This window comes from Rhizobium sp. BR 362 (assembly GCF_036528765.1).
Classification (GTDB): Bacteria; Pseudomonadota; Alphaproteobacteria; order Rhizobiales; family Rhizobiaceae; genus Rhizobium.
Genome location: NZ_JARWGH010000024.1, coordinates 1 through 55,900, shown reverse-complemented (window position 1 = coordinate 55,900; position 55,900 = coordinate 1). Strand labels below are relative to the sequence as shown.

General features: G+C 59.2%; 50 protein-coding genes and 7 pseudogenes (1 of these 57 cut by a window edge). 27 read left to right on the top strand and 30 right to left on the bottom strand.

Features of this window, described 5'->3' with window-relative positions; genetic code table 11:
- Positions 1 to 415 carry the 5' portion of a LysR family transcriptional regulator gene (locus tag QDY28_RS22895; protein WP_331383912.1) on the bottom strand. 536 nt of this gene lie to the left of the window's left edge, so only the first 415 of its 951 coding nucleotides appear in the window; its start codon is at positions 413 to 415; the stop codon falls past the left edge of the window.
- 97 nt (positions 416 to 512) lie between these two features.
- Here QDY28_RS22895 and QDY28_RS22890 point away from each other — a divergent pair, with 97 nt between their 5' ends.
- Genes QDY28_RS22890 through QDY28_RS22850 form a run of 9 tightly spaced genes read left to right on the top strand, consistent with a single transcriptional unit; the run spans position 513 to position 9,893 of the window.
- Positions 513 to 1,388, top strand: a complete 876-nt coding sequence (locus tag QDY28_RS22890; protein WP_331383911.1) for a dioxygenase family protein — start codon at positions 513 to 515, stop codon at positions 1,386 to 1,388.
- Positions 1,385 to 2,446: a maleylacetate reductase gene (locus QDY28_RS22885; protein ID WP_331383909.1), complete on the top strand. Its 1,062-nt coding sequence runs from the start codon at positions 1,385 to 1,387 to the stop codon at positions 2,444 to 2,446. The genes QDY28_RS22890 and QDY28_RS22885 overlap by 4 nt, the downstream gene beginning before the upstream one ends.
- Before the next feature lie 56 nt (positions 2,447 to 2,502).
- Positions 2,503 to 3,783, top strand: a complete 1,281-nt coding sequence (locus tag QDY28_RS22880) for an ABC transporter substrate-binding protein (protein ID WP_331383908.1) — start codon at positions 2,503 to 2,505, stop codon at positions 3,781 to 3,783.
- Positions 3,784 to 3,833: 50 nt separating this feature from the next.
- A complete protein-coding gene (locus QDY28_RS22875) occupies positions 3,834 to 4,553 on the top strand; it encodes an ABC transporter ATP-binding protein (RefSeq protein ID WP_331383907.1) in 720 nt (239 codons plus the stop codon).
- A 2-nt stretch (positions 4,554 to 4,555) separates the two neighbouring features.
- On the top strand, positions 4,556 to 5,275 hold the full coding sequence (locus QDY28_RS22870) for an ABC transporter ATP-binding protein (RefSeq protein WP_331383906.1): 720 nt from the start codon (positions 4,556 to 4,558) through the stop codon (positions 5,273 to 5,275).
- Entirely contained in the window at positions 5,262 to 6,125 is an 864-nt protein-coding gene (locus QDY28_RS22865) for a branched-chain amino acid ABC transporter permease (protein WP_331383905.1), read from the top strand. The genes QDY28_RS22870 and QDY28_RS22865 overlap by 14 nt, the downstream gene beginning before the upstream one ends.
- Positions 6,126 to 6,132: 7 nt before the next feature.
- The gene (locus QDY28_RS22860) at positions 6,133 to 7,248 is read left to right on the top strand and encodes a branched-chain amino acid ABC transporter permease (RefSeq protein ID WP_331383904.1); all 1,116 of its coding nucleotides are present in this window, start codon (positions 6,133 to 6,135) and stop codon (positions 7,246 to 7,248) included.
- The gene (locus tag QDY28_RS22855; RefSeq protein ID WP_331383903.1) at positions 7,241 to 8,995 is read left to right on the top strand and encodes an FAD-dependent oxidoreductase; all 1,755 of its coding nucleotides are present in this window, start codon (positions 7,241 to 7,243) and stop codon (positions 8,993 to 8,995) included. The genes QDY28_RS22860 and QDY28_RS22855 overlap by 8 nt, the downstream gene beginning before the upstream one ends.
- Before the next feature lie 7 nt (positions 8,996 to 9,002).
- A complete protein-coding gene (locus tag QDY28_RS22850; RefSeq protein ID WP_331383902.1) occupies positions 9,003 to 9,893 on the top strand; it encodes an intradiol ring-cleavage dioxygenase in 891 nt (296 codons plus the stop codon).
- 304 nt (positions 9,894 to 10,197) lie between these two features.
- On the opposite strand, the gene QDY28_RS22845 is transcribed toward QDY28_RS22850, so the two are convergent.
- From QDY28_RS22845 to QDY28_RS22820, 6 genes are all read right to left on the bottom strand, one after another.
- Positions 10,198 to 10,746 carry a nuclear transport factor 2 family protein gene (locus QDY28_RS22845; RefSeq protein WP_331383901.1) on the bottom strand — a complete coding sequence of 183 codons (549 nt, stop codon included), beginning with the start codon at positions 10,744 to 10,746 and terminating at the stop codon, positions 10,198 to 10,200.
- Between the two features lie 74 nt (positions 10,747 to 10,820).
- On the bottom strand, positions 10,821 to 11,630 hold the full coding sequence (locus tag QDY28_RS22840; protein ID WP_331383900.1) for an SDR family oxidoreductase: 810 nt from the start codon (positions 11,628 to 11,630) through the stop codon (positions 10,821 to 10,823).
- A gap of 41 nt (positions 11,631 to 11,671) precedes the next feature.
- Positions 11,672 to 12,073, bottom strand: coding sequence for a GlcG/HbpS family heme-binding protein (locus tag QDY28_RS22835; RefSeq protein WP_331383899.1), 402 nt, complete (start codon positions 12,071 to 12,073; stop codon positions 11,672 to 11,674).
- Positions 12,074 to 12,241: 168 nt separating this feature from the next.
- Positions 12,242 to 13,129: a helix-turn-helix domain-containing protein gene (locus tag QDY28_RS22830; protein ID WP_331383898.1), complete on the bottom strand. Its 888-nt coding sequence runs from the start codon at positions 13,127 to 13,129 to the stop codon at positions 12,242 to 12,244.
- Positions 13,130 to 13,470: 341 nt separating this feature from the next.
- Entirely contained in the window at positions 13,471 to 14,142 is a 672-nt protein-coding gene (locus QDY28_RS22825) for an ATP-dependent Clp protease proteolytic subunit (protein WP_331383897.1), read from the bottom strand.
- Between the two features lie 166 nt (positions 14,143 to 14,308).
- Positions 14,309 to 15,424, bottom strand: a complete 1,116-nt coding sequence (locus tag QDY28_RS22820) for a LysR family transcriptional regulator (RefSeq protein WP_331383896.1) — start codon at positions 15,422 to 15,424, stop codon at positions 14,309 to 14,311.
- On the opposite strand from QDY28_RS22820, the gene QDY28_RS22815 reads away from it, so the two are divergent.
- The 9 genes from QDY28_RS22815 (at position 15,418) to QDY28_RS22775 (ending at position 25,028) form a co-directional block, all read left to right on the top strand.
- On the top strand, positions 15,418 to 16,137 hold the full coding sequence (locus QDY28_RS22815) for an RraA family protein (protein WP_331383895.1): 720 nt from the start codon (positions 15,418 to 15,420) through the stop codon (positions 16,135 to 16,137). The two genes, QDY28_RS22820 and QDY28_RS22815, sit on opposite strands and share 7 nt — an antisense overlap.
- Before the next feature lie 5 nt (positions 16,138 to 16,142).
- Entirely contained in the window at positions 16,143 to 17,153 is a 1,011-nt protein-coding gene (locus QDY28_RS22810; protein ID WP_331383894.1) for a D-2-hydroxyacid dehydrogenase family protein, read from the top strand.
- Complete coding sequence (locus QDY28_RS22805; RefSeq protein ID WP_331383893.1) at positions 17,143 to 17,931, top strand: SDR family oxidoreductase; 789 nt, start codon at positions 17,143 to 17,145, stop codon at positions 17,929 to 17,931. The genes QDY28_RS22810 and QDY28_RS22805 overlap by 11 nt, the downstream gene beginning before the upstream one ends.
- 40 nt (positions 17,932 to 17,971) lie before the next feature.
- On the top strand, positions 17,972 to 19,276 hold the full coding sequence (locus QDY28_RS22800; RefSeq protein ID WP_331383892.1) for an MFS transporter: 1,305 nt from the start codon (positions 17,972 to 17,974) through the stop codon (positions 19,274 to 19,276).
- A 176-nt stretch (positions 19,277 to 19,452) separates the two neighbouring features.
- Positions 19,453 to 19,959, top strand: a complete 507-nt coding sequence (locus tag QDY28_RS22795) for a cupin domain-containing protein (protein WP_331383891.1) — start codon at positions 19,453 to 19,455, stop codon at positions 19,957 to 19,959.
- 113 nt (positions 19,960 to 20,072) lie between these two features.
- Positions 20,073 to 20,513, top strand: a complete 441-nt coding sequence (locus QDY28_RS22790) for a RidA family protein (protein WP_331383890.1) — start codon at positions 20,073 to 20,075, stop codon at positions 20,511 to 20,513.
- Positions 20,514 to 20,818: 305 nt separating this feature from the next.
- Positions 20,819 to 22,393 (top strand): Re/Si-specific NAD(P)(+) transhydrogenase subunit alpha, encoded by a 1,575-nt coding sequence (locus tag QDY28_RS22785; RefSeq protein WP_331383889.1) that lies wholly within the window; start codon positions 20,819 to 20,821, stop codon positions 22,391 to 22,393.
- Between the two features lie 19 nt (positions 22,394 to 22,412).
- Positions 22,413 to 23,846, top strand: coding sequence for an NAD(P)(+) transhydrogenase (Re/Si-specific) subunit beta (locus QDY28_RS22780; RefSeq protein WP_331383888.1), 1,434 nt, complete (start codon positions 22,413 to 22,415; stop codon positions 23,844 to 23,846).
- A gap of 216 nt (positions 23,847 to 24,062) precedes the next feature.
- Positions 24,063 to 25,028 (top strand): MBL fold metallo-hydrolase, encoded by a 966-nt coding sequence (locus tag QDY28_RS22775; RefSeq protein ID WP_331383887.1) that lies wholly within the window; start codon positions 24,063 to 24,065, stop codon positions 25,026 to 25,028.
- An 82-nt stretch (positions 25,029 to 25,110) separates the two neighbouring features.
- On the opposite strand, the gene QDY28_RS22770 is transcribed toward QDY28_RS22775, so the two are convergent.
- Positions 25,111 to 25,608 (bottom strand): PadR family transcriptional regulator, encoded by a 498-nt coding sequence (locus QDY28_RS22770; RefSeq protein WP_331383886.1) that lies wholly within the window; start codon positions 25,606 to 25,608, stop codon positions 25,111 to 25,113.
- A gap of 55 nt (positions 25,609 to 25,663) precedes the next feature.
- Here QDY28_RS22770 and QDY28_RS22765 point away from each other — a divergent pair, with 55 nt between their 5' ends.
- Both QDY28_RS22765 and QDY28_RS22760 read left to right on the top strand, forming a co-directional pair.
- On the top strand, positions 25,664 to 26,272 hold the full coding sequence (locus QDY28_RS22765; RefSeq protein WP_331383885.1) for an NADPH-dependent FMN reductase: 609 nt from the start codon (positions 25,664 to 25,666) through the stop codon (positions 26,270 to 26,272).
- Between the two features lie 53 nt (positions 26,273 to 26,325).
- Positions 26,326 to 27,237, top strand: coding sequence for a LysR family transcriptional regulator (locus tag QDY28_RS22760; RefSeq protein WP_331383884.1), 912 nt, complete (start codon positions 26,326 to 26,328; stop codon positions 27,235 to 27,237).
- A 16-nt stretch (positions 27,238 to 27,253) separates the two neighbouring features.
- On the opposite strand, the gene QDY28_RS22755 is transcribed toward QDY28_RS22760, so the two are convergent.
- The 8 genes and pseudogenes from QDY28_RS22755 to QDY28_RS22720 all read right to left on the bottom strand — a co-directional run bounded on the left by QDY28_RS22755 (position 27,254) and on the right by QDY28_RS22720 (position 33,636).
- Positions 27,254 to 28,438 (bottom strand): MFS transporter, encoded by a 1,185-nt coding sequence (locus QDY28_RS22755; RefSeq protein ID WP_331383883.1) that lies wholly within the window; start codon positions 28,436 to 28,438, stop codon positions 27,254 to 27,256.
- A 110-nt stretch (positions 28,439 to 28,548) separates the two neighbouring features.
- Positions 28,549 to 28,737, bottom strand: coding sequence for a hypothetical protein (locus tag QDY28_RS22750; RefSeq protein ID WP_331383882.1), 189 nt, complete (start codon positions 28,735 to 28,737; stop codon positions 28,549 to 28,551).
- 203 nt (positions 28,738 to 28,940) lie between these two features.
- Positions 28,941 to 29,219 (bottom strand): annotated as a pseudogene (locus QDY28_RS22745) (HlyD family secretion protein); the annotation flags it as partial.
- Between the two features lie 81 nt (positions 29,220 to 29,300).
- Positions 29,301 to 29,443: pseudogene (locus QDY28_RS22740) on the bottom strand (NAD(P)-binding domain-containing protein); the annotation flags it as partial.
- Positions 29,444 to 29,509: 66 nt separating this feature from the next.
- Positions 29,510 to 29,711: pseudogene (locus QDY28_RS22735) on the bottom strand (SDR family oxidoreductase); the annotation flags it as partial.
- Positions 29,712 to 30,203: 492 nt separating this feature from the next.
- Positions 30,204 to 31,361 (bottom strand): HlyD family secretion protein, encoded by a 1,158-nt coding sequence (locus QDY28_RS22730; protein ID WP_331383881.1) that lies wholly within the window; start codon positions 31,359 to 31,361, stop codon positions 30,204 to 30,206.
- Positions 31,361 to 31,702 carry a DUF3302 domain-containing protein gene (locus QDY28_RS22725; protein WP_331383880.1) on the bottom strand — a complete coding sequence of 114 codons (342 nt, stop codon included), beginning with the start codon at positions 31,700 to 31,702 and terminating at the stop codon, positions 31,361 to 31,363. Before QDY28_RS22725 ends, QDY28_RS22730 begins: the two co-directional genes overlap by 1 nt.
- A 140-nt stretch (positions 31,703 to 31,842) precedes the next feature.
- Positions 31,843 to 33,636 carry a hypothetical protein gene (locus QDY28_RS22720; RefSeq protein WP_331383879.1) on the bottom strand — a complete coding sequence of 598 codons (1,794 nt, stop codon included), beginning with the start codon at positions 33,634 to 33,636 and terminating at the stop codon, positions 31,843 to 31,845.
- 111 nt (positions 33,637 to 33,747) lie between these two features.
- Here QDY28_RS22720 and QDY28_RS22715 point away from each other — a divergent pair, with 111 nt between their 5' ends.
- Positions 33,748 to 34,071: a hypothetical protein gene (locus QDY28_RS22715; RefSeq protein WP_331383878.1), complete on the top strand. Its 324-nt coding sequence runs from the start codon at positions 33,748 to 33,750 to the stop codon at positions 34,069 to 34,071.
- 96 nt (positions 34,072 to 34,167) lie between these two features.
- On the opposite strand, the gene QDY28_RS22710 is transcribed toward QDY28_RS22715, so the two are convergent.
- From QDY28_RS22710 to QDY28_RS22695, 4 genes are all read right to left on the bottom strand, one after another.
- Positions 34,168 to 35,382, bottom strand: coding sequence for an alpha/beta hydrolase (locus QDY28_RS22710; RefSeq protein ID WP_331383877.1), 1,215 nt, complete (start codon positions 35,380 to 35,382; stop codon positions 34,168 to 34,170).
- 234 nt (positions 35,383 to 35,616) lie between these two features.
- Positions 35,617 to 36,759: an AI-2E family transporter gene (locus tag QDY28_RS22705; protein WP_331383876.1), complete on the bottom strand. Its 1,143-nt coding sequence runs from the start codon at positions 36,757 to 36,759 to the stop codon at positions 35,617 to 35,619.
- 28 nt (positions 36,760 to 36,787) lie between these two features.
- Entirely contained in the window at positions 36,788 to 37,621 is an 834-nt protein-coding gene (gene ppk2, locus QDY28_RS22700; protein ID WP_331383875.1) for a polyphosphate kinase 2, read from the bottom strand.
- Entirely contained in the window at positions 37,605 to 39,365 is a 1,761-nt protein-coding gene (locus QDY28_RS22695; RefSeq protein ID WP_331383874.1) for a SulP family inorganic anion transporter, read from the bottom strand. Before QDY28_RS22695 ends, ppk2 begins: the two co-directional genes overlap by 17 nt.
- A gap of 1,023 nt (positions 39,366 to 40,388) precedes the next feature.
- On the opposite strand from QDY28_RS22695, the gene QDY28_RS22690 reads away from it, so the two are divergent.
- Together QDY28_RS22690 and QDY28_RS22685 are read left to right on the top strand one after the other, a co-directional pair.
- Complete coding sequence (locus QDY28_RS22690) at positions 40,389 to 41,771, top strand: DUF3300 domain-containing protein (protein WP_331383873.1); 1,383 nt, start codon at positions 40,389 to 40,391, stop codon at positions 41,769 to 41,771.
- Positions 41,772 to 41,797: 26 nt separating this feature from the next.
- On the top strand, positions 41,798 to 42,745 hold the full coding sequence (locus QDY28_RS22685; protein ID WP_331383872.1) for a DUF2950 domain-containing protein: 948 nt from the start codon (positions 41,798 to 41,800) through the stop codon (positions 42,743 to 42,745).
- Between the two features lie 79 nt (positions 42,746 to 42,824).
- Here the strand turns inward: QDY28_RS22685 and QDY28_RS22680 are convergent.
- The 4 genes and pseudogenes from QDY28_RS22680 to QDY28_RS22665 form a co-directional block, all read right to left on the bottom strand.
- Positions 42,825 to 43,271 (bottom strand): annotated as a pseudogene (locus tag QDY28_RS22680) (CYTH domain-containing protein); the annotation flags it as partial.
- A gap of 137 nt (positions 43,272 to 43,408) precedes the next feature.
- Positions 43,409 to 43,879: a hypothetical protein gene (locus QDY28_RS22675; RefSeq protein WP_331383871.1), complete on the bottom strand. Its 471-nt coding sequence runs from the start codon at positions 43,877 to 43,879 to the stop codon at positions 43,409 to 43,411.
- Between the two features lie 287 nt (positions 43,880 to 44,166).
- Positions 44,167 to 44,976, bottom strand: coding sequence for a DUF2182 domain-containing protein (locus QDY28_RS22670; RefSeq protein ID WP_331383870.1), 810 nt, complete (start codon positions 44,974 to 44,976; stop codon positions 44,167 to 44,169).
- Positions 44,977 to 45,042: 66 nt separating this feature from the next.
- Entirely contained in the window at positions 45,043 to 45,681 is a 639-nt protein-coding gene (locus QDY28_RS22665) for a DUF1326 domain-containing protein (RefSeq protein ID WP_331383869.1), read from the bottom strand.
- Positions 45,682 to 46,013: 332 nt separating this feature from the next.
- Here QDY28_RS22665 and QDY28_RS22660 point away from each other — a divergent pair, with 332 nt between their 5' ends.
- Positions 46,014 to 48,176 (top strand): adenylate/guanylate cyclase domain-containing protein, encoded by a 2,163-nt coding sequence (locus tag QDY28_RS22660; protein WP_331383868.1) that lies wholly within the window; start codon positions 46,014 to 46,016, stop codon positions 48,174 to 48,176.
- A 14-nt stretch (positions 48,177 to 48,190) separates the two neighbouring features.
- Here QDY28_RS22660 and QDY28_RS22655 read toward each other — a convergent pair whose 3' ends face one another.
- The 3 genes and pseudogenes from QDY28_RS22655 to QDY28_RS22645 all read right to left on the bottom strand — a co-directional run.
- Positions 48,191 to 48,715 (bottom strand): YHS domain-containing (seleno)protein, encoded by a 525-nt coding sequence (locus tag QDY28_RS22655; protein WP_331383867.1) that lies wholly within the window; start codon positions 48,713 to 48,715, stop codon positions 48,191 to 48,193.
- Positions 48,708 to 49,301, bottom strand: coding sequence for an ankyrin repeat domain-containing protein (locus QDY28_RS22650; protein WP_331383866.1), 594 nt, complete (start codon positions 49,299 to 49,301; stop codon positions 48,708 to 48,710). The genes QDY28_RS22655 and QDY28_RS22650 overlap by 8 nt, the downstream gene beginning before the upstream one ends.
- 287 nt (positions 49,302 to 49,588) lie before the next feature.
- A pseudogene (locus QDY28_RS22645) lies at positions 49,589 to 50,802 on the bottom strand (methyl-accepting chemotaxis protein); the annotation flags it as partial.
- A 327-nt stretch (positions 50,803 to 51,129) separates the two neighbouring features.
- Between QDY28_RS22645 and QDY28_RS22640 the strand changes: the two are divergent.
- Positions 51,130 to 52,839 (top strand): HAD-IIB family hydrolase, encoded by a 1,710-nt coding sequence (locus QDY28_RS22640; protein WP_331383865.1) that lies wholly within the window; start codon positions 51,130 to 51,132, stop codon positions 52,837 to 52,839.
- 303 nt (positions 52,840 to 53,142) lie between these two features.
- On the opposite strand, the gene QDY28_RS22635 is transcribed toward QDY28_RS22640, so the two are convergent.
- A complete protein-coding gene (locus QDY28_RS22635) occupies positions 53,143 to 53,460 on the bottom strand; it encodes a hypothetical protein (protein WP_331383864.1) in 318 nt (105 codons plus the stop codon).
- A gap of 56 nt (positions 53,461 to 53,516) precedes the next feature.
- On the bottom strand, positions 53,517 to 53,876 hold the full coding sequence (locus tag QDY28_RS22630) for a hypothetical protein (RefSeq protein ID WP_331383863.1): 360 nt from the start codon (positions 53,874 to 53,876) through the stop codon (positions 53,517 to 53,519).
- A 478-nt stretch (positions 53,877 to 54,354) separates the two neighbouring features.
- On the opposite strand from QDY28_RS22630, the gene QDY28_RS22625 reads away from it, so the two are divergent.
- Positions 54,355 to 55,035: a redoxin domain-containing protein gene (locus QDY28_RS22625; protein ID WP_331383862.1), complete on the top strand. Its 681-nt coding sequence runs from the start codon at positions 54,355 to 54,357 to the stop codon at positions 55,033 to 55,035.
- 231 nt (positions 55,036 to 55,266) lie between these two features.
- Here QDY28_RS22625 and QDY28_RS22620 read toward each other — a convergent pair.
- Positions 55,267 to 55,674: pseudogene (locus tag QDY28_RS22620) on the bottom strand (DinB/UmuC family translesion DNA polymerase); the annotation flags it as partial.
- Between the two features lie 107 nt (positions 55,675 to 55,781).
- Here QDY28_RS22620 and QDY28_RS22615 point away from each other — a divergent pair.
- Positions 55,782 to 55,900 (top strand): annotated as a pseudogene (locus tag QDY28_RS22615) (IS110 family transposase); the annotation flags it as partial.

Below are 55,900 nucleotides of genomic sequence, written 5' to 3'. Positions count from 1 at the left end.
TGAGTGCCGCGCGCAGATCCGGGAAGTAGCCGTAGCTCTGGTCGATGCGCACATCCGGATGGCTCATCTGGAATTCCGCGCATAGGCGGGCAATCAGTGCATCCATGAAGAAGGGCGTGCCGCCGATGCGCACGACGCCGCTCTTGCCGACTCTGAAACTTTCCACGAGATCAGATGCCTTGCGCGAGGCAGCCAGCATCACCAGGCCGTGCTCGGCCAGCGATAGGCCGAGCGGTGTCGGCTGCAATGGCCGGCGGCCCTTGATGAAAAGCGGCTCACCAACGCGCTTTTCCAGCATGGATAAGGTTCGCGAAACGGCTGGTTGTGCCAAGCCCAGCAGAGCGGCGCCCTCCGTTACCCCGCCTGTCTTGACGACGGCGGCAAGTTGGATGAGGTGGCGTTCGTCTATTTTCATAACGATCTGTTATACTGACTAGCAACAAAATCATCAATCCATGCGCGTTCGGCTGCTAGTGTTCCTTCACATGCACGGCAGATCTTGGAGGATGAGCATGGCGGAGCGTGCTAAGGCGCTCACATTCAGCGAAGCGACGTCGGCGGAAGTTTTCTCCGAGCGCTTCTCCGTAAATGGCAAGGGCAATCTGCCGCGGCTCATCGCTGCTGCCGTCACCCATATTCACGACCTTATCAAGCAGTTTCGCCCGAGCCAGGAAGAGTGGCGCAAGGTCATCGCGTTCCTGACTGAGGTCGGTCATGCCTCGGACGAGCGTCGGCAGGAATGGGTGCTGCTATCCGATCTCATCGGAGCCTCCGCACTGGTGGAAGAAATCAACTCCCGACGGCCGCAAGCGGCAACGCCGAACACCATTCGCGGGCCGTTCTACCGCAATGATGCGCCGGAACGGGCATCAGGTGCTTCGATTTCTCTCGATGGTATTGGCGAGCCGCTGATGGTTTCCGTCCGGGTGCAGGATCTTGATGGTCTGCCGATTGTCGGCGCCGAGGTCGTGACTTGGCAGGCCAATGCCGAAGGCTTCTATGAAAACCAGCAGCCGGACCTGCAGCCGGAGCACAATCTGCGTGGCCTCTTCCGCACCGATATCGACGGACGGGTTCAATATCGCTCAGTGATGCCGTCAGGATATGGCGTGCCGGATGATGGGCCGGTGGGGCGGCTTCTTTCCGAGGCAGGTTATCCGCTGCGCCGGCCGGCGAACCTGCATTTTGTCATCCGCGCGCAGGGGTTCGAGACGATCACGACCCACATCTACGATGCAAGCGATCGGCACCTTGGCGAAGATGCGCTCTTCGGCGTGCGGCCGGAGCTCGTTGCCTGCTTCGAGCCTATCGAGATCGACGCAAAGCGCGCCAAGGCGGTGAACCTCACCTTCGTCATGGTCAGGACAAAGCCGGGGAAGGCAGGATGACGCAAGATTTCTCCTATGCGGGCAGCTCCGCCCAGATCGTCTTCGGCGCCGGCAGCCGCAATAAGGTAGCGGAGTGGGTGGCGAAGGCCGGCTGCAAGCGGGCTCTAATCCTGTCGACGCCGCATCAGAAGGCGGATGCCGAGGCGCTGGCCTCTGAGATCGGCTCGCTTGCCTGCGGCATCTTCTCTGGCGCCACAATGCATACGCCCGTCGAGGTGACCGAGGCGGCGATGAAGGTGGTGGCAGAAGCAGGGGCGGATTGCGTGATCTCCCTTGGCGGCGGATCGACCACCGGGCTCGGCAAGGCGATCGCCTATCGGACCGACCTTCTCCAGATCGTTGTTCCGACGACCTATGCCGGGTCGGAGGTGACGCCGATCCTCGGGCAGACCGAAGGCGGCCGTAAGACGACGGTGCGCGATGCCAGAATCCTGCCGGAGATCGTAATCTACGATCCCGCGCTGACGCTGGGGCTGCCGGTCGCCATGAGCGTCACGAGCGGCCTGAATGCCATGGCGCATGCCGTCGAGGGGCTTTATGCGCGCGACCGCAATCCGATTTCGAGCCTGATGGCGCTGGAGGGCCTGCGAGCCTTTGCGCGAAGCCTGTCTGTTATCGTGGAGGATCCGAAAAACGCCGATGCGCGCAGCGATGCGCTGTATGGCGCCTGGCTCTGTGGCTCGGTGCTCGGCACGGTCGGCATGGCGCTGCATCACAAGATCTGCCACACGCTCGGCGGCTCCTTCGATACGCCGCATGCCGAAACCCATGCGGTGATGCTGCCGCACACGGCCGCCTTCAACGCGGCTGCTGCAGCTCCCGAGCTTGCGGAAGCAGCCGGCATTTTCGGGGGTTCGATCGGCGGCGGCCTCTGGGATTTTGCCAGGGCGATCGGTGCGCCGCTGTCGCTCAAGGAATTCGGGCTGACGGCGACCGATCTCGACCGCGCCGCTTCGATCGCCGTTGAGAACCCGTATTGGAACCCGCGACCGATCGACCAGGGGTCGATCCGCCTGCTGCTGCAGGATGCATGGGAGGGCCGTCGGCCGAGGGACTGACATATAGGCGCCTGACGGCGCGCTCTTTGGGAGGAGAGAGGATGAGGGGAGGAAACATGTTCACGAGACGCGATTTTCTGAAGACGACGGCCGCCGGCGGTGCGCTGATTGCCACCTCCGGCCTGGCCATGCCGGCCATTGCCAGGAATGCGGCGATCAAGCTCGGCTATGTCAGCCCGCAGACCGGGCCGCTTGCCGGCTTCGGCGAAGCCGACAAGTTTGTCATCGATGCCTTTCTGACAACGACGAAAGCGAAAGGCCTCAACTACGAGGTCGTAGTCAAGGACAGCCAGTCGAACCCGAACCGCGCCGCGGAAGTTGCAAAGGAGCTGATCGTCGACGATCAGATCAACCTGATGCTGGTATCCTCGACGCCGGAGACGACCAATCCGGTCTCCACGACTTGCGAGGGCGAGGAGATGCCCTGCATTTCCACGGTAGCGCCCTGGCAGCCCTGGTTCATCGGCCAGCAAGGCAATCCGGGCGATCCCGCCTCGTGGAAGCCGTTCAATTATGCCTATCACTTCTTCTGGGGCCTGGAAGACATTATTGCCGTCTTCACCGGCATGTGGAGCCAGATCGATACGAACAAGAAGGTGGGCGGCCTGTTTCCGAACGATGGCGACGGCAATGCCTGGGGCGACAAGGCCGTCGGCTTCCCGCCGGTCCTGGAAAAGCTCGGCTATGGCCTGACCGATACCGGTCGCTACCAGAACCTCACGGATGATTTTTCCGCCCAAATCAACGCCTTCAAGCAGGCGGGCACCGATATTCTGACCGGGGTGATGATCCCGCCCGATCTCACCACGTTCTGGAACCAGGCCAAGCAACAGGGTCTGAAGCCAAAGGTCGCCTCGATCGGCAAGGCGCTTCTCTTCCCGCAGACGGTCGAGGCGCTAGGCAATGCCGGCCATAATCTCTCGACCGAGGTCTGGTGGACCCCAACACATCCGTTCAAGTCGTCGCTGACAGGCGAGACCGCTTCCGCCGTTGCGGATGCCTTCACCAAGGCAACGGGGCGGCCGTGGACGCAGCCGATCGGCTTTGCCCATGCGCTTTTCGAGCTTGCCGTCGATGTCATGACGCGGACCGAGGATACAGGCGATGCCGAGGCGGTCGCCAAGGCGATCGGCGAAACGAAGCTCGACACGCTCGTCGGGCCGATTGCCTGGGGCAACGAGAAACTCCCGCCCTTCGCTCAAAAGAATGTCGCCAAGACACCGCTGGTCGGCGGCCAATGGCGGCTGAAGTCGGGCGGCGGCTACGATCTCGTCGTCGTCGAAAACGGGCTAGCGCCGAACGTGCCGCTTGGCGGCAAGCTCGAAGCCTTGGCGTGAGAGGAGGGCTGCCCGGTATTCGGTCGGGCAGCCTCCCATGGAGAACGGCAATGCCCATATTGGAACTGAAAGGAGTCTCGAAATCCTTCGGCGCGCTAGTCGTCGCCGAGGATATCGGATTCTCCGTCGAACCCGGCGAGGTGCTCGGCGTCATCGGCCCGAACGGCGCCGGCAAGTCGACGCTGTTCAACCTGATCAACGGCAATCTGTCCGTCGCCGGCGGATCAATCCAGTTCGACGGTCGGGACGTGACCCATACGCCGCCGATGCAGCGGTGTCTTGCCGGCATGGGCCGAACCTTTCAGATCCCGCAGCCATTCGAGCGCTTGACGACCTACGAAAACCTGCTGGTTGCCGGTGCCTTCGGTGCCAAGGCGAGGGAAAGCGGTGTCTCAGCCTTGTGCGCGGATATCCTTGTCGACACCGGCCTGATCGCCAAAGCCAATGTGCCTGCCGGATCGTTGACCCTGCTCGAACGCAAGCGGCTGGAATTGGCGCGTGCGCTCGCCACCCAGCCGAAACTGCTGCTTCTCGATGAGATCGCCGGCGGACTGACGGAAGGCGAATGCCGCCAGCTCGTCGCGACGATCAAGCGGGTTCATCAGCGCGGCATCGCAATCATCTGGATCGAGCATGTGCTGCATGCTCTTACAGCCGTGGCCGAGCGCATCCTCGTGCTCAATTTTGGCCGGATGATCGGCATCGGCAAGCCCGACGCGATCATGGCTTCGAGCGAGGTGCGCGAAATCTATCTCGGAATGGAGGTCTGACGATGAGCCTCATCGAAACCCGCGGCCTCACGGCCTCCTACGGCGATTTCCAGGCCGTGCTCGGCGTCGATATTCGGCTCGAGGCCGGCGAGACCATCGCCGTTATCGGCGCGAATGGTGCGGGGAAATCGACATTGATGCGGTCGATCGCCGGTGTCATCGCCAACAAGCCCAATATGGTCCTGCATCGCGGCGAGCCGATCGGGGCGATCGCCGCATCCGATGTCGTGCGGCGCGGCATCGCTCTCGTGCCGGAGGGACGGAAGTTGTTCCCGTCGCTGACGGTCGAGGAAAATCTGCAGATCGGCCGCTATGGCCGCCGCGTCGCCGGACCTTGGACGCTCGACAGCATCTATTCGCTATTTCCCGTCCTGAAGGAAAGACGTCGCAATCCGGCGACGGCGCTGTCAGGTGGACAGCAGCAGATGGTCGCGATCGGCAGGGCGCTGATGTCCAATCCGGACGTTCTTCTCTGCGACGAGCTGAGCCTCGGCCTCGCTCCGGTGGTCATCAAGGACATTTACGCTGCCTTTTCCCATATCCGTGCTGCAGGTGCGGCCATCGTCATCGTCGAGCAGGACATCGCCCAGGCGCTGAAGGTCGCCGATCGTGTCTACTGCATGATGGAGGGCCGGATCACCCTGACCGGGCGCCCCGCAGAACTCGATCGTGCCGACATCCATGCGGCCTATTTTGGAGCGGACACCCATGAACTGGCTTGATACGCTTCTGCAAGGTGTTCTGCTCGGCGGGCTCTATGCGCTGTTCGCGGCAGGCCTCAGCCTCGTCTTCGGCATCATGCGCCTCGTTAATCTCGCCCATGGCGACCTCATCGTGCTGGCGGCTTTCCTGATCCTGGTGCTTGTCTCGCTGCTCGGGCCCGATCCCTTCCTAGCCGCGCTGATCGCCGCGCCTCTGATGTTCGCTGTCGGCTGGCTCCTGCAATATCATCTGCTGAACCGAACGCTCGGCAAGGATATCCTTCCGCCTCTGCTCGTTACCTTCGGCCTGTCGATCGTCATCCAGAATGGTCTGCTGGAGGGCTTCACGGCCGATAGCCGGCGGATCTCCGCAGGCGCGCTGGAAACGGCCTCGCTGCAGTTCGGCGGCGTCAATGCCGGTCTGATGCCGCTGCTTACCTTTGCCTCGGCCGTCCTCGTCATCGTTGCTCTCAACCAGCTCATCTACCGCACTGAGCTCGGCCGCGCCTTCCGCGCGACTTCGGACGATGTGGTGACCGCGAGCCTGATGGGTATCCGGCCGAATACTATCTTCGCCATCGCGACCGGCCTTGCGATGATGATCGTGACGGTCGCAGCGCTTTATCTCGGGATGCGGGCGAACTTTGATCCGACGGCCGGGCCGGCGCGGCTGATCTACGCTTTCGAAGCGGTCATCATCGGCGGCCTCGGCTCGCTTTGGGGCACGCTTGCAGGCGGCATCATCCTGGGAGTTGCCCAAACGGTCGGCGCCGCGGTCAATCCCGAATGGCAGATCCTTGCCGGGCATATCGCCTTCCTGCTCGTGCTGCTCTTCCGGCCGCGCGGCCTTTTCCCCCGGGCAGTGGATTGAGGGCGCCATGACCACAGGTTTCGAAACAATGCCGACCGAAATTGCAGCGCCGCCGAGCTGGCGGGTGGAAACGCGGACGCGGCTTTCCAGCATCTTCGCTATCCTTTCGCTCATCGCGGTGGTTGTGCTGGCGGTAGTTCCGTTCGTCATGTCGCGCGGCGTCGTCCAGGATCTCTTCTTCATCCTGACCATGCTGGCATTGGCGCAGAGCTGGAACCTGCTCGCCGGCTATGCCGGACTGATCTCGGTCGGCCAGCAGCTCTTTGTCGGCTGCGGCGCCTATGCGCTGTTCGGCTTCGTCATTCTTGCCGGTGTCGATCCTATCCTTGCCATTCCGCTGGCCGGGCTCGTCGCGACGCTCATCGCTGCGCCGGCCGCCTTCTTCTCCTTCAGGCTTTATGGGCCCTATTTCGCGATCGGCACCTGGGTCATTGCCGAAGTCGGGCGGCTGCTGTTTGCCCAATGGAAGATGCTGGGCGGTGGAACGGGCACCTCGCTGCCGCGCGAAGCCACAAAGGACATGTTCGGTATTTCCTTGCTGCAAAACTGGTTCGGCATGCGCTCTGCGGCCGCGGCCGATGCGCTCGCCTATTGGCTGGCGCTGACGCTGACGGCGCTGACGATCGGCTTCATCTACCGGCTGCTGCGCAGCAAGCAGGGGCTCGGCCTTGCCGCCGTGCGCGACAACGAGACGGCGGCGCGTGCGCTCGGCGTCGATGCGCGCCGCTTGAAGGTTGTCGTCTATATGGCGACCGCCTTTGTGACCGGCATGGTCGGTGCGCTCATCTACCTGCAGAAGGCGCGCATATCGCCTGATGCCGCCTTCTCGCTCACCGACTGGACCGCCTATGTCGTGTTCATTGTTGTCATTGGTGGCATTGGTACCATCGAAGGGCCGCTTGTCGGCGTGCTCATCTTCTTCCTGCTGCAGAATGCCTTTTCGAGCTACGGCTCCTGGTATCTGCTGGCGCTCGGCGCACTGGCCATCGTCACCATGCTGTTCGCGCCAGGGGGCCTTTGGGGGCTCATATCCGACCGAACCGGTTGGGAACTCTTTCCGGTCCGCCGCCTGCTGAAGGGCGGACCTATACTGCATGATGAAAAGGGAGGGCCGAATGGCTGACATCACCACCGACGTTCTGATTATCGGCACGGGGCCAGCCGGCTCGGCGACCGCGGCGCTGCTTGCGACCTACGGTATCGAGCCGATGGTGATCAATCGCTATCGCTGGCTGGCAAACACGCCGCGGGCGCACATCACCAACCAGCGCACGATGGAAGTCCTGCGCGATCTAGGCCGCGATGTGGAGGAGGAGGCCTATCTCTTCGCGACCGAACAGGATCTGATGGGGCAGAACGTCTTCTGCACGTCGGTTGCCGGCGAGGAGATCGGCCGCATGCAGAGCTGGGGCAATCATCCGCTCTCTCGCGCCGAACATCTGCTTTCGTCGCCCGGCCGGATGAATGACCTGCCGCAGACCTATATGGAGCCGCTGTTGTTCAAGACGGCCTGCTCGCGCGGCGCTCAGGCTCGCATGTCGACGGAATATCTAAGCCATGTCCAGGATGCGGAAGGTGTAACGACGACCTGTCTCGACCGCATGACTGGCAGGGAGCTGGTTATCCGCTCGAAATACCTGATCGGCGCTGATGGCGGCAACTCCAAGGTGGCGGAGCATGCCGGCCTGACCTTCGCAGGCAAGATGGGCGTTGCCGGCTCGATGAACATTCTGTTCGAGGCCGATCTCTCGCGCTATGTCGCTCACCGGCCGTCGGTGCTCTATTGGGTGCTGCAGCCAGGCGCGGATGTCGGCGGTATTGGCATGGGCCTAGTGCGCATGGTGCGGCCATGGAACGAATGGCTGATCGTCTGGGGCTATGACATCAACCAGCCGCCGCCGCAGGTCGACGACGTTTTCGCCACCAAGGTCGTGCGCGAATTGGTGGGCGTTGCCGACCTCAAGCCGAAGATCAAATCCGTCTCCACCTGGACTGTTAACAACATGTATGCGACCACCATGTCGAGCGGGCGTGTGTTCTGCATGGGCGATGCCGCCCATCGCCATCCGCCCTCGAACGGCCTTGGCTCCAACACCTCGATCCAGGACGGCTTCAATCTCGCCTGGAAGCTGGCAATGGTCCTCAAGGGGCAGGCCGGTATGGGTCTGCTCGAAAGCTACCAGGCTGAACGCGCGCCGATCGCCAAGCAGATCGTCACCCGCGCCAACAAATCGATCGAGGAATTCGGCCCGATCTTCAAGTCGCTCGGCCTGCTCGATTCCGTCGATCCGGTGAAGATGCAGCAGAACATGGATGCGCGCTGCGACGACACGGCCGATGCGGAGCGCCAGCGTTCCGCGATCCGCGAGGCGATCGCCTATAAGGTCTACGAGTTCGATGCGCATGGCGTCGAGATGAACCAGCGATATGCCTCGAAGGCCGTGGTCAAGGACGATCAGCCGGAGCCGGCCTTTACGGAGGATGCGGAGCTGCACCATCAGCCGACGAGCTGGCCGGGTGCGCGCCTGCCGCATGTCTGGCTATTCGGTGCCAGCGGCGAGAAGGTGTCGAGCCTCGATCTCACCGGCCACGGCGTCTTCACCGTATTGACCGGCATCGGCGGCGACGGCTGGATTGCGGCGACGAAGGCGCTGTCGAAGGAGTTCGGCCTGCCGATCACGGCTCATAAGATCGGCCCGCGGCAGGAATGGCAGGACCTGACGGGAGACTGGGCGCGCGCCCGCCAAATCCGCGATGCCGGCGTTCTGCTCGTGCGTCCGGACCACCATGTCGGCTGGCGCTCGCATGCCGCAGTCGCTGATCCGGTGAGCGAACTGCGTCGTGTATTGAAAGCAATTCTGGATCGGTGAGGCGACAATGAGCGTGGAAGAAAAAGGCTATTTTACCGAGGAAAACTCTGTCGAGGTTGTCACAGGCCGTAACGCCCATGCCAGAGATGCGCGGCTGAAGCAGGTGATGGAGGTCGTTACCCGCAAGCTGCATGAGGCGGTGAAAGAGCTGGAGCCGACCCAGGACGAATGGATGGAGGCGATCCTCTTTCTCACCCGCACTGGTCACACCTGCACCGACTGGCGACAGGAATTCATTCTGCTGTCGGATGTGCTCGGGGTGTCGATGCTGGTCGACGCGATCAACAACCGCAAGCCGTCGGGCGCATCGGAAAGCACCGTCCTTGGCCCCTTCCATGTCGCTGATGCACCGGAACTTCCGATGGGCGCCAATATCTGCCTCGACCAGAAAGGTGAGGACATGGTGATCAGCGGCCGCATCCTCGATACTGAAGGCCGCCCGATCGAAAACGCGGTGCTCGACGTCTGGCAGGCGAATGACGAAGGGTTCTACGACGTCCAGCAAAAGGGCATCCAGCCCGATTTCAATCTGCGGGGCATATTCCGCACCGGCAAGGATGGGCACTACTGGTTCCGGGCGGTGAAGCCGAAATACTATCCGATCCCCGACAATGGTCCCGTGGGGCAATTGCTCGGCGCGCTCGGCCGTCATCCCTACCGCCCCGCTCACCTGCACTACATCATCAAGGCGCCCGGGTTCGAGACGCTGACGACCCACATCTTCGATCCCGACGACCCCTACATCCATTCCGATGCGGTGTTCGGCGTCAAGGAGAGCCTGCTGGCCGAGTTCAGGCTGACGGACGATGCCGCGCGTGCCGAGGCTTTCGGCTTCCGCGGACCGTTCTGGCAGGTCGAGCACGATTTCGTATTGGCGCCGGAGCGAAAACGAAACTAGCTAAGCTAGAAGTTACCGTGTCCAAATTTGACCTGGCGATTTCATATCGGACAGGGGGGTGGGCCATGCCTTTCGAAATATTGCATCACGTTTCGGTGCGAATAGTCAGTATCGTCGTTTGAATTCGCGCGGTCGTCCAGGTCAAGGTGGGTGAAGTCGGATCGGAGAACCCTGCAGAACCCGAGTTCGCGCTCCTCTTGAACCCGAGAAGGTGCTGGCATCGAACATTGCACGACCTCTCGGACATCGAGACGCTCGAGGATGCAGATCCCGCTGTGCCACTTCAAAGCGGCGAGTGGCCGGCCTATTCGGCCGGCCTTACACGGGTCCAGAACTCGTTGAAAGCGATCGAGTCGAAGAAGGCCGAGGCGCGGACGATCCGGTCGTCACGCATATCGAGAAACCAGGCATAGGTGTTGGCGTAGGGCTCCCCGTCGCGGGCGATGCCTCGGGCGTCGAAAAAGACGATCACGGTGTCGCCATCGGCATAGACATTGCGGATCGCGGGCTTCAGTGGCGCCTTCATGCGGGCATTGAAGGGGCGGATCACTTCGCGCAGGAACGCCTCGCGGTTCGGATAGGTCTTCGATGCCAGCGAATAGCCTTCGATCGTCCAGCGGGCATCGTCGGCGAGAAGGTCATAGGGGCTGCCAGTGCCCGCCGCCCAGGCGTCAAAGCCAGCTTCGACGGTCATCTTGTTGCGGCGTTCGGTTTCGGTCAGCGACTGCGACGCGGCACGGGCTTCCAGCCCGCAAAGGGCCAAGATGGTGGCGGCGATACCCAGAGCAGCATTTGAGATGCGACGAGCAAAAGATGTTGGCCCACGGACGGTTGCGCTTGCGGTGATGGACATGTGCCTTCCTCCAAGTCGGGTTGGATGGCGCGGCACCCGGCGGGTGCCGCTCGCGGCGCTCGCCGCAGGTCTGCTTAGATCTGGTTTTCCCAGGCCTTGAGCTGATGATCCTTCAGCATGTCCTCGATCACCTTCGGAACCACATTGCGGAACTTGCCGGTATCGGCCGGGACGATCTCGATCATGCGGTCGATCATTTCCTTCGGGTCCATCTTGCCTTCGGGAGTGGCGAAGAAATCGTCGAAGCCCTTGCGCAGATCGGCCCGCTTGGTGAAGTTCTTACTGTCATCCAGCCATCGGAAGGGATTGTCGGCCATCGTCTCATTGTAGCCGGTGTAGTAGGCGCCCGGGTTGATCGTCTGGATCTTGATGCCGTAGCGGCTGAGTTCCTGCTGCAGCGCTTCGGCGATCGATTCCAGCGCGTGCTTGGTGGAGACATAGGTGCCCCAGTTTGCTGGAGTAAACAGGCCGCCCATCGAGGAGGTGAAGACCACTTTCTTGCCTTGGCTCTTGCCTTCGCGGATCCAGCGCTGAACGACCTCCTGGGTCAGTACCAGTGGGAGAAAGACGTTGACTTCATAGTTCTTGCGAACGAGCTCAATCGGAATTTCCCAGACTGGGCCGGCTTCACCCATGCCGGCATTGTTCCAGAGGACGTCGAAGTCCCAACGCTGCGCCTGTTTGATGTCATAGGGGTCGGTGAGGTCGAGACGCTCGACGCGGAAGTTCTTCAGGCCGAGCGTGGCGACTTCCTCACGCAGAGGCGTAACCTGCGACGAAACTTGTGTGGTTGCAATGATGGTGTGGCCGTTCGTGGCCATGCCGATGGCCGCGCCCTTGCCGAAGCCGGAGCCGGCACCCGTGATGAGAATGGTCTTCGACATAAGAACTTCCTTTCGATGTGCTTGCGGTTGAAAAAAGCGGCTTAGACGGCGAGGGCAGCCGCAGCAGCCTGCGCAATTTCGAGGTCCTGGGCGACGGCGCCTCCGGATACGCCGACGGCACCAATCAAGATGTTCTTCCCGTCCATGACGGGGATACCGCCGGCAAATACGACGAGACCGCCATTGGTCTGCTCCAGTCCGAATGAAGTTCCGCCGGGTTTGCAGAATTCGCCGATTGCTTCCGTGCGCATGGAAAACAGCACGGCGGTTCGGGCCTTGTTGAGGGCGATGTCGATGGAGCCCAGCAGGGCGCCGTCCATGCGGGAAAAAGCCTTCAGGTGGGCGCCGGCGTCGAGAACTGCGATATTGGCCGGTACGCCGATCTCTCTCGCCCGCGCCTCGCCGGCGGCGATGACCTTACGGGCTTCGTCGATGGTAATCATCTCCCTGTCTCCTCTGTCGTTCGAAGATCAGTGCTCCCCGTTCGAGGAGGCAGGTATAGGCCGCAAGACGCGTTGCCGTATTTCCATCTCTTGCTGCACTATTTGCAGATCTTGCGCTCCGACGGGCGCACAAAGGGAGGGGCGAGCGCGTCCGCCGGGCAAACATCGCTAAGAGGTGAAGAGCGCGCGGTACTGGCCCGGCGTCAAGCCGGTCATTTTGCGGAAGACGCGCGTGAAGTTCGCCTGCGACCCGAAGCCGGTGTCGAGCGCGATCTCGACGAGCGAGGACTGCGCGAGCCGCAGCTTCTCCTTGGCTGCCGCGATCCGTCGCTCGGTGACGTAGCGATGCGGGGCGAAGCCGGTGGCGGCGCGAAAAACTCGGGCAAAGTGAAAGGGGCTGAGACACGCCTCGGCGGCAAGGTCATTCAGTGAAATATCCGCTGCAATGCGGGCTTCGATAAAATCGAAGACGCGCTGCAGCCTCTTCGGATCGATGGTTGAAGTCCGTGCAGCGGGCCGCCAGCGAGCGGACGAATAGGTGCCCAGCAAATGAGCCGCCAGCGCGAGCTGAATGCCGTCCAGGAACAGCCGGTCTGTCGCTTCCAGCTTGCGATTCAACACACCACGAAAAAGCTCACCGAGCTGCAAGACTACCGGATCAGGGACGCCGCCCGCATAGGCGAGCTGCACCCTGGCTGGGTCAATGTCGAAGTTTGACAGAGCAGTCTGCCCGACGAGCGATGGCGGCAGGAAGATGTGCAAGGACTCGGGCATGGTGCCGAGGATTTCGACACCGCTCTCATGGACACCCGCGGGACACACCCATGCGATGCCAGGACGAGCGATAGCCTCCCGCCTATGGCCGTCGCCGGTCCACCTGATTTTCGACTGACCCGAGAGCAGGACGGCTATTTCCGTGCATTCGAGCGTAAGATCCACCTGCCACCCCGGATCGAAACGCCTGAGCTCGACCTGCAGCGATGAGCATGCAACAAGTCCGCCCACGCGCTCGCTGGTCCGATACTTTCTATCCCCTTGCGACTCCATGAAATCCATGTCGCACCCTCGCCGCAAATATCGCTTCGAGATTTTGAATTCCTCAGCATCGGCGGGCCCATTGCCGCTGCCACGCTGTATCTATTGCAATCGTATTCGATTTATGAATGAAAATTGTCCCGACGGCGACCGCGCCGTTATCGGAAGCCTGCGCATTGCGATCAGGATTTTGGCCAAAATTCATGCGAGTGCAAGTGCCATATCCGAAATGCACGGTCTTCTCTGGCGTATCGACCCGCCGTACCGCGAAGCTCCACAGCCGAGGCGGCGCGGCTTTGCCCTCTGCCCAGGAAAGGGGCGCAACACGAGACTCCGTTGCGCTCCTGCGCTCGCCGCCTGACTCACTTGCCGCCGGAGGATTGAACAAAGAAGAGCCCATCGTGCGGTTGTATGCTCACCTCGCCGATCCGCGTTGCCAAGCCCATATTCAATGCCTCTGGTGCCCTTACAAATCGAAATTGTGGGCTCAGAAGGTCGTCATATTGCTTGTCACTGATGGAAAGCCGCCCTTTGAATATTTCTTTCATTCTGTCGTCGTCGATTGCAAGTGCGCTAAATCTCTCATTGATCTGACCAGAGGTTAGCTTTTCGCTGCTGAAGTTTTCCTGGCCAGAGTGAAATGCAAAAAGAGACTCTTTATTTGCAACTCTTTCTTTTCCAGCCAAAAATAAAAGAATAGCTGCGGATTCAACATTGGCAATGGCATACGTGTTAATTTGTGCGTCCATGGAAGACAGGATATGGTATAGGGCGATGCCTGAGGCTATTTCTCCGCCCATGGAATTTATCATAAGATATATTGTGCTGTAACCCTTAGATCTCAGGCTTATTATCCCGCTTGTAAGATCGAGTGTAGATTTGTCATCGATCTGCTGCGAGAAATACAAATAAGCCGCCGAACTGCTATTCGAATTTTCCTTCTCTTGTGCAAAGACAATGCTGGAGTTGGAGGCACCAATAGCGAAAGCAGATAGACCTAGGCAGATATCACGGCGATTCAACATTGCTGACATATCAGACAGTCCTTGAATGAAGTGATCACTCCGGCAACATACGCGGCTCTTACAAACATCGGCAACTTCATGCCCGCAACCTTACTTCAAAGTCACGTGATCTCACGAGCCGCGTTATGCCGTCATCAACCTGCAAAACACCCGCCCACCTAAATCGGGGATGCCCTCAGTCCGGCGGAGCGTGTTTGTTGTCTTCTGGCTTGTTCCCGCAAACGCCGGCAACGAGTGACCGGAACCATTGGTGAGCGGGATGCATATGGAGCCGCTCGTGCCAGATGAGTTTATAGACAAGCTTCTCAGAGTCGAATGGTAGATCGCGGGCAATCAATTCTCGCTGGCCGTGAGGCTCCCCGCCGGACCCATGGAAGAATGCGCTTGGTACACAGGTCAGCAGGTCGCTGGCTGCGACGATCCGAAGCGCATCGGAAAAATGGTTGACGACAACGGCGATTGTTCTTGTCCGACCATGGAGGCTCAGCCAGCCGTCAACAACGCCAAGGTCCATCCCCGAGGGCGTTACGAGTACGTGCGCCGCCGCGATGAACTGGTCCATGCTCATCTCCTCTGCTAGTGGGTGGCCCGGTCGCATCACACAAACATAGTGATCCGTCCGGAGCCCCTGAACGTGGATGTCGCGCGGAAGAGACGGAAACATGCCGACAGCGCAGTCGAGCGTGCCGCGCTCGATGCCCTCAAGAGAGCTCGCATTGGTGTGAAAAGAAAATGCCAAGCGAGCATAAGGTGACAGGGCCCGTAGCTTTAACGCGATGCCGCAGACTGCGTCGACAGCCAGGCTATCCGTCACTGCAATTCGGAAGCTGGTCGGGTCCGACCGTGGGTCGAAGTGCTCTGGTGCGATGGAAGCACGGATCACGGCCAGCGAACGATGAAGTTCGGGCCAGATGGCGAGCATTCGCGAGGTTGGCTGGACGCCGTCCGCGACTTTCAGGAACAGTTGGTCTCGCGTCAGTTTTCGGGCGCGTCGAAGCGCATTGCTGACTGCCGGCTGACTCATCGACAGACTAGCCGCGGCGCGGGTGACGTTCCGCTCCAGCATAATCGCTTCAATGACCACAAGCAGGTTGAGATCAAGTCGCACGTTATTCACCTCGATGATAATGGTCTGGTCGAAATCTAAATTGGACGATTTGGAAGATTTGGACAACTCTATAGACACGGCCCTAACAAGCACGGCGGCGAAAGCCTTAACCAACGGCTGCGCACCAATACATTGCGAGGATTTATCTGATGAATGATGCTCCTGCTGGAGACCTGATGCCAAAGCTGACCGGAAAGATCAGCGCCGATCGCATTCGTTTGTTTCAGACGCCACGTCCGCCTCAGGGCCTCATCGAGAAATTTCAGCGCATCCCCGATGCGACAAGCGTCATCGCGGACGTCATGGACGAGCTGGGTATCACCGGCGCGGTCGGAACATCGCTGCTCAAACCCAGCCTGCCGAACGCAAGCATCGTTGGACCGGCGCTCACAGTACGCAACATCATGCAGCGCGAGCACGTCTATGAAACTGCGCGTGCTCGCGTAAACCGCATGGCGGAGTTCGAGGCACATAACCTGGCGCAGCCTGGCGATGTCGTGGTGATCGATGGTGTTGCCGGAGTATCCAACATGGGCGGCATTTCAGCGCAGACCGGTAAACGGCAAGGTGAAGCCGGCGCCATAGTCTTTGGAGGGATACGTGACGTCGGCCATTCTCGTCGGGTAGGCTATCCGCTCTGGGCTACCGAAATCACTCCTGTCACAGGCAAGTGGCGCATCGAAACAGTCGAAATCAATGGCGATATCCAGATCGCCGGTATTCGCGTTTCGCCTGGCGACATCGTCGTCGGCGACGAAACTGGGGTCTGCTTCATCCCGATTGGGCGCGCCGCAGAGGTGTTGGAGCGCGCGCTAGCGAAGGCTGCCTTTGAACATGAGAAATGCGGTGCGATCGATGCCGGCACCGCGGTTGCCGACCTTCCGAACAAAGAATAAGTGCCATGACCGATCTCACTCCACGACTGCGTATCGCGATCCTAGACGACTACCAGGATGTCGTTCGTACGCTCGATTGCTTCAGTAAGCTTCGGGGCCATGAGGTCACGATCTGGAACGATGCTGTGGCCGATGTGGACGTGTTGGCGGAGAGGCTTGCCACTGCCGACGCGCTGGTGCTTTTGCGCGAGCGGACCAAGGTGGACGAAGCGCTGGTCAGCCGCCTGCCGAACCTCAAGCTGGTCAGCCAGAACGGACATGTACCACACATCGACCTTGCCGCATGTACGCGCCACGGTGTTCTCGTCTCCTCGGCCCTGACGCAACGCCCTTCATACCCCACCGTGGAGTTCACTTGGGGTTTAATCCTGGCGGCGATGCGCAACATCCCGCTCGAAAGCGCTGAACTGCGCAAGGGCATCTGGCAAAGCACAGTCGGGCTGGGTTTACGCGGGCGGACGCTCGGAATCTATGGCTTTGGCCGGCTCGGATCGATGGTGGCACGGATCGGCGTGGCATTCGGCATGGAGTTGCTGGTCTGGGGCCGACAGGGATCTTTGGACCGGGCACAAAAAGAAGGCTTGCCCGTCGCGTCTAGTAAAGAAACCTTTTTCGCGCAATCAGACGTGCTCAGCCTGCACTTGCGCTTGAATGCCGAGACGGCCGGTTTGATCGGGCCTGCGGACCTTGCCCTGATGAAGCCGTCGGCACTGCTAGTGAACACCAGTCGGGCGGAGCTGATTGAACCCGGGGCGCTTGTCTCGGCACTGCGCAACGGTCGACCTGGAAAAGCGGCGGTGGACGTGTTCGAGCACGAGCCGCTGACCGATCCCAACCATCCTTTGCTATTGCTGCCAAACGCCCTGTGCACGCCACATCTCGGTTATGTCGAGCGCGACAATTATGAATTTGCCTATGGCAACGCCTTCGATCAGGTCGTTGCCTTTGCCAAAGGCACACCGATCAACGTCCATAATCCGGATGTACTGAAACAGGAGCATCACAATGAACCTTGAACTTGACGGAAAAGTTGTTCTGGTAACCGGCGGCAGCAAGGGCATCGGTCTTGCCTGCGCGCGGGCATTCGGAAAGGAAGGAGCCCGGGTAGTCATCGTATCGCGCAGCAAGGATAACCTGGCGGCCGCCCATGCGGCCCTTTCAGCCGACGGCATCAAGGCCACGTCCTTTACTGCCGATCTTTCCGATGAATCTGAGGCCGAGCGGGCAGTTATTGCGGCCGAAAGCGAGGTCGGGCCGATCGCCGCGCTGATCAATTCGGCCGGAGGCGCCGTGCGCGTGCCTCCGAGTGAATTGACACCGGGCAAGTGGCGCATTGCTATGGATGCGAAGTTCTTCACCTACATGAACGTCATGGATTATGTACTGCCGCGCATGATTGAGCGGCGTGCGGGTGCGATCGTCAACATCGTCGGGACCGGAGGTAAAATCGCCTCACCGATCCACATCCCTGGAGGCGCTGCCAACGCGGCATTGATGTTGGCCTCGGCAGGTTTGGCTGCCGCATGGGGACATGCCGGTATACGCGTTAATGTCATTAACCCCGGAGCCACCATGACCGACAGAGTGCAAATGTCATTGGAAGCGGAATCGCGCGCGACCGGAAAGTCACCAGAAGAACTGCTGCGCCAAAATCAGCAGCGAATACCCCTTGGCCGCTATGCGTCCCCGGAGGAGGTGGCCGATGCCGCGATTTTTCTCGCTAGCGCCCGGGCGTCCTACGTGACCGGTGCATCGCTGACCATGGATGGAGGGCTGACGCCGCTCGTCGCCTGACCGGCTGACCTGGAAAATATCAACATTGGGAGGAGACCAAATGTTCAGCTGGTATCGCGATCTAACAACAAGAGAACGAAATACCTTTTGGGGCTGCTTCGCGGGTTGGGCGGTGGACGCGATGGATGCGCAGCTCTTCAGCTTCGCGCTTCCGGTACTGATTGCCGCCTGGGGTTTGACAACTGCGCAGGCGGGCTATCTCGCAACGGCAACCCTGATTTCGGCCGCCGTCGGTGGTTGGGCGTGTGGCTATCTAGCGGACCGTTTGGGTCGCGTCCGCGTTATGCAGTTCACCATTTTGTGGTTCTCGGTTTTCACCCTCATCGCCGGCTGCACTCAAAACTTTGAACAGCTCCTACTCGTGCGGGTCCTGCAAGGGCTGGGCTTCGGGGGTGAGTGGGCAGCGGGCGCTGTGCTGATGGGCGAGATCATCCGGCCGGCCCATCGCGGCAAAGCGGTAGGGAGCGTTCAAAGTGGTTTTGGCGTCGGCTGGAGCGTTGCGGCGATACTGGCCGGCATCATTCTCGCTCACGTCCCCGCGGAATACGCATGGCGGACGCTGCTGATGATTGGCGTGGTGCCTGGCTTTCTGGTGCTTTACTTGCGTCGAACGATCGAGGAGCCGCAGCTTTATCGGCAAACCCGCGCTGCGATAAAGGCGAGCGGCCGCGATCCGGGCCTTGGTGCGATCTTCCGCCCTGATGTGGTGCATGTGACAATCCTGACGTCTCTGTTGGCCTTTGGTGTGGTTGGTGTCGGCGGAGCAATTGTCAACTGGCTGCCGACATTCATGAAAACGGTTCGCCATCTCTCACCAAGTGCCTCCGGCTATTATGTGTTCCTCGTTACGGGCGGCTCATTCTTCGGTTTCCTGGTGAGTGCATACTTGTCCGACGTGCTCGGCCGGCGCCGTACATTCCAGTTGTTTCTGGTCTGCTCATGGCTGGTGACCATTGCCTATATGTTCTTGCCGCTATCCGGTTGGGGCCTAATCTTGATGGGAGTACCGTTCGGCTTCTTCACGATCGGCAACTACGCCGCACTTGGCCCCTTTTTCACGGAGCTGTTCCCGACAGCAGTCCGCGGTAGTGGCCAGAGCTTCGCCTACAACTTCGGCAAGGCTGCCGGCGCCGCCGCAGTCTCCTGCATCGGTATACTGGCGCAATGGATCACCTTGGCCGAGGCCATCGGGTTGATTGCGTTGCTCGGCTACAGCATCGCGATCGTGGCTACGCTGCTGCTCCCAGAAACAAAAGGCATCAAACTGACGCCAGACATTGGGCAGGCCACGGAGGAGGAACCATCGACCGTGGTGGCGAAACAAACTGTTGCGGGAGGGCCCTGACCATTGCCGGGAGCCCGATCCGGCTGCATCCCATGTACCATCACCAAACATGGTTTGTTGATCTCGGGCCCCTTGAAATGACTAACCAATGGATTGCCGAGCGCTCAAATTTGAACCCCTTCGGCGAAAGAGCCTGAACACTTTTGTGGAGGCTCCATCCCAACCAGGAGTGGTCAATGAAGTCGATTTTCCCGTGCTTAGTTTTCGCCATGACCCTGATGACACAAGGGCACATGGCCGAGGCCCAAGACGCAGACGGATCAATGCAAATCATTGTTGCGTCGCCCCAGCAACTTTCTGTCACCCAGAGTGCATCGAAGACAGCCGGTGTCTCCCAGGTCAGCGGCCAGAGCGCCAAAACGCTCTATGGGGATCCGACGAAACCTGGGCTTTATACGGTTCTACTGCGTCTCGAGCCACACAAGCGCATCATGCCGCTATCGCACCCCGATTCCCGCTTCGTAACCATCTTATCGGGAACTTTCTACGTTGGGTTTGGCAATGCCTACGATGAGACGAAGCTCAATGCGCTTCCGGCGGGAGGCATCTACACTGAACCCGCTAACGCCAACCATTTCGGAGAGACGCGAGACGAGCCAACTCTCGTTGCCATCACCGGATATGGGCCGAGCGGAACCACTTACGCCAATCCCGCAGATGCTCCCAGCACAGTCAAGAAATAGCTCCCACCGGATGCATGACCGGAGGAAATTGGGTCCGGATAGCAGCCATGACTGCCAAACCAAGCGTTCCAAGTATTCGACTGAGCGCGCAAGTGAGATGAGAGGAAATACACATGTCTCAATCGCCAATGTTGAGTGAGGTGGCGCAACGAAGCAATGCCGCGAGCCGCCGCATGAGCGTCGTCGTTGAGGGCCTCGCCCATAAGCATCCGGTGCCGAACGCCTGCCGGATTGGGAACCTGGTCGTATCCGGTGCGATCTCTGGGCTGGATTCAGAAACGCACATGATGCCGGAAGACCTCACCTCTCAATGCGCCCACCTCTTCGCAAATATGAAGGCGATCGTGGAGGCTGCCGGCGGCAGCGCCGATGACATCATCAAGGTGACCGTCTACCTGCGGGACCGCGATAATCGAGAGCCATTGAACGCGGAATGGGTGCGCATGTTTCCCGATCCTGCAGCCCGCCCGGCTCGCCACTCTCAGCCCCTTCTGGTGGATGGTCCTTCGCTTGTTCAATGCGATTTTATGGCGATCATCGAGGGAACGAGCTAATGCGGATCCATCTCCACAAGGATCCTACTTATCGCCACTTTGTGCAGTAGCCGCCAATTTCATCGCGAGAAGACTGACGCTTGGACAATTTATTGCAGGCCTCCGGGTCTGCTGGCCCGCATGGACTTTGGGCTTTGTGTCACACGGTTCTCAGTAAAATTACACCTGGAATAATGTTGTGCCTCAAGCGTCTCGTTGGACGTCTGAGGGGGGCCGGTAACTGACGTTCATCAATTGGCACCGAGGAAGAAAATCGCCCAACCCGCGATTGAAAACCGCGGAAGCGCGTCGAGGGAGAAGAGACTATGAAGATCGGTGCAACCAACGAAACTAGCATGCATGAGGCTCGCGTTGCGCTAACACCCGCCAGCGCCGGAGAGCTTCGCAAGCTTGGTTACGAATGCGTGCTCGAGACTGGAGCCGGCCAAGCGGCGGGCTTTTCGGACGAGGCCTATCGCGCGGCAGGCGTGACAGTGATCGACAGCGCAGCAGCGCTGTACGAGACATGCGACGTTATCGTGAAGGTTCGGCCCCCGAGTGTAGCGGAGGCGGGTTATCTCGCCTCCTCACAGACCTTGATCTCGTTTTTCTATCCGGCGCAGAACGCTGACTTGCTTGAAGCCTGTCGTTTGTCGGGCGCGAACGTGATCGCAATGGACATGGTGCCTCGGATTTCGCGGGCACAGAAGATGGATGCCTTGTCCTCCATGGCCAATATCGCCGGCTATCGCGCCGTGATCGAGGCTGGCAACAATTTTGGCCGTTTCTTCACCGGTCAGGTGACCGCAGCCGGCAAGATTCCGCCAGCCAAGGTGCTGGTGATCGGCGCCGGTGTCGCCGGTCTTGCCGCGATCGGAACGGCAACATCTCTTGGCGCCATCACCTACGCTTTCGACGTGCGCCAAGAGGTCGCCGAGCAGATAGAATCCATGGGCGCGGAGTTCGTGTTTCTGGATTTCAACGAGCAGCAGCAGGATGGTGCTGCGACTGGCGGTTATGCCGCGCCGTCTTCTCCGGAGTTTCGGAAGAGCCAACTTGCCAAGTTCCGAGAGCTGGCGCCGGAGATTGATATCGTCATCACCACAGCTCTTATTCATGGTCGTGAGGCACCCAAGCTGTGGCTCACCGACATGGTGGCGATGATGAAGCCGGGCTCTGTGATCGTCGATCTTGCTGCTGAACGCGGCGGCAACTGCGACTTGACAGTTGCCGATCAGAAGATCGTCTCCGACAACGGCGTCATTGTCATCGGCTACACGGATTTCCCGAGCCGCATGGCGGCTCAAGCCTCGACGCTCTACTCTACCAATATCCGCCACATGTTGACGGACCTGACGCCGGGCAAAGACGGTAAGCTCGTCCACGACATGGAAGACGATGTCATTCGCGGCGCCACCGTCATTTTTGAGGGCGAGATCACCTATCCGCCGCCAGCGCCCAAAGTGCGGGCGATCGCCGAGCAGAAATCGAGGGAAAGAGCGAAAGAACCGACGCCCGAGGAAAAACGAGCGCAGGAAGCTGCCGCCTTTAAGACGCAGACCAAGAATGCCGGTTTCCTTTTGGGAGTCGGTACAGCGCTCCTTCTGATAGTCGGTGCTTATGCGCCCCCGGCCTTCATGAGCCATTTTGTGGTCTTCGTGCTCGCATGCTTCATCGGCTTCCAGGTCATCTGGAATGTCAGCCATTCACTGCATACGCCGCTGATGGCGGCGACGAACGCGATTTCTGGGATCGTCATTCTCGGTTCACTCCTGCAGATCGGATCCGGAAACAGGCTGGTCACGTTTCTCGCTGCGGTTTCAATACTCGTCGCCACGATCAACGTTGTCGGCGGTTTCCTGGTGACGCGGCGCATGCTCGCCATGTTCCAGAAGTCCTGAGCGGGAAGGGGAATGCAACATGACAATCGGTATCGTTTCTGCCGCCTATATTTCTGCGGCCGTTCTTTTCATCTTGTCCCTCGGTGAACTCTCCGGTCAGCAGAGCGCCAAGCGCGCCGTCTGGTATGGCATCGTCGGCATGGCGCTCGCTGTTATCGCCACCCTCTTCGGCCTTGGCGCAGGTAGCTGGTTTATCATCCTTCTGATGATTGCCGGTGGCGCCGTGCTCGGCCGCTATGTCGCAAGCCGCGTGCAGATGGCCGAGATGCCGCAGCTCGTCGCGGCATTGCATTCTTTTGTGGGCCTTGCAGCCGTCTTTATCGGCTTCAATGCCCATATCGAAGCCGTCCGGGTCGCCGGTCTGGAGGAAGCGGCCCGCGCAACACTTGATGGCTTTGCCGGCATTCTCGCGCATAAGACGCCAGTCGAACTTGCAATCATGAAGGTCGAGGTCTTCCTCGGCGTCTTCATTGGTGCGGTCACCTTCACCGGCTCGATAGTCGCCTTCGGCAAGCTTGCCGGCAAGCTGGACGGCAAGGCCAAAAAACTGCCGGGCGGCCATCTGCTTAATGGCGGAGCAGCGGCCGCATCGCTCCTCCTGCTCATACTTTACTTCAACGGTGCCGGCGCCTGGACGCTGGTCCTGATGACGTTTGCCGCCTTCTTCATCGGCTATCACCTGATCATGGGCATCGGCGGCGCTGACATGCCGGTCGTCGTATCGATGTTGAATTCCTATTCCGGATGGGCGGCAGCGGCGATCGGCTTCACGCTCGGCAACGACCTCCTGATTGTCACCGGCGCGTTGGTCGGTTCCTCGGGTGCGATCCTGTCCTACATTATGTGCAAGGCGATGAACCGCTCCTTCGTCTCGGTCATCCTTGGCGGCTTCGGTGCGACGACCGGTCCACAGATGGAGATATCCGGCGAGCAGATCGCTATCGATGCCGATGGTGTCGCCACGGCGCTCAACGATGCTGACTCGGTCATTATCGTGCCCGGCTACGGTATGGCCGTGGCCCAGGCCCAGCAGTCGGTCTCCGAACTCACCCGTAAACTGCGCGCCGCGGGCAAGACCGTCCGTTTTGCGATCCATCCGGTCGCCGGCCGTCTGCCGGGTCATATGAATGTGCTGCTTGCCGAAGCCAAGGTGCCCTACGACATCGTGCTCGAAATGGACGAGATCAACGACGACTTTCATGAAACGGATGTCGTCATCGTCATAGGGTCGAACGACATCGTCAACCCGGCCGCACAGGAGGATCCGAACTCGCCGATCGCCGGTATGCCGGTCCTCGAAGTCTGGAAGGCAAAACAGGTGTTCGTTTCCAAGCGCGGCCAGGGGACGGGCTACTCCGGCATCGAGAACCCGCTGTTCTACAAGGAGAACACGCGCATGTTCTATGGTGATGCAAGAGCGAGCGTCACCCAGCTTCTTTCTCAAATCGGCTGAGGAATATGTTCTCATAGATCGCGGGCGTATTTCATTCGCGAGCTTGCATGGAACTGAATGCCTTTCGAAGAGCTATGGCGTCGCAGCATAGGAAGACAGCGAGTTCGCATCATCCAAGCGCCTCACTGTGGGTCGACCCGAGGCACTCGAGCTAAAGACATCCCCCGTCTATTCATCGAGATCAATCCGCGTTCCAATCCAATTTAGGAAACCACTATGTCTCAGAGCAAATCCTTAAGTCTCAGCCGCCGTTCTCTCTTGATCGGATCGTGCGCGTGCCTCGGATGCATGCTGCCCGGCTACTCGTTTGCTGACGCTCCGATTTCGGGTCGAGACGCCGCCGGCTTTCACCGACTGATGGTCGGCGACTTTGAGGTCATGGTGATCTCGGACGGCCAGTCTGCGATAAGCACATCGAAGCTGTTGCAGGGGAGCAAACACCGGATTGGGCGAGCCCTGAAAAGTAACTTCCTTGCAGAGGAAGTTTCAACGTCGCACAATTCCTTTTTGGTGAACACCGGTTCGAAGCTGGTGCTGGTCGACGCGGGAGCGGGGTCACTTTTGGGTCCACGCTTCGGCAAGTTGTCGGTCAACCTGATCGCTGCGGGTTACCGCCCCGAGCAGATTGACGAGGTTCTGCTTACTCACCTGCATACCGACCATATCGGCGGACTGATGTCGGGGACCGAGCCTGCTTTTGCGAACGCTAGAGTGCGCGCAGACAAGCGCGACATCGATTACTGGCTTAGCGAGGCGGCCATGCGTGCTGCGCCGGCCGAAGCAAAACGCTTTTTCGAAGCGAGCGTTGCCTCCCTCTCCGCCTACCAGAAGGCAGGCAAGTTGATGGCCTTCGAAGGATCCATGGAGTTGCTGCCGGGAATTCGGTCGCGATCGGCCTATGGGCATACGCCAGGTCACACGATGTACGAGGTGGAGAGCAAGGAGCAAAAGCTTCTTCTATGGGGCGATATCGTGCACGTCGCTGCGGTACAGTTCGCCGATCCCGCAGTTACAATCGGTTACGATGCGGACAGAGCCGAAGCGGAAGCGGAACACTTCAGGGTTTTTGACGAGGTCTCGAAAAAGAAGCTTATGATCGGAGGCGCCCATCTGCCGTTCCCTGGATTGGGTCACGTGCGACAGAACGGCAAGGACAGCTATGCTTTCGTGCCTTTGAGCTAAATCTGGACAAGCGCTAGTGGCCCCCCCGTCGCTAAGATGACAGCCTTGTAGTGGCCCAGAGAAAGTTCGTTTGCGAACTGGCTCAAAGTCGCTCGATCCTGCGGACCGCGTCATCGATAATTTCCGCCACATCGAGCTGAAGCTGACGGCTAGGTTCGCCCGATAAGGTCTGCCCCAGCGCGGTCTTGAGGTTCTGCATCGCGCGGCCGACGGGACCCGCCGTCACGCCGCCGCCCCTGAACCGCATAGCTTCGATCCTCGCCAGCACTCCCTGCGCCTCGCTCCGGTTGACTTCCAGATAGCCTTCTCCTGCGGCGGTGAGTTCGTATGTCCGACGCTGCTCTTCAGGGGACGATGCTGCTAGGTAGCCGGTTTCTACAAGGATAGTCAGGCGAGGATAAACTATGCCCGAGCTCGGCGCATAGATGGCCCCGGATCGGTTCTTGATCTCTTTGATGAGATCGTAGCCGTGGCGTCCATCTGTCCCTTCTATCAGCAGCATCAATAGCAGGCCAAGTTCTTCGCTGTCGAGAACGCGGCGGCTCGAGGTCTGTTGGCTATGGTTTTTCTCAGCGGGCATCAGTGTTCCGTCATAGCTAAGATATATCTTGACATTGTCTTGCGAGAGTTTATCTATGTGCCTGCGCCGGCACAATAGCCGGAATGTCGATTTAACCGCGAGATTTGTCGTGAAAAAAGTAGCTGTTCTAGTCGGCTCGCTTCGCCGCGAGTCCATCAATCACAAATTAGCTCGTGTCCTCGCAAAGCTCGCGAAAGACCGCCTTGAGTTCGACATTGTCGATCTATCGGAAGTTCCGATGTATAACGACGATCTCTGGGAAAAGCCGCCCGCAAGCATTTCAGCGTTTAAGCGAGCAATCGCTGATGCTGATGCCATTCTCTTCGTTTCACCGGAATACAACCGGTCCTTCACGGCCGTGCTGAAGAACGCCATCGACTGGGGCACACGCCCTTACGGCCAAAATGCATTCTCCGGAAAGCCCGGCGCCATCGTGGGCGCCTCTCCCGGAGCGATCGGTTCCGCAGTTGGCCAGAGCCAGCTGCGTAGCGTACTCGGCGCAATTCACTGCATCGTCATGGGTCAGCCCGAGGTCAATCTTTCTTGGAAAGACGACCTGTGCGATGCAGATTATAATGTCTTGAACGAATCTACGCGGAACTTCCTTGAAGGCTGGGTCAGCCATTTCGCACGCTGGATCGAACGTACGGCCGAAACCGTGTGACTTGTGCCCCCTCACTGCGGCGACGTCGGTGACATCATTGCCCCGGGCCAACCATGTATAGACCGGAAATGCGCGAACTCGTTGCTTTCGTCGAGGTCGCGCGCCAGCTCAACTTCACCAGGGCTGCCGCCAGTCTCGGCGTTTCCGTGCCGACATTCAGCCAGGCCCTCCGAGGACTCGAGGAAAAGCTCGGCGTCCGCCTCCTAGCCCGCACGACCCGTAGCGTCTCGCTCACTGAGGCGGGCGCCGAATTCCTAGAATCGCTATCTCCGCTGCTCGACAGCTTTGATGCTGCGCTCGATGGACTCAACAAATTCCGGACAGGAACGGGCGGGCGGCTGCGTATCCTGGGATCGCGTGCCGCTTCGACGATCATGGTCGGCCCAATCATTGGCCGTTTCCTCGCCAGCCATCCCAACGTCGAGCTTGAGATGCTTGTTGACGACCTACACGTCGACCTTGTCGAAAATCGCATCGATGCTGGTATTCAGGTGGGCGAGCGGATCGAAAAGGACATGATCGCGGTCAAGCTTGTAGACCCTTTCGAGGAGATACTCATGGCGTCTCCGTCCTATCTTGCAGGCAGGACGAAGCCATCGGAGCCGGCGGATCTGGAGAACCACCGGTGCGTACGTCTGCGGTCATCCTGGGATGGGACTCTAAGCTCGTGGGTCCTGACGAAAAACGACATAAAGATCGAACATTCCGCAGGGGCGCATTTCGTCGCCAACGATCTGCGTGTCATGGCAGCAGCCATTATCGGCGGAGCGGGCATCGGGTTGTTGCCGAAAGCTCTTGTCCCCGAAGCCCTTGCTAGAGGCGAGCTGGTTCACGTTCTTGAAGGATGGAGTTCGCGAGTTTCGGGCATTTACCTGTTCTATCCCAGCCGCCGGCAAATCCCGGCTGCGCTTTCCGCCTTCATCAATTTCATGAAGACAAACAAGTCCCGAGCGTTCGAAGCTTGATGGAAAGCTTGCCGCTTCAGGCTACGGCCGCTCTCCTTTCCGTTGCCAGCGAAATCGCGAATACAATAAACCCCGCCCCTGACATCGCCGCGCCGACCAACCCCGTCGAAGCGGGTCCGAGATTACTCCCGATCGCCATGGCACCCATCACGGCGCCCACGGCATTCGCGAGATTGATAGCACACCCATTGAGCATTGCGCCGAGAGCCTGTGCATGGCCGGCCACATCCATCAGCCGCGCCTGCAGCGGCGGGACGAGGGCCAGCGAGGTAAAGCCGGCGAAAAAGACACTGACACAAACGACGACGTGGCTGTGCACGCTGAAAAAGAAAGACATCAGGACGACGAGGTTAAAGAGCAGGATAACGCCGATCGCCCTCATCACACCTTTGTCGGCGAGCCAGCCTCCAAAGAAATTGCCGACGAACATTCCGAGGCCCACGATCGCCAGGACGATGGGAACGCTTGTTTTGCTCATTCCGGTGATGTCTTCGAGGATCGGGACGAGGAACGTATAGAGCGAAAATAATCCCGCGAGACCCACTGCTCCAATTGCAAAAGTCAGCCAGACTTGAGGCTTGGTTAGAGCACTGAGTTCGCGCAGCGGACTTGCACCGTGGGACGCGGGTATGGCGGGAACGGCAATGCTGCAGATGAGCGCGGCTAAGGCGGCCAGGATTGCAAGAACGAGGTATGTCACATGCCACGTCGTATGCTCGCCAATGTAGGTGCCTATCGGTGCGCCGACGAGATTCGCGATACTCAACCCGGTCATAATGCGGGCGATCGCTTGGGTGCGCTTATGTGGTCCTGCGAGCATCGCGGCGACCAGCGCCGCCACACCAAAGAAGGCTCCTTGCGGCAGACCAGATAAAAACCGTGCTGTTAAGACCAAGCCGAAGTTCGCGGCAATGCCAGACAAGGCGTTACCGATGACGCAGAGCAAGAGAAGGCCGATCAGGAGTGTGTTCCGTGGAACCCTGGCTGCGAGGGCAGCTATTAGCGGCGCGCCGACGACCACTCCAACAGCATAGGCGGTGATATAATCGCCGGCGACCGCCACAGGGACTCCAGTCGTGTTCGCCATCTCGGGCAACAGGCCCATCGAGACGAACTCGGAGGTACCCAGAACGAAAGCTCCCAAGATCATGGCGAATTCCGCCGCCGCTGTCTGCATAGGCGAGTGAGATTGCATTTTCATATGATTGAAACTCCGAAAACACTCGTACGAGAGCGGTTCATCATCTGGCTGGTATTCAGGCGGAGAGCTTCCCAAAACGCAGTTCGCAGGCCGGCGCGCGGTGTGCGGGGCTAGCCCTTCGACAAAACCTTTTCAGCGCTCGGTCGAGCGGTATGATAGAGGGCGGTGCGAACGTCCGTATTGGTTCCGCTGAAGGTTTCAGCGTGGAAGATGGGCATACTAAAAGGCGTCAGTGGCATCAGCGCACTCACCAGGGCTATCGCGATCATGAAGCCGCGGATGTCGATTTTCTCGATCATTAATTTATCCCAATTGCAGAGACGGCGTCCCGGCGAGCGGTTCGTCTCCGGGCCATCCGATCTTGACGAAATGAATACGCCAGGGCGCTTCGAACCGGAATTTCGAACTCCGGAAAGACCCTTTTGGAATTCTCAAATAATGCCCTCGGCCGGGGGTGGGGCGGTGCGGAAACGCCCGTGGAGATCGAGCACTGCAATCGGTTCAAGCCCTTCAGTAGGTCTTCGCGCAAGTTGAATGTGAACCACGGATTTTGCAGGGCGATAAGCGAAAACAATGGGGCGCCGGCGGAGAAATTCTCACTAAGTTCAGCCACGAGTGTCGCCACCTGCCCGGAGATCGGTGCGACGATGGTCAATTCGTGAACGTCCGTCTGCTGCTGGTTAAGCGAAGCCTTTGCCTGCTCGACAGGCGTTGCCGCCAGGGCCTTTTCTTCCTTACTGGCTCCGGCGACCGCAAGCTGAAGATTGGCTTCGGCCGACTCGCTACCATGACAATCTCGGGGACATGCCCGCCTAAGCATTGATGACTCCCTGACAAATCTGTCCCATCATCCGTGGGGGTCGGGACCGATCGCGGCCGCATCGGATGCAATGCCTTTCCAGGGCTGCGCTTGGTTACAACGGATACTTCGATGCCGTTACGGCCAAATGCCTTAGCCAGGGCTTGGCCGATATTGCCGAAGCCATGATTGTGTACCTCACGTATTTCCTTCGGTTTACCCGATGCCTGTGGGCCCGAATATTTGAACGGAACCCGGCCGGGCGTAGCGCGTCAGATTTGCGCCAGGCCGCCGTCGACGGCGACTTCGCTGGCGGTCATGAAGCTGCTGTCCGAGGACGCAAGAAAGGCGGCCACCGCCCCGATCTCCGGCCGGATCGGCCATGCGCTGGAGCCGATTCATCAAGGCGAAGGCCTTCAGGCCTTCCTCGCCTAACGGAGGTGTTGCGAGAGTATCGTAAGCTTCGGGACTTACAGCGAAAATTGCTTCGTGCTGGTTCCCCTCAAGCTGCTGCAATCACTCAAAGAGTACAGGGTCTCCCGTTCGAATCTCTTCAAGAGCAATGCGTCTGAAATGTCACATCGTAGATGGGATATTCGGCTTATGCTCCATCTTCTATGGTGATGCAGAAACGTGCTGTGCTTCTCCAGTGTCCACCGGCGCGGGGCGAAGAAAAGCGTAAAATACCGTAAAATACGGCTTTCGATGATTTCTCTTCATCTTCTTGATTGGCAGAAGCGTCCCACATTGGGCGAGGGTATTTGCTTCATTGCCGTCTGTGCCTTCAGAAGAAAATCCCGCTTGGCGCAAAGTCTTCCCGCCGCCCGCATAGGATCTACGGCAGGAGCTCCACCTTCAATCGCCCGGCTCTGTGCTGCAGCACGTCTGAGGCGGTTCGACATTTCCTGGAATCGCGAAACCGCCCCGTTTCTTCCCTGAATAATCCGCACCTACTTGTTGGGGCTGTTAGTGCTCAAGGAAGACGTAGTTCATCCAACTGCTCATGCGCAAAAGGACCTTTCGCAGGACGGCGACGTGGTGCCAGTGCTCGGTATAGACTGCAACCTCCGCGACAACGCCTCCAGGCAGTTGATATTTGTTCGTATCCTCGAGCAGTTCGATGCGGGCAAGCGTCTGTCCTGGCATAGCGCGCTCCGACGATTGAGGATCTATCAGTGCTCCGCTGGGCTGAAGCTGACCCTGGGCCATAACATCGATGACCTCGCCAACTCGGGCCTTGAAAATCTTGCCGGGAACCGCTTTGAAAGCGACCTCTGCTTCGTCGCCGGCACGCACGCGCTGCAAGGAGTTCTGGATGAATGCCGCGCCCAGCATCCTGTCTTCGCTGTTGATGAAGACCATGACAGGGCGGAGCGGCAAGGGATTGGCCATCATCCCAGGACGAAGAAAGACCTGGGTCACATAGCCATCGCTTGGCGCGCGCACCGTCGTCTGATCGAGTTCATATTGGGCATTGCCCAGTTCCGCCCGCAGCCGGGCCACGGTTGGATTGGTGCCGTTGATCTCGGATTCATAGGCCAGCTTAGCCTGAACCGCCTGGGCACGTGCAGTGTCTGCGGCGGCTTCAGCGGTCAGATAGATCCCACGCCGATTTTCGACCTCGAGTTCGGAATAGATCGCGCCCTTGCCGCTGGATTTTGCATTCTCGTTTGCCTGCTGGAATTTTGTGAACGCCTGCAGGGAGCGGTCGCGCGATGCCTCAGCGCCGGTGACCCCGGCATTTGCAGCATCAAGCGCAGCCTTCAACTGGAGGACCGTCTGCTCCGCCTCGGCCAAAGCCGCCTTCTTCTGATCGACGACAAACTGGTAGGGTCTCGCATCGATGCGGAAGAGGACGTCACCCTTCTTCAGCGGCTTGTTCGGCTCGACAGGCACTTCCACGACTTGGCCGCCGACGACGGGAATGACCGGAGCGGAGGTGAAGTAAATGCGCCCGTCCCCAGAGTAGGGATGGTTGTAGCTCATGATGAGCAGCAGAGCGGAGATCAGGAAAATGCCGCCAAGGACGGCTGTCGCCAGCGTCCATTGGTTTACCGGGATCCGGAATACCTTGAAGACCGTCCAGCAAATCGCGGCATAGGTGAGTATCAGGAGCAGATCCATCAGACTTTCTCCTTCTCCAGCGGGAGCGCTTCGAGTTCGGCGATCCGGGCGTGAAGACGCGCGATTTCAGCGTTTGCCTCCGCTTCACGCGAAAGCTTGCCGTCGGGCCGAATTCCCCAGCCGCGGTCTTCCCGATAAAGCGTTGCCCAGATGAAAAGAAACGGCCAGATGGCGTGCAGGGTGAATAGGCTCACCCAACCGGCAACATGGATGGCATCCTGGTGAGGATGATTGCGTGCCTTGGCAATCAGGTGAGGGATGTCATGAATCGCTATCACTGCGTAGAAAAGAGTGACCACTACGAAAACCAGCACCCCCAGTGCAAAATAGTCGAGAAACACGGTTCCTCCTTTTCGGCTGCGTGATGGAGCCGACCGGCGTAGTCAGGGAGGAAATAGTAGCGCCGCAAGACCTCAAACGCCTGTAGCATCACGTATCGTCTATTAGCCGCTCTCTAGTGATGTCGGCAGAACGCCAGACCTCATGGGGTAATCGCGATACCGGCGTCTTTCAAACCTGCCAGAAAAAGATCCTGATCCGAGGGCCGCTGCAGGCGCTTTGCAACTTCTATGCGGACGTTAGCCAGCAACATGGGGGCATTCGATTTCAGCCACTCCTGTTCACGGCCGGCTTCGTCGCGCTTTCCCTGAGCCCCAAAAATTGCGAGCAGAACGAGATGGTGCATGGGGTTATATTTGAGATCTGCCATGCGTGCCCACAATTCGGCCGCCTTGTAATCGCGTCGCATATAGGCGCAAAGCGCCAAGCCCACTTCATAATACCCGATGGGGCCAGGGTTTCTGCTGACCGCGGTCGACATCAGTTCGCAGCCTGTTTCCCACTTCCCGGAAAAGGCCAGCCTGAATCCATATTCTCCGGCGACCTCCGTGTCGTTCGGATTGATTGCATATGCAGCCGCTCCCTCCCTCAATGCGGCGTCCACGTTGCCGTTGAAGAAGTCCGCAAGCATTAAAGCCTGCAACGCCCGAGCATTCTGAGGGTCGATATCTACCGCGCGTTTGGCGGTTTCAAGAGCAAGCGCTAGCGGATCCGCCGATTGCGGTATGTCCAGCCGGTACTGAAAGCGGACCTCATCCAAATAAGTCAGAGAGAGCAATGCCCATGAGGTTGCATAGGTGGGAAGACGCTCCGTCGTGCGTTTGAGACAGTCCTGCACTGCCGCGTGATTTTGGGGGTTCAGTTCGATGCGGTAGTTGTAATAGGACAAGGTACACGCATAAGCATCCCAGTCGTCGGGGGGAGACTCAGCCAGTCGAGCAGCGTCGACCTGGAAGATCAGGCCATAGGGCTGGGCGACAGCCGTCGCAACCCGCCGTGCAACATCGGCTTCGACCTCAAGCATATCCTGCACTCCGAGGTCTCTGTCATAGTTGTTCGACCAAATCACCGATCCGTCGGAACGGCGGACAAGTCTGGTCGTAAGCCGCAGCTTGTTTCCGTCGACGCGCACGCCTCCCTGCAACACAAAGCGCGCCTCCTCTGCGCCCAAGTCCCCACTGGAAGGCGGCTCTTTCGCAATGACGGCAATTTCCTTGAATTTCGCAAGCTCACTTATGACTTCGTCCGTGAGCCCACGAGCAATGTTTGCCGAGCCGCCCTCTCTTGAAATTTCCTCAAATGGTTCGACGAGGATCTTTGGAACATTTCCTCCTGCCGCTGTCGTAGGGATCTCTTGAACCCCACGCGATGAAAAGAAAATAACGCTGAGCGGCGGGACCACGGCGACAAACGCCGCTAAGGCTATTGCCGCCGCAATCGCAAACCACAGCCACACCGGTGAAGGCGCCGCATCCGTGCGATCGGCCGCAATCACTAGCCTCTGCACTTCGGGTGCGGTCTCGGAGATATTGTCCGTCTCGGACAGATCGGGCAGCATCTCGGCAGCAGCGGCGTACCGGAAGCAGGGTATATAGGCTCCTTTCGGTATGGTAATAACGATCCGGTCGGCGCCCCCTGCAACGAGATAGTAGCGCTCAAGACCTCGTCGAATCCGCCCGGCTTCTATTCTAACGACGGGGTCATTCTGCGCGTCAAACGATGCATCCCGGGTAAAAACCTCCTGTGCGATCGTGTAAGCCTTGAGGTAGTCAGACCGCCCGGCGAGCGTCTCTTCAACGACATATTCCAAAAACTTGCGGCCCCGTTCCGGTGCCAAAAACTCTTCGCTTGCAAGAATACGCCGAAGCTGTTCTCTGATCTCCCATGTGTCAGGGGAGGATACCTCTTCCCCGCCGCTTGCCCGAACGCTCTGCATCGTGTCCCCCTGCGACCATAGCAGTCGTCTCATCGCCCTTGTATGTTCATGTATATTACTCCTCTAATTTAGGTAGTGACAATATTATGTTTCAATCTGCTTGAGCTGACCATGACGAGCGGGACGGACATGATATCGGGAAAGAATAGTTTAACGCATTTGTCCGCCCTCCAAATTGCAGAGGTGCGCTTTCCTGATGAAGTCGCGCGAGTGCAACAGCTCTTTAACGCAGACGAGAGTTTCCGCGGCATGTGCGAAGATCTCGCAGCCGCTGTCGAAACACTCACACGGGTGGACTACCTGCCCGATAACATTCGGGAGGCCCGACGCCAGGAGTATGTCGGACTGGTCGAGGCTCTTGTCAGCGAAATTCGGGATGCCCTCCGTAATTCGAAGATCGCGATCTTGCGGCCACCGCCCGCCTCGACGTCCTAGCGTATCGTTGAATGCACTCGCCAATGTTGCCGGTCGGCATGTTTGGCGATGTAACCGAGCACAAAGCCGCAGAAGGTATTCACCGTCCGGGTTGGGTCATTTTACTAGCGGCTGTGGTTGCAAATCACCTTGGAGCCGGTCCTCGGCTTTCGACTGCTTCCCCTTTCGCTGCAACGGTTGCTCGATCACGGTAACCGGAGCGGCAACAGCCGCGGCGGCCACTGTGCCTATATTCGTCACCGTACCGCCGACAACAGCGGTGATTCCTTGTCCGAGCGATACATTCGAGTCGGTAAGCGGCTGACCGGTCATCAGTCTTCGGCCGATGAGCTGAACTATTTCCGGGCTTTCCGCAAACTTGCCGTGGTTCAACGCATCGTCGGATTTCACCTTTGTCAGGTCGATTGCCGTAATTCCCGCCTTTTCCAGTTTCGAGCGGTAGGGCTCCTCTGCCGGGTTGATTGCCCCCAGCCGCGATACCCTTCCGGTTATGAAGCTGGACACCGCGAGGGCTTTATCGTCTTGAGACACGAAGATGGTGAACTTCGGCCTTGGCGCCCCCATCTCGACATATTGCTTGGCAAAAACCTCGATATCGATATCCGGCGATGCGAGAATGACGTTGTGAATCTTGGGATCCACATGTCCGTCGCGGATGCCCATCTGCCGGAGGGACTCCATGGCGAGCCAGGTTCCCATCGAATGGGCAAGTATCGTAATGTCCTTTACGGCCGGATCGGCTGCAAGCGTGTGAAGCGCCTGTTCGAGCGCGGTTCTCGAATAGTTCGTGCTCTCCTTGTCATATTGATAGGCAACTAGCTTCGCCCTCGATGGCCACGTGAATAGAATGGGCGTTGCGTGCATGCCGCTGTCGTGGACGATCTGCGCCAACCGGAAGACGGAATCTTCGTATTTGTTGTTGAAGCCGTGAATGAAGACAAGCGCGCGCCCTCCGACTACGTGCTGACGGAACCATGCACGCCCCTCAGAGACCGTTTCCAGTTGCTTCACGCCGACCACGGCAAAATCGGTTGCCGGGTCGGCCGGCAGCCGGCGCGGCCATTGCACCGTACCGGGCTCACGTTTGGGCGGAATGGAGACCGCGATCTCCGTCAAATAGGGCTTCGGGCTGCGCTCGCCGGTGAATAGCGTGGCCGGATTGCCTGACGGCTGACGGGTGGTTGCGACGAGCATGTCCACCTTCGCCGTGCGCGGTGCCGATGCTGAAAGTTTGACGGGCGTCATCACACCGCTCGGATGACCGCATCCTGAAAGGATCAAAAGCAGACTAAGCAGAGAGCGTTTAAGCATGCGGTTCTTCCAAGCAGTTGCCTACGCGATTAAATCGGCCCGAAGCACGCGGCAGCCGCCCGCCTGCATCGCAATTCGCTCAAAGCAGCCGTTGGATGATAGGCAGAGGCGTCGGCATTGGTAGTAACTTACGCGATGGCGCGATTCTGCCGCCGTATGATACGGTGGCTGATGATGACGGCGACCCTGCGCTGTGGGAGCGGCTGACGGATACAGCGGGCGGCCCCGAGCAACCTATCCCAAGTCGAAATCAGCCGGTTTTTCTGCGGAAGGAAGCGCCGGTTTCGTCCAGGCAACGAAAAGATCATAAAAAACACCGAGAACTACCGGGCCGAGAAACAAGCCCACCAGGCCGTGGGCCAGAGCTCCGCCGATAACACCAAGCAAGATGAGAGGCATGGGGGTGGACAGGCCGCGTGAGATCAAAATCGGCTTCAGAATATTATCGAGAATGGCGACCGGCACTGCGAGCATCGTGAACAACAACGCGTTCGTAAATTCCCATGTGAACCAGGCCCAAATGACCAGTGGCAGTAGCACGATGCCTGGTCCGATCTGGATGATGCAGACGATAAAAATTGTGAAGGTCAGCGCCCCTCGCGCCGGAACGTCGAAGAGAACAAGGATTATCCCGCATAGCAGCGTCTGCAGCAATGCGATGCCTATGACGCCGCGCGAGACATTGCGGACCGTCATGCTTGCAAGACGCACAAAATCGGTGCCCCGGCTGCCTGCGATCCGAGCGACGACAACGTTCACGGCTGACGTCATCTGCTGTTTTGCAACCAGGAAAAATCCGCATAGCAATACGGATGCAATGAAGCTGAGAACGCCGCTTCCAAGAGCCGCGGTTTTCTCCAGAATGACGCTGGCGGCGCCCCGTATCGGCTCCTGGAACTGTTTCAGCATGGCAGTAAAATTGGCTATGGCGTAGTTCCAAATTTCAAACACACGCTCACCGACATATGGCCACGCCTTTACGCTCTCCGGCGCCGATGGCAAGGCAATCGTCCCTTCTTTGAGGCCGGTCAGAAGCGCGCGCGTACCGTCGGCGAAGCTGACGAGGATGGCGGCAAGCGGCGCTATGACGATGGTCAGGCATGCGATCACGAGCAGAGCTGCCGCGGTAATGCCGCGGCGGCCCAGCAGCCTCCGCAACAGCTCGAAGAGGGGAAAAAGCGCGACGGCCAATATCGCTGCCCAGGCGATAATCAGGATGAAGGGCGCGACGATCGTGAAAGACCAATAGGCGAAAAGACCGACAACACCCAGCCGGATGAACTCGCTTACACGCGCGTCGGCGGAACTCGCGCTCGGCTGGACGCTATTGGTTTCTTCCGCGACGTTCGGTACGGACGGTGCTGAGATCGATGTCATGGCACAGGGTCCCCGTGCTTTTCACAGCCTACCAGACAAGGTCCGGAACGATATTGCGGGCACCCTTGTCCTCAACATAGTCCGAGGGTCGCTTCTGCCGCTTGCCCAATTCAGGTTTGTCGAACTTTACCCTTTCATAGGGGATCGACTTCAGAATGTGCGAGATGCAATTGATGCGCGCCCGCTTCTTGTCATCGGAAGGAACGATCCACCACGGCGCGTACTGAGTATCCGTCATCCTGATCATCTCATCGTAGGCGCGCGTATAGTCCCACCAGCGGCGATAAGATTCCAGATCCATCGGACTTAGCTTCCACTGTCGTACCGGATCGTCGATGCGACGCCTGAAGCGGCGCTCCTGCTCCTCTTCACTCACGGTCAGGAAATATTTCAGCAGAATTATGCCGCTTTCGACGATGGCGGCCTCAAAACGCGGCGCGAGTTCAAGGAAGCGCCGAGCCTTCTTTTCCGTGGTGAAGCCCATGACGCGATCAACGCCGGGGCGGTTGTACCAACTGCGGTCGAAGATCACGATCTCGCCTGCTGCCGGCAAATGAGCGATATAGCGCTGCATATAGATCTGCGACTTTTCGCGGTCATTGGGTGCAGGCAGGGCAACGACGCGAAACACCCGCGGACTGACGCGTTCCGTAATGCGCTTGATCATGCCTCCCTTGCCGGCCGCGTCGCGTCCCTCGAAAATGATCACGATACGGGCGCCGGAACTTTTGATCCAGGCTTGCAGGTGCGAAAGTTCGACCTGCAGCTTTCCGATTTCCTTTTCGTAATCCTTGGTCCGCTTTTTCTTTTTTGCGGTGCCATCGGCTTCCCCGTCGCGATTGGGATCATACATCTTGTTCATGACTTCCCTCCCTGAATTGCACTGCCTGTGGCGTCTCGCCGTGCACTGCCTCGCGCCCCGCCTCCTGCAAGCGGAATGACCGGACTGCATCCTCTTTGTCGTCAAAGAAACTCGTCGTACCGATGCGGTCGACGACGCCTGCTCGTTCCAGCAGCGCCTTGGCTTCGGCGTTCAACTCGGCCACGCAGAAGGTAATACCTTGCTCCTGCAAAGCCGCCTGAACCGCATCCAGCGCGGCGGCGCCGGTGCTGTCGAGATGGACGATCGCGCTGGCATCGAGCACGAAGCGGCGAGTGTCCAAGGCGAGGTTCCTGGCGATGTCGCGTAGCCGTACACGAACGTAATCCGCATTGTAGAACAATACGCTGCCCTGGATCAGGCATATCGCGACGCCCGGGATCTCCCTGGCATCGGGAAACCGGCGCATATCGTAAAAGCCATCCCGGCCCGGAATGCGTCCGAGAAGCGCGTCGCGGGGAAACATCGTCTTGCGCAGGAGATAGATCAGCGTCGCAACGATGGCGACCACCACGCCATTTAAAACTCCGAAGCTGATGGCGCCCCACATGGCGATCAGCGCGAAGACGAACTCCATCCTGCTGATGTGCCATATCTTTTTCAGCTCGTGAACGTCGATCAGACCAATCGCAGCAGTCGCGAGGATCGCCGCTAGAGCAGGAATAGGCAGGATGCGCAAGGCACCGTTTAGGAAGACCAGGGCTGCAATGAGCGTTGCCGCAGACACCAGGCCGGAGGCCTGCGAGCGGCCGCCCACGGAAAAATTGATAGCCGTTCTGGAGTCCGAAACGCTGATCGGGAATGCACCAAACAGCCCGGGAGCGATGTTTGCGGCACCTAGCCCGATCAATTCCTGATTGGCATCAACCTCTTCGCCGGCCCGCGCTCCGAAACTCCGGGCCGCGACGATGCCTGCGCCGAAGCTGACGAGGAAAACAGCCGCCGATCCCAAGGCGATCTTGTCGAGCGGCAATTGCGAGATCGGCGGCAAGCTGATCGACGGAAGCCCGCGAGGAATGTCGCCGATCACGGCAATTCCCCTGGCCTGAAAATCAAAGATGGCGGATAGGAGAAAGGATATTACAACGACGAGCACGGGCCCCGGTATGCGGGAATGCGCCGCCTTTGCGATCCACAGCAGACAAAACATTGCCAGCCCGAACAGCAACGAGGGCCAATGGATGGATGCGCTCTTGCGAAGTATCTCGGCGATCGGCGCCAGCAGACCGTCCGATTCAATACGGACGCCTGTGAACCGGCTGATCTGGCCCACCAGGATGGAAAGCGACACGCCGGCAAAGAAACCGACGAGGATCGGTCGCGAGAGAAAGCTCGCCAAAATGCCCAGCCGCAGCAGCCGTGCGGCAAAGCAAAAACATCCAACGCCCAAAGCAAGGGCTGCGGCAATTGCCACTCGATCGACCGGAGCTCCGGCCGGCATGGCGGCGACCACCGCACCCATGGCTGCGGCAAGCACAGTCATCGTCGCGGCATCCGGTCCGACCACCAATAGCCGCGACGGCCCGAAGAGCGCATAGGCAATAGGGGCGAGAATGCTGGCATAGATTCCGGTTTCGGGCGGAAGTCCGGCAATGGCGGGATAGGCGATGGCGCTCGGCAATCCGACCGCAGCAATGGATAGGCCGGCAGGGATGTCGGTGCGCAGCCAATCGGTTTTGAAGCCGCCCAAGCCTCGCAATATGGGCAGATGAAAACTGACGGCCATCCTAAAGCTCCCGTCCATAACGGACGGCAATCGAAAAAGCTGGGCCCGCCTGACCGGCGTCCAAACGCTTGATCGATGCTCGACGAAGACATAGCTCAGCCAACGATCCGTCCTCTTGATGATAGACAAGGGAGATTTTAACGCGGCCGCCGCCGCAGCGCGTGTAGCATCGCGTAACATCGCCATGCCGCATCAGAGCCCACATGAAACGCACTGGTCCCATGCGATTGAAAAGTAACCGTTCCTGAAGGAACGAACCAGCATCACTGGTGGGCAAGGCACATACGTGCCTTTCCGGCTGCTGATTGGGCATCAATTCAAGCTGTGCAAGGGTTTGACAGCGAGTTATTCAACGCTTTGCGAGCTCGAGCCAAAGCGATCCTCGCGCACGAAGAAGGCGTGATCGAAAAATGTCATTGATCGCCTTTGCGCGACGAACTTACGTCCTAGGGAAGAGATATGGCACCGTCCGCCACCGCTTCGCGCTTCGGTACGGGATAAAAGTGGCAGTCGCTGTCGCCAAGGCAAGTTTCCATCGGCGTGAGGGGCACCACCGCAAATCCGCCGGCGTCTCCACCGATATCGTTCGTCTCTCGGCTGGGCGGCGGCGAGATGATCTGTGCGAGACAGGGCTTTCGGCGCCTGAGCGCCGCGGAATTGCAATACCCGTCCGCCCCGTGGCGTAACTTCTTGTATCATACATAACTAATGCAACCGTCTGCAATATTATGCTTGCGATTGGCCGCGGCGCTGATGAACGCAGCGGTGAGCGTAATCTAAGCATCTACATATAGTTGGGCGTTTCAAAGTGCCTGCGCTGCGGGAAGTGCGCCTCGTCTTCGGTACGGTCTTGAGCCGCCGATCGAGACGAAACTTCAGAGCGAAAAACAGCGAAGCGCAGCAGCCGGCAAGGCCACCGGAAGCGGATCCTTCATGATCTGCCAGGAAACAGGCCCGCCATTATCGTCGACAAAGAGATCGGGAAACGGATATCTGACCGATCGCTACGGGGGAGAGATCGCCATGGAGATGAAACTTCGAGAGCTCATCTTCGGCTTGTCAGCAGTTTCGTTTCTCGCGATCCAGCCGCAGCTTCCCGCCTATTCACAAACCTCGGCGAACAGTCCCCCACCGGCACAAGCGAACGAAGAAGCGCCCGCGCAACTTTCCGACGACGAGCTCGAAGTACTCGTCGCCCGCATCGCGCTCTATCCTGACGACCTTGTCGCAGCCATCTCGGCAGCATCGCTCTTTCCGTTGCAGATCGTCGAGGCAAGCCGCTTCCTGGAGGCGAAAAAAAAGAATGCGGACCTCAAGCCTAAAAGCGACTGGGACGGCAGCGTCATTTCGCTGTTGAACTATCCGGAAGTCGTCAAGATGATGAGCGATGACCTGGAATGGACGCAGGCTTTCGGAAATGCCCTGACGAACCAGCAAAAGGATGTTCTTGTCGCCATCCAGCAGTTGCGCGACGAGGCCGTCGCGAAAGGCATTATCAAGAGCGACGACAAAATCACCATCGTCAACGAAAACGACAATGTCATTATCCAGCCGACAAATCCCGAGAAGATCTACATCCCCCAGTATGCGCCGGAAATGCTCTATCAACCTGGTTACGCATCCGAGCCCGTCTCCTATTATTCGGATTCCTATCCCAACTACTACTATCCGGGCGCGCCCTTTTTCGCGGCCGCCGTCACGGGCCTTGCATGGGCTGCGGCCGTCAACTGGAACAATTGGGGCGTATGGGGCGGCAATTGGCGCGGCGACGTCGATGTCGACTGCAACAACTGCTTCAACAACCGGAACTTCAACGGGAAGGTCAAATGGAATGATGTCGATTGGAAGAATGTCGATCGCAGTAAGCTGAGCATCGGCAAGGACCAGCTTGCGAAAATGGACAGGTCCGCCATCAGAAACAATCTCCAGTCCGACAGCGGCAATAACTTGCGTAACCGAGCCGAGAGCATCAATCGGGAGCGAGGCGGCCCAGCGTCCGAGCGCGTCAATCGTGCTGCTGACGTCCGCAAGGACACGATGCAAGGTTTGAAACAAAGACCGGCAGCCAGGCCGACCGAAGGTGCCAAGCGGCCAGCAAATGTCGCCAGGGGCGAACCCAGATCGTCAAAGGCCGCGTCAGGCGCAAACCGCAATACGAGGCCAGCCGCGTCTCGGCCGACTCAGCAGAAGCTAGCCTCGAGACCCGACAACAGAGGTCGCCAACCTTCGGCGCTTGGCAACGTCTCGTCTGGCCGTCGGGAGATGATGGCATCCCAGCGTGGCCGTCAGAGCATGGGAGGCGCACACCGGCCGCCTCCCTCAATGCACCGTGGCGGTGGACGCCCGATGCCGCATGGCGGCGGTAGGGGTGGCGGCAGAGGTGGCGGCGGCAGAGGCCGGAGATAGGCGCAATATTTTTCGGGAGGCAGGCGATGAGAACGATGCCCAAAATGCAGTTGCCCACATTGATATTTGCGGCTTCGGTTGCTGTCTTATCAAACTGGCACGTCAGCGAGGCACAGGACCGGCAAAGGCTTGCGGGTTTTGCCTCACACAGCAAGTCGCCTGAGTTCGATCAGCCGCCGGATGCCGTCGATCGCTTCAAAACGGCGCTGTCCTCAAACGATGTCGACGGTCTGGCGCAGTTGTTGGGACTTGATGGGGCCAAGCTGAAGGCGAGCGAGGAAGCCATGACCGCGCTCGGTCTCATCAAGGAAGGTGCGGCCAATCAGGTCGCCCTGCAGGATAATCAGGATCGCAAGATCGTCTTGATCGGAGACAGGCTTTGGCCGCTGCCGTTTCCCTTGGTGAAACGGGAGGACGGCAAATGGGCATTTGATACGAAAGCGGGCCTGGAAGAAATTCTCAACCGGCGCATCGGCGAAAATGAGTTGCAGACCATCCAGACGATGCATGACTATGTGCAGGCGCAGCGCGTTTACGCCAGCGAAGACAGAGACGGCGACGGCGTCTACGAGTACGCTCAGGTACTGATTAGCGACGAGGGGCAAAAGAACGGACTCTACTGGATGGCCGAGACCGATGAGGACGAAAGCCCCGCCAGCAGTCTCATCGAAAATGCGGCATTCGGACGGGCGCTGAAGGGTGAAGGCTATTTTGGTTACCGGTATCGTATCCTGACGAGCCAGGGCCCGAACGTCTTCGGGGGCCAGCATAGTTACATCGTCAACGGCAACATGACCGACGGCTTTGCGCTCATCGCTTGGCCGGTGAAGTATCGAGAAACGGGGGTGCAGACGTTCATGATCAGCGACCAGAGTGTGATCTACGAACGGGACCTCGGCGAGAATACGGCGGAGATTGCGCGGTCCATCAAAGAGTTCAATCCAGACCACAACTGGACGACTGTCGGCGAATAGAGACAGATACCTCATCGGGAAGCACCGTCCTCTTGGAGCCGAAGAGGCGAGACGGTGCCTGCGCATTGAGGATCGCCATCGCAAGGGTCCGATTGGAATATCGGCTATCCCCGGTGATCTCCATTCCAACCCAACGCGGCAGCGCTGGCCGATCCGTCTCACTGGACATCTCGATCTCGGCAATCGTCAGGCCGGAATTCGCGCCGTGGAAAACATCGATTTCCCAGACAAATTTGCCGGCGGGCACTCTATAGCGAGACTTCTCAATAACCATACCGGATGTGCGTTGAAGCAGTTCTTCCGCCTCCGAAAGTGGAATGGCATACTCGAACTCATCGCGGACAATCCCGTGTCGCCTGAATTTGATGGCTAGGAAAGCCGCTTGCCCGTCTACCAAGCGCACGCGGACCGACTTGCCGGCATCGCACATAAGATAGCCTTGGCGCAATTCGCTTGCCGCCGTCGCTCTGCTTCGCCACTTGTCGTTTCGGACCAGAAACCTCCGCTCGATCTCTCTTGTCCTCATGATTTGCCCCCGTGCCCTCATCGATGTCCGCATCGGTGACCCTGGCGGCAAATTCAGCCGCGCTTGCCGTATGCAAAACGCACTGAGAAGCCGCCCTTTCGACCGCCGAGTCCATCGAACTGCCGATTTCAGTGTGATCAGACGACCGGCGCTTCCCAATTCAGGAAGAAGCCGATATCGCCGGGCATGCCCCCGGGGAAGTTGATGACCGCAGCGGTAAGGCCGTAGCCTTGCGGACGGGCGACTTCATTGAAGAGCTCGTACAGTTCCTTGGCTTTTCCTTGGAGGGTTGAAGGCCAATCGGAGCGATGGCTGTTGATGGCGCGACCGCCGTCCGTGCAGAAGTCGGAAGGGAAACTGTAGATCAACGCTTCGACCTTGCCATCGGCAACGGATTTCATCACCACGCGGCGAATGATGTCCCGCTCCTTGTCGCTGATATGTTTTTCGAAAAATTCCAGGACAAACTCCGCATGTTTTTCGGCCTCGCGCGCTCTAATCTTCTCGTCGCGTTGCATCTCCACGAGTTGCAGTTCAAGCGCACGCTTACGCAGTTCTTCCGCACTGATCATCGAAGGACGGGGTTCCGATTTTTCCTCTTCAGTCATGACATTACCCTCCACCGTTTTGAAGGATCATAGAACAGGCAAGCGAGGCCTCGTAGTAAGATACGGTGGATTGCTGGTAACTTACTGTAGGATACCAAGGTCGCTGAAATGCTGGCTGCGGATTGGGGTCGGCGCTTGTTAGTGATTATCGCGGAAGGCAATCGGCGACAAAAACAACGGTTTTGGCATCGCATCGTTTCTCAATATCCGACCATTAGCTTTTTGGCATGGTCGTCTCGACCACCTTATCGATCGAGAAGCGCGCGGTCTTGGCGCGGGAAATGCCCCTAACTGCTCACCCAAGGCATCTCAATCGCCCCGAGCGACATAACGATCCCGAGAGCCACTAGCGTAATGCCCAAAGCGCCTTCGAAGCGGCGGCCACGCGGCAGCAGCTTCTCGACGAAGATGGCCAGCGTCAGAAGTAGCATCCAGGCGACGCTCATGACGCCGGCCGCAACCAGCACGGCAAATAGCGCCCAGCAGCACCCAAAGCAGTAGACGCCGTGGCGCAGCCCCATCTCAAGGGCGCCAACCCGGCCGTCGCGCCAGTGCTGCGCAATGAAAGCGAGCGGTGAACGGCAATGGCTCAGGCAAATGTGCTTGAGGCTCGTGAACTGGTAGAGCCCGGCTACACCAAGCGTAGCACCGAGCGCGAGCGGCGCCCATTTCGACCGCTGAGGCGGATCGAGGCTCGCCGCAAACTCGCTGCCGAACTGGACCAGGGCATACACGAGGAGGCCTGCCGCCGCCCATACGAGCATGTAGCCCGCGACGAAGATCCACGTCGGGATGGCCACATGCTGTTCGCGTCTCGCCTGTGCCGTCGCGAACATAAATATCATGGGCGCTGCGGCAGGCAGCATCATAGCCGCCATCATCACAGTCCACACAGCGACAAAGATGGCGGCGCCGGCAACTGACCAGCCGTCGGCGGCGATTCCGCCCATAGCCATGCCGGCCATCCCTTCCATATCCTGCATCCCACCGCGCACGGTGATGCCCATAGGCATGTCCATGCTAAGGGTCTGATAGAGGCTGAGCGCCCATGCCGCCGCTGTCAGCACAGCGAGCGATGCAAGGAGACCCAGCGGCATGCCCCGGAGATTCCGAGTGAAACGCCACCATTTCTTGGGGAACGCGTCAGCCAACGCCATGCCACCTTAGTTCGGGCCGGTCCAGTCGAACGGAATGTGCTTGCTCGAGCGGGCCGTGCCCGTCCAGTCGAGCCCGAAGCCCTTGGTGCTCACTTCTACGGAGCGCCCCCAGGTGGCAACCTGGCCCGGGCCAACCTCCGAGCCCGGTGCGTTGATCGTTTGCACCCGCTTGCCGGGGGGGGTGGTTGGGCCAGAAAGCGCTTCTGCGCGCCCGAGAACGCGGCCGGGGATTTCGACTCGCCAGGTGGCGAGGTCGCCCGCTACCTCAAAACTGATCGGCACGAACTCCATGCCCCGTATCTCGCCGATATTGGCTGCAAAGCCCGCCGGCCAGCCGCCGGCCTGGCCGCCGAAGATCGCCTGCAGGGCTTCACGCTGCCGCTCGTTCGCCTTCTCGTCGATGTACATGCCCATCACGGCGTTTGCCTCGCCAGCCCAGAGATTGCCTTCGAACTCGCCGACTGCCACGAGCGTCAGGCCGTCTAGCTTCACGGCGCCATATTGACCCTCGCGCACATGCCAGGCGAGCACGCCTTGGCAGTGATTACCTGTTGGCCGTTGTGCGAACTCGCAAGGGCAGGGGATGTCGCAGCTACAGATGTCGAACCAGTCGCCTGCGAGTCGCCATTGAGGCACTGCATTCATGGCCGTCCCTCCCCGAAATTCAGAACCAGACTATACGTCGGTGCCGGGTCACAATCCAGCAGTTCGTTGGTCCTTCGCTGATAGACTGGCCGCCTGGCCAGACGTCACCGTTTGCGCCCAGCAACTGCTCTCAACAGAACCCAGCCGCCAAATGCTAGCCCCGCCTGTCGGACAGAGCCGCTGCGCCTCGATCATTCGTCGCGGAGCGTTCTGTCGTCTCGGAGAAGAAGAAGCGCGGGCAAATTGAGCCATAAGACCCGGGGTCCGGTGCCAGTGTGCCCTCGGTCGTGGTAAGATGCTCAGCTCCCTGTATCGAAAGGGTGGGCAGAGAAATGGAGAGGCGTCTCGCCGCGATACTTTCCGCTGACGTGGTAGGCTATAGTCGTCTCATGGGAGTGGATGAGGGTGGCACGCTTGAGCGGTTGAAGGCCTGCCGTCGGGAGGTGGTCGATTCCGCCATCGCGGAGCACCATGGCCGCATCATCAAGCTCATGGGTGACGGCGCACTGGTCGAGTTTGCCAGTGTTGTGGACGCGGTTCAATGCGCGGCCGTAGTCCAGAGAAGGATGTCCAGCAGAGACCAGGGGGTTTCCGAGGATCAGCGCATTCGGTTTCGCATCGGGATCAATCTCGGCGACATTATTGTCGAAGGCGATGATATCTATGGCGACGGCGTCAACATAGCCGCCCGTCTGCAGGGAATTGCCGAACCTGGCGGAATTTTCATATCCGGGACGGCATTCGACCAGGTCGCGCATAAGGTCGATGTCGGCTTCTCGGCGCTCGGCGAGCATCGGCTGAAAAACATCGCGGACCCGGTTCGCGTCTATCGCGTTCTGCTCGACCCAACCCACACTGGCAAACTCGTCTTTGCCCCTCGGGCAAGGTCGCGAGGTATGGCGCTGTTAGCGCTCGTGGCGCTATTGATCGCTACGACTGCCGCTCTCGTCGCATGGCAATGGCCTCATAGACAACGCGCATCGATCGCGGTGCTACCCTTCGCCAACTTGAGTGACCAAGCCCAGGATTATTTCGCCGATGGCATTACCGACAACCTGATTACCGATCTCACCAGGCTGTCGAAACTTGATGTCATTTCCCAGAATTCCGTCTTTGCCTACAAGAACAAGCCCCACGTGCTGGCAGACATACGCCGTGATCTCGGCGTGCGCTTTGTCGTGGAGGGCAGCGTGCAGCGAATAGGCGACCTGATGCGCGTCAACGCGCAACTGATCGATGCTGAGAGCGGCGATCATCTGTGGGCCAATCGGTTTGACCGCAGCGGGACGGACGTGTTTGCCGTGCAGGATTTGATGAGCCGCCAGATCGCCAGTGCGCTCGGTCTGAAACTGACCCCATCCGAGGCAGAGCGAATTGCCCGGCCGCCGACCGCCAATCTCGAGGCCTATGATTATTATCTGCGTGCCGAGCAGGCGGCCCGTACGGGGCGTCGTTCTCTGATGCTGGAGGCATTGGCGCTGTTTGACAGGGCCGAGGCACTGGACAGCGGCTTTGCCGAAGCGTTCGCCTCCGATGCGCACGCGACCGCCTATGTCTGGCGAAGCGCATATGACGACGTCCTCCAGAGCGCCCTGGCGCGAAAAAGAGCCTACGACAAGGCAAGTCGTGCCCTTGCCCTCGATCCCGAATTGCCGTCGCCTTATGCGGTCCTCGCCATCATGCAGGTCGTGGACCGACGTTACGAGCAGGCGATCGCCTCGGCGCAGAAGGCCGTCTCACTCGGCCCCGCCGATGCCGAAGCCCATATGGCGGCCGCATATGTTCAATTGATCTCGGGCAATCACGCCGACGCCGCTGCGGCTGTCGAGAAGGCACTCAGGTTCGATCCCAATCCCTCCGCTGTCGACCGATACACGGCTGGCATGATTTTTTATCTGCAGCGCGACTACGAGAGGGCGATCGACAGTTTCAAACGTGCGGGCTACGGCTCTCAAGGCAACGGCGAGTTCGTTACCCCTCTTGCCATGGCCTATGTCCGTGTCGGTCGCATCGATGAGGCTCGAGCGACTGTCGCCGAAGCCGAACGTCTTCTCGGTGGGCGCGAAAGCATCGCGGCCTGGCGGCTCGGTAATGCCCATTTCAGGGAAGAGGATTTGGCATTTATCTTGGATGCGCTGCGCGAGGCCGGGCTGCCGGAATGGCCGTTTGGCTTCCAGGGCGACGAGCAATATCGGTTGAAGGGTCCCGAGATCGCGGCCACCGTCATGGGTAAACTTCTGCGGGGAAAGACCGAGCCGACCGAAAGCCCTGCGCTCATGCAAGTCCAACCGGACGGCAAGGCCGCATTCCGCTCCGCATCCCAGATGATGACCGAGAAGGTTTCTGTCAAAGGGGACCTGCTTTGCGAGCAAAGTGAAAACGCATTTGGCCGACCCGATTGCGGCCCGGTCTATAGACACGCAAATCCGGCCGACGAAACCAGCTATGCTTACGTGAATTCGACCAAGGTCTTCTATTTTTCGCCTGCCCAATAGAGCCTTTTCAGTGATCAGTGATACTGATCCAGTTTGAGATCGGCCGCGACTTTCGGCCATTTGGCATCGGCCTTCATCACGGTGTCTGCCGGATGGGCTGCGAACCCCTCCGCATACGCCTGGTCATACATCAGGTAAAGCTTGCCTTCTATAATCTTGAAGGCTTCTGGATCGATGTTGACCGTGACGGACCCGCTGCTTACCTCGCCCGCGCAATAGCCGCCGTATTGAGGCGCGTATTTAAGCGGTTCGCTCATAAACATCTCGCGATGTTTGGCATTGGCGAAATGCCACGGCGTCCCCATCCATTCATAGGAGATTTTTTCCGAACCTTTCGTCGCTTTGCCTTCGGTAAAGTAGGCAACCGTGTCGTATCCCATGATTGCGACACCGCCGAAGTACCCCGTGTTTACCGAATCGTCGGCCATGGCTGGTGATCCACTGACAGCGCCTGCGACAGCCAGACCGATCATTGCCAAAGAGCGACCAATGCATTGTGCCCCGTTTCCAAAGTGCATCTCCGCCTCCTGTTTATTCATCGATTTCCATGCACTTAGCGTAATCCGCCTCGCCGAGGACATTGGCCGGAGGACATGCCACGCCATGTCGCTTGAACAGACGGACGATATCGACATTGCCTTTCCACATGGCCCTCGTGATCGGCGCGTAGCCGTGAACCTCGGCGTGGGTGACGTCAGCCCCCTTAGCAAGCAAAAACTCCGCGAGGAGGACATGGTTCTCTTCGCCCGCAACCATGAGCGGCGTAACACCCGCTTTGTTGGACGCATCGTCGAGAATTGCTCCGTGGTCCAAGAGCAGCTTGCTGATGGGTATGCTGCCCGAAAATGCCGCAGCATGAAGGGGTGTAAAGCCGCCTGAATTCCGTGCCATTACATCGGCATTTCTGCGGATCAACAACTCGGCTACGGCAAGCTGATTTTCAAGCGCGGCGTTGATGAGTGGTGTCGCCTGGTCGCGAGTGCGGCTGTTGACACCGGCGCCCGAAGCCAGCAATTGCTCCACGGCAACGGTATTTCCCGCTGAAACGGCATCGAACAAGGGATCGCCAGCGGCCGTCACTGTCGCTGAAAAAAACAACGCTACCGATGCAAGAAACCGGCGCATAGCTTCCCCCTAATATTTTCCGCGAGAATAGCACGCCGCCGGCATTTACGCCACCTAGTGCCGACGTCGGCTGCAGCGACGAGCGCGCTGGCGACGTTTCTGGGGCGATGGAAGGAGCAAATTTCCGACTCTTTCAAGGCCAGCAGAAACATGTCGAAAGCTTCTTCGGCGACATGTCACGCATCTATAGCCGGCGTGTTTCTTTGTCTGGATGTTGTGGGGAGCTTCCAAATCGCGCGTATCGATGAGAGCAGACCGATCGATCGTAAATGGCAGCAGGTCGTCCATCAGAACTCCTCCCACTCCTTTGCAGCGGCCGCCGTTGCAGCGCCACGGCCGCCGAAGGCGCCGGCGAGCTTCCGGCCAAGCGCACGGGCGGGCGAGGCCACGGGCGCGCTGTTATGGCTTGCGGCCCGAGGCGCGGAGACGGTGCCGTCGAGCTTGAAGCGGGCGATAAGGTCGCGAAGTCTTGCCGCCTCCTGTGCCAGGCTTGATGCGGCCGCCGTCGATTCCTCTACCATGGCCGCGTTCTGCTGCGTGCTCTGATCCATCGAATTGACCGCCGCGTTGATCTCAGCGAGCCCGGTCGATTGCTCCTTTGCAGAAGCGGCAATCGAGCTCATGTGGCTGTTGATCTGGCCGATAAACCCGCCGATAATATTCAACGCCTCGCCGGTGCTGTGCACCAGCTTGACGCCGCTTTCCACTTCCGTCGATGAATTGTGGATCAGGCTCTTGATCTCTCTTGCGGCCTGAGCCGAACGTTGGGCGAGTTCACGCACCTCTTGCGCAACGACCGCGAAGCCCTTGCCCGCATCACCTGCGCGTGCCGCTTCCACGCCGGCGTTGAGTGCCAGAAGATTGGTCTGGAAGGTAATCTCGTCGATGACGCCGATGATGTTGGAGATCTGCTGCGAGCTTTCTTCGATCCGCCGCATTGCCTCTTCGGCCTTGGAAACGACCTCCGCCGAAATTCGGGCGCTCGAATTGGCTTGGGAGGCAACCGCGCGAGCCTCATCCGTCAGCTTCGTCGAGGAGCCGACATTTACGGTGATCTCTTCGAGAGCCGCAGCCGTTTCTTCCAGCGAGGACGCCTGCTGCTCCGTGCGCTTGGCGAGGTCCTGGGCACCGGAGGCGATTTCGCGGGTGCCGTTGTCGATGGTGGCGATACTATCGGCGATCGCCGAGAGGGCCGTGCCAAGCTGACGGACGGACTGGTTGAAGTCGTTGCGCAAGGGCTCGAAGTTTTCTGCAAATGCCTCGTTCAACTGAAATGCCAGATCGCCGGCGGCCAGATGTTTGAGACCGACACCAAGGCGCTCGGAGGCAAAGCGCAACTCTTCGCCCTCTTTTTCGGTGCGCTTCTGCACCGCCGCCCGTTCGGCATCCTGCTGCTGGCGGGTCGAATGGTCTTCGCGCTCGAGGCGTTGGTAAGTGCTGCTTGCCGGAATACGTCGACTGCGGCTGCCATCGCACCGATCTCATCGCGACGGTGGCGAAAGCAACGCGGACTTCGACATGGCGTAAAAAGCACGTCTACCTGCAAGCTCGCTCACTGTTCAGGCACGAGACGGTGCCAGCCGTACGGAACTTGAGGGAGTTGCCCGTCAAACCATGTCGGGATGGGACATACTGGTGGCGGAATGAGCTGGTGCGGTCCAATGCCTGTCTCAGCGACGCGCCCGATGAGGTTGATGCTGGCGACAGATCGGCGATAATACCGGATTGTCGGAGATGGGGTTTTGACCAGGACTTACCCGGAACAACTCTCCCGCATCACGGTTGAACTCCTGCGCTTCCGAACTTGGCAATAGCATGGAGACGATCGATGTATTTCATGGCACTGGCATCCGACTACGACGGAACGATCGCAGAACACGGAGCGGTCGACGAACCGACGATTGCGGCCCTGAAAAAATGCAAGGACAGCGGCCGGAAGCTCATCCTCGTAACAGGTCGAGAATTGCCCGACCTGAAGCGCGTTTTCCCGCACGTCGACCTTTTCGACCGGATCGTCGCGGAAAACGGAGCCTTGCTGTATAATCCGAAAACGGAGGAGGAGCGGGCGATAGCGCCGGCCCCGCCTGCCGAGTTCATTGAACGGCTGAAGGAGCGGGGAGTGGCCGATATTTCGGTCGGCCGGTCCATCGTCGCCACTTGGGAGCCTCACCAGGTGACTGCGCTCGAGGTCATCAATGAGATGGGTCTCGAGCTGGAAATCATCTTCAACAAAGGCGCAGTGATGATTCTGCCAAGCGGCATCAACAAGGCGGCCGGTCTGAAGGTCGCCTTGGAGGAGTTGGCGCTTTCACCCCTGAATGTGGTCGGCGTCGGCGACGCCGAGAACGATCACGCGCTGCTAAGGATGTGCGGTTGCGGCGCAGCCGTTGCTAATGCTCTCGATGCGTTGAAGGACACGGCCGATGTGGTCCTGAAAGGAGATCGCGGCCGCGGCGTCGCCGAACTCGTCGATGCCATGCTCGAACAGGATTATCGCCTTGCTCCGAGCCTGCGCCACGCGCTGCCGCTCGGGAAGGACGGTGAGGAGACGGTATCCGCCTTTCCGGATGACGTGGTTCTCATTGCCGGAAGCTCAGGCATCGGCAAGTCCACGCTCGCAACCGCGCTAACCGAACGAATGGCGGAGCAGGGTTGGCAATTTTGTATCTTCGATCCGGAAGGTGACTACGAAGGCCTGGAGGGGGCGGTGACTGTTGGCGACACCTCCACACCGCCAGTGATGGACCATGTGCTGGAGCTGTTGGACAATCCGCTCACCAATGTCGTGGTGGATACGCTCGCCTTCGAGCTGCGGGAAAGACCGGGCTTCTTTGCGGAACTGATGCCGCAGCTCGCCACGTTGCGCTCCAAAGCGGGTCGTCCGCACTGGCTGATCATCGATGAGGCGCACCATTTGATGCCAGAGAGCCGCAATAGCGCCTCGCTCGCCCTGACAGACGATTTTTCCGGTGTCGTCTTGATCACCGTCCATCCCGATGCCGTGTCTCAAGATGTTCTGCGGACCGTCACTATGGTTGTTGCTCTCGGACCGAAAGCGGGCGAGGTGATCAACAGCTTTTGCGCGTGCATATCCGAGAAGGCTCCTGCGTTACCGGCCGCAGCCGATGACCATCAGGTGCTGTTCTGGAATCGCGCCGATGACACCGGGGTGCGGGCGCTTACGGTGGAGAAACCACGCCAGGCGCACAAGCGACATACGCGGAAATACGTCGAAGGGCGGTTGGATGAAACTCGAAGCTTTTACTTCAGGGGACCCAAGGGTGAATTGAACCTGCGGGCCCAAAATCTCATGGTGTTCCTGCAAATGGCGGAAGGAGTTGACGAGCGTACTTGGGAGCATCACCGGCGCACAGGCGATTATTCGAAGTGGTTTCGAGATAGGATTGGTGATCGGGATCTTGCCGATGAGACCGCCAGGATTGAGGCCGATAGAGCTCTTTCAGCCGATGAAAGCCGTCGCCGCGTCGCTAAGGCGGTCCGCCGCCGCTATACCGCGCCCGCATCCGAAAAAGATTGATCAACAGCTCCACGAGAATGCCGGACATCCGCAGTCACAGCCGTCGGTCGCGGCCTTATCCTAAAGCTGTAAAGCAGCCTTCTCGGAATCTCGCTCTGCAAAGTCGGGCTCCGGAAGGTCTTCGATCACGGGATCTCCTCATTCTGCCGATGAGCTTGACGTCTGGTTCGATCGATAAAGGAGGGGCGATCGTAGCCGCCATCGCGGGTTCCGACATCGCGAACGAGTGCAGCGTTGGCAGGAAGTCCATTTTGTAGCGTTGACGGGATTGCAGTGACTGAAAGCTATGGGAGTCACGATGGATTAGTCTTGCGGAAGCGGCCGGGGCGGTCCGTAGTCCCCGCAGTTAAACGCATCTGGAGCAGCTTCCTGCGGGCGAACCTCGCCAACTTCCGCGGTCCCTGCCGAACCAATGAGCGGGACAGCGTGTAAGATTTTCGTCTTCTTGGGCCGCTTCAGTCCGTCTGCGATCTGCTGCCATCCGACGTGACCGGCACGCCCTGCGCCGGCCAGCAAAAGATCGGCAGCGATCATCGGATGCTTGCGAACCAACCGGGTGACCATTTTTACCAATCCCGCTATGGCCGCCTTGTCAAGGCCGCCGCGCGCGTAGCGCTCCACTGCATAGCGCTCGAGAAAGTGTGCGTCACTCTGTCGGTCCGGCGAGGGCGCGGCTTTTAGTGCACCGCGCCCCGAGAAGGGGGGACCTTCGCATCCTTGCGGAACTTCTTTGGAAGTGCGTCGCTTGCCGAATTTGTCACTACTTCCATTGCAGCGTCCGTCGCGCGCGACAGTGCGGTGGACACCAGGCTAATGGCCCGCTTCCCCTTTCCTGCCGCCGTGCCAGCCGCATCGGCAATTTGACCGCGATCTTCAATCAGCACGGTAGCGGCAGCCCCGGCTCCCGCTGTCAGTGCGTTCGCGAGGATGCTTCGGCCGACGTCGCTTGCCAGCAAGGCCTTGATGATTGCTGATTTTCGCAGACCTTTGGGAACTCTATACCCCGCTATTTTCTTTGGAATTCTGTTCTTTGCCATGTTCAGCTCCTCTCTCGCCTACCAACTTCATCAGCCGCGATTGGTTCCATAGAACGCGGAGGCTCCCTAGGATATTCCCGTTAATGCTGGCAGACCTACGGAGCTGCAGAGCTGTTGCATGTGGGGTGGATTGCCGCCACGCCCAATGCAACACGTTGGTTCGGCAGCAATCCAGGTCGTCTGAAGATGAAACTGTTTCTGCCGAGACAAAGGCGAAGAAGCCGCCGCTCGTGGTCGTTCGGCACGGTTGCCGCATGCATCAACACCGAAAGGCGGGCCATCAGCTTGGCAGCTTTGGCGCGTAACAGCCTTGTTGAGAGCATCGTGCTCTCCACTTCTGAGTTATTTTGTCGACAGCATCGAATGACATGTCGAGCCAAATTTAATGATCTCAACATCGAACGCTGGGCCTTCGTGCGAGCGGTGATATAGTTAATTTTGGTCGTCCACCTAGACGATACGACAAAGGAATTATTCCATGGGAGACCAAAAACGCCCGCTGCAACCAGGAGAAACCGCCCCCGCCTTCGCACTAGCGGCGGCCAACTTTGACGGAACAGTCTCTTTCGCCGACTTGAGCGGTCGCCCGTTCGTGATCGGGTTCTTTCGCGGGCTGCACTGCCCCTTCTGCCGGCGTCAGTTAGAACAGCTTGCCGGCGTACAGCCGACCCTGCGCGCCGCCGGGGTGGAGACGGTCGCGGTTATCAACACGCCGGTGGAACGTGCCCGTTTGTATTTCCGCCATCGGCCGACGCCAGTGACGCTTCTCTGTGACCCGGACTGCCGCACGCATCAGGCCTACGGCGTGCCGCACGCCGAGTTCCTGCCCGATGGAAGCTGCGAGCAGCCCGACTGGCCCTATAGCGCAACCATGGCGCAGTTCCAGGCGGCACGTATCAACCCGACGGGCGAGCTTCCGAAACCGCTGCACCCGATGGAAGCCAACACCGTGCTCAACGCCAAGGACCATTTCGAGCTTGATGACGCCGATAATGCGATCTTTGCGAACCATGCTACCCAGCTCGTCGGGCACTTCCTGGTCAATGCAAACGGCACCATCGGCTGGGCACAAATCGAAGCGCTCGACGGACCGAACAGCCTCTCCATCTTCCCGACCGCGGCCGAGATCATCGCCGCCGCTGGCAGCCTTGGACGCTGATTTGCAGCGAACCGTCCGGCAGCGTTGTTGCGCGATGTCGATTGATGGCGACGACACGCCTTAGATCGGGTGCGGGCCGGTCATGGCGCAATCCGGACGATCGCAGAATCGCTTTGCCATGGACGTTTTCTCTCTATTGGACGTTCCCGAAGACCAAATTCCCCGGCCTTTGCCGGCAGGAACATTCCGGGCCAAGCGCCAAGGCGCTCCTGCCCCGCCAATGCTGGCGCTTTAAAGGGCAAGCCGCAACTGCGGCTCGGTTCCAGAGGCGCGCCGCTCCAGCGAAGATAAGGTGACGCCGAGCAGTCGTATGCCTTTTGCAGCCGGAAAGATCGGCGTCAGCAGCAGGCCAACCAGCTCTTCGAGATCGGTGATTGCGGGCAGAGGTTCCGGAACTGTCTTGCTGCGGGTGATCTGGTTGAAATCGGCATATTTGACCTTGAGCGTCACCGTCTTGGCGCCGATTGCATTGGCCTCGCAGTAGGCCCACACCTTTTCGATCAGCGGCTGCAACCCTTGGCGGGCCGGCTCGTATGCATAAAGGTCCTCAGAGAACGTATCCTCCGCGCCGACGGATTTGCGCACGCGGTTCGGCTTGACCTGGCGCTCGTCAATGCCGCGGGCAACGCCGTAGAAATAGACCGTATGTTCGCGGGGTGAAGGTGGCCCGCCCCCGCAGTAAGCTGAAGTCGGGGGTTGCTCTGGATAGGCCGGAGCCGAGCCCCACGCTTAAGCGAGGACGAACCATGAAAGAAGATAGCGTAATTTTCATCGGCTTGGATACGTCGAAGTTGAAGATTTCAGTGGCCATTGCCGATGGAGAGCGCAACGGCGAGGTGCGGTTTTTCGGCGACATCTCCTCGGA

Excerpts from the sequence above, each read along its gene's own strand:
- QDY28_RS22890 (WP_331383911.1), top strand. The coding sequence starts at position 513 with ATGGCGGAGCGTGCTAAGGCGCTCACATTCAGCGAAGCGACGTCGGCG.
- QDY28_RS22885 (WP_331383909.1), top strand. The coding sequence starts at position 1,385 with ATGACGCAAGATTTCTCCTATGCGGGCAGCTCCGCCCAGATCGTCTTC.
- QDY28_RS22880 (WP_331383908.1), top strand. The coding sequence starts at position 2,503 with ATGTTCACGAGACGCGATTTTCTGAAGACGACGGCCGCCGGCGGTGCG.
- QDY28_RS22875 (WP_331383907.1), top strand. The coding sequence starts at position 3,834 with ATGCCCATATTGGAACTGAAAGGAGTCTCGAAATCCTTCGGCGCGCTA.
- QDY28_RS22870 (WP_331383906.1), top strand. The coding sequence starts at position 4,556 with ATGAGCCTCATCGAAACCCGCGGCCTCACGGCCTCCTACGGCGATTTC.
- QDY28_RS22865 (WP_331383905.1), top strand. The coding sequence starts at position 5,262 with ATGAACTGGCTTGATACGCTTCTGCAAGGTGTTCTGCTCGGCGGGCTC.
- QDY28_RS22860 (WP_331383904.1), top strand. The coding sequence starts at position 6,133 with ATGACCACAGGTTTCGAAACAATGCCGACCGAAATTGCAGCGCCGCCG.
- QDY28_RS22855 (WP_331383903.1), top strand. The coding sequence starts at position 7,241 with ATGGCTGACATCACCACCGACGTTCTGATTATCGGCACGGGGCCAGCC.
- QDY28_RS22850 (WP_331383902.1), top strand. The coding sequence starts at position 9,003 with ATGAGCGTGGAAGAAAAAGGCTATTTTACCGAGGAAAACTCTGTCGAG.
- QDY28_RS22845 (WP_331383901.1), bottom strand. The coding sequence starts at position 10,746 with ATGTCCATCACCGCAAGCGCAACCGTCCGTGGGCCAACATCTTTTGCT.
- QDY28_RS22840 (WP_331383900.1), bottom strand. The coding sequence starts at position 11,630 with ATGTCGAAGACCATTCTCATCACGGGTGCCGGCTCCGGCTTCGGCAAG.
- QDY28_RS22835 (WP_331383899.1), bottom strand. The coding sequence starts at position 12,073 with ATGATTACCATCGACGAAGCCCGTAAGGTCATCGCCGCCGGCGAGGCG.
- QDY28_RS22830 (WP_331383898.1), bottom strand. The coding sequence starts at position 13,129 with ATGGATTTCATGGAGTCGCAAGGGGATAGAAAGTATCGGACCAGCGAG.
- QDY28_RS22825 (WP_331383897.1), bottom strand. The coding sequence starts at position 14,142 with ATGTCAGCAATGTTGAATCGCCGTGATATCTGCCTAGGTCTATCTGCT.
- QDY28_RS22815 (WP_331383895.1), top strand. The coding sequence starts at position 15,418 with ATGCCAAAGCTGACCGGAAAGATCAGCGCCGATCGCATTCGTTTGTTT.
- QDY28_RS22810 (WP_331383894.1), top strand. The coding sequence starts at position 16,143 with ATGACCGATCTCACTCCACGACTGCGTATCGCGATCCTAGACGACTAC.
- QDY28_RS22805 (WP_331383893.1), top strand. The coding sequence starts at position 17,143 with ATGAACCTTGAACTTGACGGAAAAGTTGTTCTGGTAACCGGCGGCAGC.
- QDY28_RS22800 (WP_331383892.1), top strand. The coding sequence starts at position 17,972 with ATGTTCAGCTGGTATCGCGATCTAACAACAAGAGAACGAAATACCTTT.
- QDY28_RS22795 (WP_331383891.1), top strand. The coding sequence starts at position 19,453 with ATGAAGTCGATTTTCCCGTGCTTAGTTTTCGCCATGACCCTGATGACA.
- QDY28_RS22790 (WP_331383890.1), top strand. The coding sequence starts at position 20,073 with ATGTCTCAATCGCCAATGTTGAGTGAGGTGGCGCAACGAAGCAATGCC.
- QDY28_RS22785 (WP_331383889.1), top strand. The coding sequence starts at position 20,819 with ATGAAGATCGGTGCAACCAACGAAACTAGCATGCATGAGGCTCGCGTT.
- QDY28_RS22780 (WP_331383888.1), top strand. The coding sequence starts at position 22,413 with ATGACAATCGGTATCGTTTCTGCCGCCTATATTTCTGCGGCCGTTCTT.
- QDY28_RS22775 (WP_331383887.1), top strand. The coding sequence starts at position 24,063 with ATGTCTCAGAGCAAATCCTTAAGTCTCAGCCGCCGTTCTCTCTTGATC.
- QDY28_RS22770 (WP_331383886.1), bottom strand. The coding sequence starts at position 25,608 with ATGCCCGCTGAGAAAAACCATAGCCAACAGACCTCGAGCCGCCGCGTT.
- QDY28_RS22765 (WP_331383885.1), top strand. The coding sequence starts at position 25,664 with ATGTGCCTGCGCCGGCACAATAGCCGGAATGTCGATTTAACCGCGAGA.
- QDY28_RS22760 (WP_331383884.1), top strand. The coding sequence starts at position 26,326 with ATGTATAGACCGGAAATGCGCGAACTCGTTGCTTTCGTCGAGGTCGCG.
- QDY28_RS22755 (WP_331383883.1), bottom strand. The coding sequence starts at position 28,438 with ATGAAAATGCAATCTCACTCGCCTATGCAGACAGCGGCGGCGGAATTC.
- QDY28_RS22750 (WP_331383882.1), bottom strand. The coding sequence starts at position 28,737 with ATGATCGAGAAAATCGACATCCGCGGCTTCATGATCGCGATAGCCCTG.
- QDY28_RS22730 (WP_331383881.1), bottom strand. The coding sequence starts at position 31,361 with ATGGATCTGCTCCTGATACTCACCTATGCCGCGATTTGCTGGACGGTC.
- QDY28_RS22720 (WP_331383879.1), bottom strand. The coding sequence starts at position 33,636 with ATGCAGAGCGTTCGGGCAAGCGGCGGGGAAGAGGTATCCTCCCCTGAC.
- QDY28_RS22715 (WP_331383878.1), top strand. The coding sequence starts at position 33,748 with ATGACGAGCGGGACGGACATGATATCGGGAAAGAATAGTTTAACGCAT.
- QDY28_RS22710 (WP_331383877.1), bottom strand. The coding sequence starts at position 35,382 with ATGCTTAAACGCTCTCTGCTTAGTCTGCTTTTGATCCTTTCAGGATGC.
- QDY28_RS22705 (WP_331383876.1), bottom strand. The coding sequence starts at position 36,759 with ATGACATCGATCTCAGCACCGTCCGTACCGAACGTCGCGGAAGAAACC.
- ppk2 (WP_331383875.1), bottom strand. The coding sequence starts at position 37,621 with ATGAACAAGATGTATGATCCCAATCGCGACGGGGAAGCCGATGGCACC.
- QDY28_RS22695 (WP_331383874.1), bottom strand. The coding sequence starts at position 39,365 with ATGGCCGTCAGTTTTCATCTGCCCATATTGCGAGGCTTGGGCGGCTTC.
- QDY28_RS22690 (WP_331383873.1), top strand. The coding sequence starts at position 40,389 with ATGGAGATGAAACTTCGAGAGCTCATCTTCGGCTTGTCAGCAGTTTCG.
- QDY28_RS22685 (WP_331383872.1), top strand. The coding sequence starts at position 41,798 with ATGAGAACGATGCCCAAAATGCAGTTGCCCACATTGATATTTGCGGCT.
- QDY28_RS22675 (WP_331383871.1), bottom strand. The coding sequence starts at position 43,879 with ATGACTGAAGAGGAAAAATCGGAACCCCGTCCTTCGATGATCAGTGCG.
- QDY28_RS22670 (WP_331383870.1), bottom strand. The coding sequence starts at position 44,976 with ATGCCGCTGGGTCTCCTTGCATCGCTCGCTGTGCTGACAGCGGCGGCA.
- QDY28_RS22665 (WP_331383869.1), bottom strand. The coding sequence starts at position 45,681 with ATGAATGCAGTGCCTCAATGGCGACTCGCAGGCGACTGGTTCGACATC.
- QDY28_RS22660 (WP_331383868.1), top strand. The coding sequence starts at position 46,014 with ATGGAGAGGCGTCTCGCCGCGATACTTTCCGCTGACGTGGTAGGCTAT.
- QDY28_RS22655 (WP_331383867.1), bottom strand. The coding sequence starts at position 48,715 with ATGAATAAACAGGAGGCGGAGATGCACTTTGGAAACGGGGCACAATGC.
- QDY28_RS22650 (WP_331383866.1), bottom strand. The coding sequence starts at position 49,301 with ATGCGCCGGTTTCTTGCATCGGTAGCGTTGTTTTTTTCAGCGACAGTG.
- QDY28_RS22640 (WP_331383865.1), top strand. The coding sequence starts at position 51,130 with ATGTATTTCATGGCACTGGCATCCGACTACGACGGAACGATCGCAGAA.
- QDY28_RS22630 (WP_331383863.1), bottom strand. The coding sequence starts at position 53,876 with ATGGCAAAGAACAGAATTCCAAAGAAAATAGCGGGGTATAGAGTTCCC.
- QDY28_RS22625 (WP_331383862.1), top strand. The coding sequence starts at position 54,355 with ATGGGAGACCAAAAACGCCCGCTGCAACCAGGAGAAACCGCCCCCGCC.